Here is a 56,473-nt window from a genome sequence, read left to right on the forward strand (position 1 = left end):
TCAACGCACTCAAGGGCATCAGCGACCAGTTGATCCGTCGCGAATCCATGGACAAGCAACGGGGCTTCGCTGCGGAATCGGTGGCCTCGGCGCAGAAAACCTACGACATCGCGATGATCGCCTACCAGCGCGGCCTCACGGACTACCTCAATGTGCTGAACGCCCAGACCCTGCTGTTCCGCCAGCAGCAGGTCGAGCAACAGGTGCAGGCCGCGCGTCTGACGGCCCATGCCGACCTGGTGACCGCCCTGGGCGGCGGGCTTGGCGCCGGCAACGATGTTCCGCAAGATACCAAGACTGTCCCGAGCAAGACCCCGGCGGCGCTCGCCGTGTTCGATCACTGAGTAGGATTTAATGACTCCCTTGCCTGCACCGCTGCGCTGGCTGCATTCCCTTGAGTGGCGCCGTGGCTTTTTCGACTGGGCACGCAGTGACGGCGTGACCTGGGTGTACATCTTCAAGGTGCTGATCGCCGCGTTCGCCACGCTGTGGCTGGCCATGCGCCTGGAACTGCCGCAACCGCGCACCGCGATGATCACCGTGTTTATCGTGATGCAACCGCAGAGCGGCCAGGTGTTCGTCAAGAGCTTTTATCGCTTCCTCGGCACCTTGGCGGGGTCGGCGGCGATGGTGTTTCTGATCGCCTTGTTTGCGCAGAACACCGAGCTGTTCCTCGGCTCGCTGGCGATCTGGGTGGGGCTCTGCACCGCCGGCGCCACGCGCAACCGCAACTTTCGCGCGTATGGGTTTGTGCTCGCCGGTTACACCGCCGCGATGGTCGGCCTGCCGTCCCTGGCCCACCCGGACGGAGCGTTTATGGCGGCTGTGTGGCGCGTGCTGGAAATTTCCCTGGGGATTCTCGTCTCCACGTTGGTCAGCGCAGCGATCCTGCCGCAGACCTCCAGTGCGGCCATGCGCAACGCGCTGTACCAGCGGTTTGGCGTGTTCGCGCTGTTCGTCACCGACGGCTTGCGTGGGCGCAGCCAGCGCGAGAACTTCGAAAGCACCAACGTGCGCTTTATCGCCGAAGCCGTCGGCCTGGAAGGCCTGCGCAGCCTCACCGTGTTCGAAGACCCGCACATGCGTCGGCGCAACGGCCGGCTCAGCCGCCTCAACAGCGAGTTCATGAGCATCACCACGCGCTTCAACGCCTTGCACCAGTTGCTCGAACGCCTGCGTGCCGATGCCGCAGACCACGTCGTCGCTGAAATCAAACCGGGTTTGCAGGACTTGGCCGAAGTGCTCGACGGGTTCTCCGGCCGCGCCCTCACCAGCCCCGACGCGGCGCGGTTGGTCACCCAGTTGAGCGTCTACAAGGACGGCTTGCCCGCCAAGGTCCGCAGCCTGCGAGCGATCTTCCAGGAAGGCAACCCGAGCGAAGCCGAGCAGCTGGATTTTCATACCGCCTACGAATTGCTCTACCGCTTCGTCGATGACCTGCACAACTACGCGCAGACCCACGCCTCCCTGGCCGATCACAGCCATGCGCGGGAACAGTGGGACGAAACCTTCATCCCCAAAACCAACTGGCTGGCCTGCGTGGCCTCGGGGGTGCGGGCGTCGTTCATCCTGATCGTGCTCGGCAGTTACTGGGTGGCGACCGCCTGGCCCAGCGGCGCGACCATGACCATGATCGCCGCCGCCACCGTCGGCCTGTCCGCCGCCACGCCGAACCCCAAACGCATGGCGTTCCAGATGGCCTGCGGCACCTTGATCGGGGCGTTGGTGGGCTTCGTCGAAATGTTTTTCGTGTTTCCCTGGATCGACGGCTTCCCGCTGCTGTGCGTGATGCTCGCGCCGGTGATCATCCTTGGTGCCTTCCTCGCCTCACGCCCGCAATACGCCGGGGTCGGCGTGGGCCTGCTGATCTTTTTCAGCACCGGTTCGGTGCCGGACAACCTCACGGTCTACAACCCCTACACCTTCATCAACGACTACATCGCCATGATCATCGGCATGCTGGTGTGCGCGGCGGCGGGTGCGATCATCCTGCCGCCCAACAGCCGCTGGTTGTGGCGCCGCCTGGAACAGGACCTGCGCGAGCAAGTGGTGTACGCGATCAGCGGCAAGCTCAAGGGCTTGGCGTCGAGTTTCGAAAGCCGCACCCGCGACCTGCTGCACCAGGCCTACGGCCTTGCCGTCGGCCAGCCGCAAGTGCAACGCAACCTGCTGCGCTGGATGTTCGTGGTGCTGGAAGTCGGCCACGCGATCATCGAACTGCGCAAGGAGCAGGCGATCCTGCCGGTCCACCCGGCCTATGCCGAATCCCAGCCCTGGCGCCAGGCGATCCGCGTGATGGGCCGCTCCCTGGTGCGCCTGTTCCTGCAACCCAGCGCCAGCAACCTGGAGCGCGGGCTGATTGCCGTCGACCACGCGATCAGCCGCGTGCAGGCCACCGACGAACCCTTCGCGCCGCACTTCGATACCTCGGCCCTGCGCCGGGTGAAAAGCTACCTGCACTTTATCCGTACTTCGCTGCTGGACCCGCAATCGCCGCTGGCGGCCTACAAGCCCCAAGGCGCGCTTATGTTGAAAGGAGCTGGGCATGCCTCGTGAAATCGCGTTCCACGGCATTTACATGCCGACCATGACCCTGATGTTTTTGATCGCGGCGGGGTTGGCCTGGGCGCTGGACCGCTTCCTGGCCGGGTTCGACCTGTACCGTTTTTTCTGGCACCCGGCGTTGCTGCGCCTGAGCCTGTTCGTTTGCCTGTTCGGCGCCCTGGCGCTGACCGTCTACCGTTGAGAATGCCCCGATGAAAAAGTTTTTCAGCCTGCTCGCGACCTTGCTGGTACTGGCTCTGGCGATCTGGATTGGCCGCACGCTGTGGGTGCATTACATGGAAACGCCCTGGACCCGCGACGGCCGCGTGCGTGCCGACATCATCAACGTCGCCGCCGACGTCACCGGCGAAGTGGTCGATGTGCCGGTGCGCGACAACCAGTTGGTGAAAAAGGGCGACCTGCTGATGCAGATCGACCCCGAGCACTACCGCCTCGCCGTCAAACAGGCGCAAGCCCTTGTCGCATCACGTAAAGCCACCTGGGAGATGCGCAAGGACAACGCCCACCGCCGCGCCGACCTCGACGCGCTGGTGATCTCCAAGGAAAACCGCGACGATGCCAGCAACATCGCCGACTCGGCCATGGCCGACTACCAGCACGCCCAGGCACAACTGGAAGCCGCCGAACTGAATTTGAAACGCACTCAAGTCGTGGCGGCCGTCGACGGCTACGTCACCAACCTCAACGTGCATCGCGGTGACTACGCGCGCATCGGCGAAGCCAAGATGGCCGTGGTCGATATGAACTCGTTCTGGGTCTATGGCTTCTTTGAAGAAACCAAACTGCCCCACGTCAAAGTCGGTGATAAAGCCGATATGCAGTTGATGAGCGGCGAGACGTTGAAAGGGCATGTAGAAAGCATCTCGCGTGGCATCTACGACCGCGACAACCCCGAGAGCCGCGAGCTGATCGCCGACGTGAACCCGACCTTCAACTGGGTGCGCCTGGCGCAACGGGTGCCGGTACGGATTCATATCGATGAAGTGCCGGAAGGCGTGTTGTTGGCGGCCGGCATCACCTGCACGGTGATCGTCAACCAAACGCCGAACTGAAAGGTGGGAGGGGCGGTGCGACGATTCGACTTGCCCCTCCCACAATTGACCGCGTTAAGCCTTGATAAATGTCTCATGCAGATGGCGCCATAGCAGCGCGCCGCTGGCCTGCTTCTCGAACACCACGGTGGCGCGGCGATCGGTCCGGGTGCCGCTGTCATCGACCTGGTGTTCGCGGTACGTCACCGTGGCACCCCGCGCATGGCGGTCAATCCCGGTCATTTCACTCAAGGTGATTTTCAACCCCGGGCGCATGCCGCCCAGGCGAGTGAACAGGGCATTGACCCCAGCCGCATTGACCCGGGTGCCGGTGGCGGGGGCGACCATGCTGAACTCGGGTGAGAAGCGCGCCAGCAAATTGTGCAAGGTGCCCTCGGGCGCAACCCCGGCAAACCATTGTTCGATCTCGACGTGGGTCTGGATCACTTCTTCGAAAAAGTCGCTGTAGTCGATCATTTATAAACTCCCATTCAAACCAAAGCGTCGCTTCAACACTTTTTCCAATAATCCTTTGGGCAGTAACGCCGCCATCAACGGCAGCGCTCGACTGCCGTTGCCCGCGCGTAATAACCGCGGCGGTGTTGGTTGTTGCACGGCTTTCAGGACGTGGTTGGCAAATTGGCTGGCCGGTGTCGGGTTGTCCTGGGAGGCCTGGGAGCGCGCGCGGATACCGTCGCGCAACGGCCACCACGGCGACTGCTCATTGATCAACAACTCAGCCTGGGCCCCGGCGTTTTTTGCAAAACGCGTATCGATCGCCCCCGGTTGCACTTCCATCACCCGCACGCCAAACGGCGCCAGCTCCATGCGCAGGGCATCGCTCAAGGCATGCACGGCTGCCTTGGAGGCGCAGTAGGCACCGGCGAACGGCGTCACCAGCACCCCGGAAACGCTGCCGATATTTACCACCAGGCCTTTACCGCGACGCAGCGCGGGGAACAGCGCCTGGGTCACGCCGACGATGGAAAATACGTTGGTCGCGAACTGGCGCTGCATCGCTTCGGTGCCGCCGTCGAGCAACGGGCCCATGGCGCCGTAGCCGGCGTTGTTGATCAGCACATCCAGCTCGCCCCACTGCTCGGCCAGGTGCTGCAAGGCGGCGCTGTCGTTGACGTCCAGTTGCACGGCGTTGAAGCCGGCGGCGGACAAGTGGGCGACGTCTTCCGGTTGGCGGGCGCTGGCCCACACGTCGAAGCCGGCGGATTTGAAGGCCTCGGCCAAGGCGCGACCAATACCACTGGAACAACCGGTGATGAGTACGTTGGGCATGGATCAGTCCTTTGTCAGTCCGAGAAGCTGCCTTGCACATGCTCGGCGCGAAACTCTAGGGTTTGCGGGCGGTAGCCAGGGCGTAGCGGCGGGGTGGGCAGGCAATCGTCCCAGGTGGCGCCGGCCTGCAACTCGCCGGGGCCGCGATAGCGCGGGGCGGCGTAGACGTTGTCGGCCAGGTTGATCGTGTCGCCCGGCGCATAGGCGGCGACGCGCCAGCGCAGTTCGGTCAGCGGTACGTCGTTGCCGTTGTTCAGGCTCAGTTTCAGTGGGCGATCGGCGGGGCAGTCCTGTGGGGCGTAGATGATGCGCAGCTCCAGGCGCGCCAGTTGCGACGCTTCGCGATTGTCCAGCCACACCACCCACACCGCGACCAGGCCCAGGCCGACTGCAGCGGCCAGCGACACCGGCAGTGCCTTGGCCGGGTAGCGCAGCAACAGGACCAGCCAGGTGATGATCAGTAGAACGCCGAAAAACATGGAGACCACCTCGAATAGGGAACGAGCATCCTAACTTAAGCGTAGGTGGGATTGGCTACCTTGAGATGTGAGGTGGCTGGGCTGACGCCATCGGGGGCAAGCCCCCTCCCACATTCGACCGCATTCCAAATGATGTACTCGGTCCAAATGTGGGAGGGGGCTTGCCCCCGATGAGGCCCTCAGCACCACCACAACCCCAAAAACAAAAAGCCCCCACCCAAGCCACTGCGGATAGGGGACGCAATGACCTGGGCGAGGGCTTCTTATACGACTGTTTTACTGCGCGATCGTTTTCACCGACACACCGCGCTCAATCGGGGTCGAGCGACCATAGATATCTTCAAACCGCTCGATATCGTCCTCACCCAAATAGCTGCCCGATTGCACTTCAATGATCTCCAACGGGATCTTGCCCGGGTTGCGCAGGCGGTGTACCGAGGCGATCGGGATGTAGGTGGACTGGTTCTCGCAGAGCAGGAACACGTTCTCGTCACAGGTGACTTCAGCGGTGCCGCTGACCACGATCCAGTGTTCGGCGCGGTGGTGGTGCATTTGCAGCGACAGGCACGCGCCCGGCTTGACCGAGATGTGCTTGACCTGGAAACGCCCGCCCATGTCGACCGAGTCGTAGGAGCCCCACGGACGGTAGACTTCGCAGTGGTTCTGGGTTTCGCTGCGGCCCTGTTCGTTGAGGGTGTTGACCATCTGCTTGACGCCCTGGACCTTGTCCTTGTGGGCAATCATCATCGCGTCCTTGGTTTCCACCACCACGATGTTTTCCAGGCCGATCACCGATACCAGCTTGCCGTTGCCGTGGATCATGCAGTTCTTGCTGTCCTGGATCACCACGTCGCCCTTGGTGACGTTGCCGTTGACGTCTTTATCGTTGACCGCCCACAGCGATGCCCAGCAGCCCACGTCGCTCCAGCCCGCGCTCAGCGGCACCACGCAGGCGCGTTGGGTTTTTTCCATCACGGCGTAGTCGATGGAATTGTCCGGGCAGCAGGCGAAGGTGGCTTCGTCGAACGTCACGGTGTCGGCGTCTTGCGCGCTGCGTTCGAGGGTCAGCACGCAGGTGTCGTAGATGTCCGGATCGTGCTTTTTCAGCTCTTCGAGGAAGCGGCTGGCGCGGAACAGGAACATGCCGCTGTTCCAGAAATAACCGCCGCTTTTGACGAACTCGACGGCGCGTTTTTCATCGGGTTTTTCCACGAACTGTTGCACGCGGCTCACGCCTTCGGGCAACAGCGAGTCGTTGGTGGATTTGATGTAGCCATAACCGGTTTCCGGACGGGTCGCCGGTACACCGAACAGCACCATCTCGCCGCGCTCGGCGGCCACGGTGGCCAGGGCCAGGGCGCGTTGCAGGGCTTTCTGGTCGTCGATCACGTGGTCGGCGGGCAGCACCAGCATCAGCTCGTCGCGGCCTTCATTGACCAGCATCATCGCGGTCAGCGCCACGGCCGGCGCGGTGTTGCGGCCGAAGGGCTCCATCAGGATGCGCTGGGTTTCCAGCTTGCGCACGCTCAGTTGCTCGTTGACGATGAAGCGATGGTCTTTGTTGCAGACCACGATGGGGGATTCCATTCCATCGAATACCAGGCGCTCCAGGGTTTGCTGGAACAGCGTGTGCTCGCCGGTCAGGGCCAGGAACTGTTTAGGAAACTGTTTACGGGAAAGCGGCCAAAGACGTGAGCCGCTACCACCGGAAAGGATTACTGGGATCATGCTGTTTCTCCTTGAATCGATTTGGGTCAGAGCTACGAAGGTTTGTCGTTTCACTCTTGTTTTTGTCTCGGGCCGGACTGACGCCTCTGTCCTCTGTAGGCGTGAGCTTGCTCGCGAAGAACTCCCAGACACCGCGTACATCCAGAATGCCCGCGTCATCATTGGCGATTTTCGCGAGCAAGCTCGCTCCTACAGTGGGTTGCTGTCAGTCCGAGAAATGTTTAGCGGGTCGACACGGGGCGCTTGACCCACACTGGCGACAGGCTGCTGCCGGAACCGGTGACGTACAGCACCGCTGCTTCACCACGCTCCAGGGCTACCGGCTTCACGTCGCCGACTTTCTTGTCGCCGTCGTACAGCGCCAGGCTGACTTTCACCGGGTTGATTTCGCGTTCGCCACGGCTCTTGGCGGCCACGGCCTTGACCACGTCGGTCTTGCCGTCGGCGGTTTTCAAGGTCAGGGCCCTGTCGCTGAGGTTCTGCACGCGCACCAGGGATTTCTGTTTGTTTTTGAACGGCGGCTCTTCGATCAGTTGGGGCTGACCGCTGCTGTTGTTGACCAGGGTGTAGTAGTGGTCGGCGGCAAGTTTCACTGACACGGACTGGCTGCCGACCTTGGCGCTGTAGTCGCCGCCGGGCATAAAGCTGAAGTCACTGCTGGCCAGCGGGGCCACTTCGCTCAGGTTGGTGCTGCCGACGGTGGCGCTGACTTCCTGGTTGGCGGCGTTGTAGACCCGCACGAAGCTGGAGCCTTTCGGTGCGACAGGGCCGTACAAGGCTGCGTCGCCGGCGAAGGCGGACATCGATACCAGGCTCATGCCGGCAGCCAGGGCCAGAGTTTTGGCGAGACGACGCGGAGTCGTAGTGAAAGTCATGTGAGTTACCTCTCTTTCAGTTTTGCGCCCGTTCGGGCGTCTCGGATTTTGGGTGTTTAGCTGGGGTGTTCAGTGCCATGTTCTGTTGGCGCGTACCGGCTTGTTTAAGTTGCGCAACCCACTGCGGGTCGGCATCGCCGATTTCGTTGTTCACGGGCAGATAACGTTCAGGAAACTCCCAGATCAGCACCTGCGGCGGGCTGTTCTTGAAGTCATCGCTTTTGAGGTAGCTGAGCATCGGCAGGATCGGGCCGTGGCCGTCTTCGGAGTAGTTGATGACATCGCTGCCCAGGGCTTGCTTGAGCGCGCCGACGAAGTTCCAGTTGGGGTTGGCGCTGTAGCTGGTGCCGACCAGTGCTACCGGGGTTTCGCTGTCGCTGAACAGCGCGTCGTCGCCTTTGGTGTCGGCCAGGCGCGTGACGCGTTTTTCCAGCGGCTCCTTGGGCGGCATCAGGTTTTCGAACAGCGGGTCCAGGGGCAGGAACAGACGCAGGTCGCCACTGTGCGGGGCGGTTGTCTCGGCCTCGGTGACAAAGCGCTGCGGCTCGCCGCTCAGTGGGGTCTTGGCGGCAATCGCCTTGGCCAGTTGCTTGGCGGCGATTTCGGCACCGTCCGGGGTCCAGTGGGTGTCGGTGCGCAGGAACACTTGCTGGCCGCCGAGCTTGGCCTGTTGCAACGGGCTGAGCAGGTCGGGGGCGAGGATCTTGTCGGCGGCGACACGGGCGTGGAAGTCCTGGTACAGGTTGGCGTGGATGCTCGCCGGTTTCACCTCACCGAGGTGCTCCGGGTACAGGCGTACCTTGGCCGGAATGATCGCCATCACCAGTTGAATGCCTTGGGCCTTGAGCTGCTGGCGCACGCCTTCGACCAGGGCGTAGTTGCCCTCCAGGTTCTGGTCTTCGTTGACGGCCGGGTTGAACTCCTCGTCGCTGTACAACCAGTGATCGCGACCCAGCACTACGCCAGGGCGGCCTTCATTGAACAGCTTGTAGTCCAGCGCAGCCCAGAGGTTGGTGCCGATGCGCTTGATCGGGAACTGGTCGTCGTAGTGCGTCTCGACGGCCTTGGTCCAGCGACCATTGAGCACGGTGGCGTCGGCATTGGTGTTGAAGCCGAAGAAACTGCGCATCGACCAGGCGCCCAGGGCCAGCAGCACCAAGAGAAACAGCGCGATATAGAGGACGCGAAATGAACGGGTCATGGTCGGCTCCCTCAGAATTGGAAGTAAAGGAACGGCGAGAAACTCTGCGCCGACAGTTTGAGAATCGACGCCACGAACAGCAGCAGCACCGCTGCGCGCATGGCGTAGCGTGGCCAGTCAGCGGTCCAGTAGGCCGGTTGTACGGCGGCGTCTTTACCGACGGTGAAACCTGGCTGGTGGATGCTGCCAGGGTCGTCGCCAGGCACTGCCTTGATCAGGCTCGGGTCGGCCGGCTTGGTTTTCTCGGCAGGGCGGTTGCGGTAAAAGTCGCGCAGGCCAAAGAACGCCAGGGTTGCGTAGGCCACCACCAGGGTTGCCACTTGCAGGCCGGTGAGGTTGGCCCGGTTGAGTTCCGACAGCGACCACTCGCCAAAGCTGAACATCGCGCCGTACATGCGGCCGGCGACGTGCAGGTTTTCGGAACGGAAGATCACCCAGCCCATCACCACCAACAGGAAGGTGAAGACCCAGCGCACCGGGTTGAAGCTGCGCGGCGAGGTGTTGAGGCCGATGGCTTTCTCGATGGCCAGCCACATGCCGTGCCAGGCGCCCCACACGATGTAAGTGATGTTCGCACCGTGCCACAGGCCACCAAGCAGCATGGTCAGGAACAGGTTGCGGTAGGTGGTCAGCGTGCCTTTACGGTTGCCGCCCAGGGTGATGTAGAGGTAGTCACGCAGCCAGGTCGACAGGCTGATGTGCCAGCGCCGCCAGAACTCGGTGATCGATTGGCTGATGTACGGCTGCTTGAAGTTTTCCATGAAGCGGAAACCCATCATCAAGCCCAGGCCGATGGCCATGTCGCTGTAGCCGGAGAAGTCGAAGTACAACTGCGCGGTGTAGGCCAGCGCACCGAGCCAGGCATCGCCGGTGGTGGGGTTTTGCAGGGCGAAACAATGGTCGGCCACCACCGCCAGGGTGTCGGCGATGAAGACCTTCTTGATGAAACCCTGCATGAACCGCGTACAGCCCTCGGAGAACTTGTCGAGGGTGTGGGTGCGGTTGTTGAACTGGTCGGCCAGGTCGCGAAAACGCAGCACGGGGCCGGCGATCAAGTGCGGGAAGATCGCCACGAACGCCGCAAAGTCGATGAGGTTGCGCGTGGCCGGGGTGTCGCCGCGATACACGTCGATGATGTAGCTGATGGACTCGAAGATGTAGAACGAGATCCCGATCGGCAACAGCACGTGGGTGAGGATAAACGGCTCCAGGCCCGCTGACTTCATCATCACGTTGATGCTGTCGACGCCGAAGTTGGCGTACTTGAAGTAGCCGAGGATGCACAGGTCGAGCACCACGCCCAGCAGCAGCCAGCGTTGGGCCGGCTTGGTACGCACGCCGGCGGCACCGACCTTGAGGCCGATCCAGTAGTTCCACAGCGTGACGGCGGCGAACAGCGCCAGGAAGTCCACTCGCCACCAGGCGTAGAACACGTAGCTGGCCAGCAGCAGCAGCAGGTTGCGATAGCGTTGCCCGCTCAAGTAGTACAAGCCGAGAAAGATCGGCAAGAACAGAAACAGGAACACATTGGACGAGAAAACCATCCCGATCTCTCCACGTTTAACCAACAGTCAAGGGCCGGAGCCCCCCCAAACCCCCCCACGAATCCGGGGGGAGGTTGTATTGCGTTCTCACTGTCGAAATGCGGTCAGAAATGTGGGAGGGGGCTTGCTCCCGATAGCGGTGTGTCATTCAACACAGATGGCGACTGGTACACCGCCATCGGGAGCAAGCCCCCTCCCACATTTCTTTTTAAACCGCGTTTCGTCAGTGGCTTTTGTTGCCTTTCTCATGTGTCGGGTCGTAGACCTTGGTCAGGTCACCCCCCAGGCGAAAGGTCTTGAACGGCTGCATTCCATGTTTGCGCTCGAGCACATCCGGCGCGCAGGTGTAGAGGCTGCAGAACGGCTCAAGCCAGGCGAATTTCATGTCTTCCTTGAGGTCCTTCATGTCCTGCTCTTTGCCGTTCTTCTGCTCGAAGATCTGCGGGTCTTTGACCCCGGCCAGCACCTTGTCGCCCAGGCGTTTGAGCGCGCCGTTGTTTTCCTGGCGCAGGTCCACCCCGTTGACCAGGGCAAAACTGGCGATCATCGACAGCGGTGGCAGGGCGTAGTTGTGGTACGACAGGGCGCGCTGCTGACGTTTCAATTCGTTCGGCAGGAAGCCTTGGTCGTCGATCTGGTTGACGCCGACCTTGTATTCCTTCACCGACCAATCAAACAGGTCGCGACGGTTGGTCGCGATGGACGTCGCCATCACCGACCAGGCGGCCCAGTAGGAGTGGTTGTTGGTTTTTTCCAGCGGCAGGTTGTCCCAGTCGCTCACCACCTGATCGGCCAGCCGGTTGAACCAGGCTTCGATCAGCTGGGATTCCTGCTGGTGGTTGGCCAGCGGGTGCGAGTCGGAGAACTTCAGGCGCACATAGGCCGAGGCCATGCTGCCCAGCGCCCATTTGCGCATGGATTTGCCGGTATGGTTGAAGTCCTTGGACATCAACGCATCCGCCTTGGCCCAGCTGGTCAGCCAGTTCAAGGTGCATTCCAACTGTTCCGGGCGACCGTCGCGCATGAACTGCATCACGCGCTTGCTGGTGTCTTTTTCCAGCGTGGTGATGTCGGCGGTGCTGTCGCGGAAGGCTTTTTCCGACTGCACGTTCAGCGTGGAGCGCGCCTTGTCCGAACCTTCGTACTTGCTGCGAAACTGCAGCGAGCCGGTGTAGGGCGTCGGCATCGCGTCGCAGCCGTCCTTGAAGTCGCCGGTCTTGAACGCCTCGATCGGTGCAAAGTAGCCCTGGGGCGGGCGCAGCGGCGCGGCGGCATTCACGGAGCCAGCGAACATCGCCAGGCCCAGTAAGGTAGGGATCAATAACTTCTGCATAGGTAACCTCATTGCCCGGTAGAGGCAGTCTGTTGACCACCTGCGGGGAATACGTTGCGTGTGCAAATTTTCGCTTCGACTTTTTGCGCGGCAGCACCCGCTTCGGGGCCCTGCACTTCCACGGCCAGCAAGTTCTGCGAGGCCCAGTCTTCGTCGGTGCGCAGTTCAAAGGCGAAACGCCCGTCTGTATCGGATGTTTCGGGTTTCTCGATCTTGATGTCCTCGTGGCGCCCATTCATGTACCAGAGGGTGGCTTGCAAGGTTTTCACCGACGGATCGGCGAAGCGGATATCGACCTGATGGTTGACGTTGCGCAGGTCTTTGTTCGAGCTGTTGACCATTAATTCGTTCTTGCCGGGTTTCAAGGTGGCGCTGGCACTCATCTGCGCGGTCTTGCCTTCGCAGCCGTTGTCCAGCAACGACATCATCTGGCGATAGATGGTTTCCTGGTCGAGGCGGTACAGCGGCGAGAACTCCCAGATCAAGATCTTCGGCGGACTCTTCTGGAATTCGTCGCTGCCCAGGTACTGGATCATCGAGCCTTCCAGGCCACCGCCGGGGAAGGCGACGTTGAGGATGTCGGCACCGATTTCCTGTTCAAGGAAGCCTGCGAAGTTGTAGTTCTTGCCGCTGTGGCTGGTGCCGACCAGGGTGATCTGCGGGTTGCCCGAATCGCCGAACAGGTCGCCGTCGCCCGCTTCGCCCTTGGGCTCGGTGGTGAACTGGTCCATGTACTGGATCGCGTAGCTGGTGCCGCAGAGTTGCCCGGCCATGTTGTGCAGGGTGCCGGTCTTGCCCATGCGCCCGGAGCGCTTGGTCTCGAATTCACGCTTGGGAATCTCGGCGAACTCGGGCATCGCACGTACTTTGGCGCCGACGATTTTTGCGGTGCGCTGGGCGCCGTAAGGGGTCCAGTGCTGGTCGCCGCGGAAGTAGAAGTCGTGGGCCGGCAATTCATCCGGGAGCTGCTCGTTGGTCAACGGCGACAGGTCCGGCACCACGTAGCCCATCTTGGCGAAACGGCCGAGCATGGTTTTGTAGTTGCCCAGGGCCTTGTCGAAATCGAACGTGGCTTTTTCCTCGGGGTTGAGCTTATTGCGGTTCACCAGGCCACGGGTCGGTTGGTAGACCACCACCAGTTCCACGCCCTTGGCCTTGAACGCATCGTGCAGTTGTTGCATGCGTTTGTAGCCGGCGGGGCTGGTGTCGAATTCGGTGCGCAGGTCTTCCTGGGTACGGAACAGCCAGTCGCCCTGGGCTTGCACCAGGGTGGTGAAGTTCTGCTGATAGCGCGTGGTGTAGTTCTTCGCGTCATGCGCCGCCGGGCAGAGGCTGCAGCACGGTTCGGCGCTGAAGGTCGGCGCCTTGATTTCGTCGGCGCGCACGCCCTGGCTGGCCGCAAGCAGGCCGAGGGTCAGACCCGAGAGGCTCAGCAGTTTGATCATGTGTGGGTGCATAAGGGTCATCCTCAGTCCTGCATTTCGGTCTGGCGTTCGACAGGGTCGATCAGCACGGCTTTCTGCTGGCGTACCAGCAGGTCGAGAATTTCTTCCTGGCGCTCGCCAAGAATGCCGTTGAAGCTGATGCCGCTGGATTTGGTCGGCGCCAGCATCGACACGCGGTACAACTCGATGCTCAACGGCGAATCGATCGACAGCGGCCCGCTGCCGTTACCGGCCAGTTCACCGCCGACCACGATCAGCGAGACCTTGGCGTCGAACGGGTCGAGGGCGATGTCGCGGTCGGTGTCGGTCAGATCCTTGATGTGGCCGTAGACCCCGGTCAGGCCGTTGGCCATCGAGGTGTTTTCGTACAGCTTGATGTTGACGCTGTTACGTATACGGATGCCGTGGCGACGGTTGGCGATCACTTTGTTGCCCCACAACAGGTTGTCGCCGCTCTCGTAGAGCGTGATGCCGTCGGTGTGGTTGCGGTAGATCTCGTTGTCGGCGATCAGGTTGTTCACGCTGTTACGGTCGATCACCAGGCCCGAGAGTTTGTTGTCGTAGCTGCGGTTGTTAAAGATGAAGCTGTCGTTCACTTCCCGGGAAATGATGATGCCGTGCTTCTTCTTGGTCCCGTAGACGCTGTTGTCCGCGATGATCAGGCCGTGGGAACGGTCGTGGGGGTCAATCCCGTAGACAATGTTGTCTTTGTAGGTATTGCCCTTGATCACGAAGCCTTCGGTCTCGTAGCAGTAGAAGCCGTACCACATGTCCGAGAACTCGGAATCGATGATCCAGCCTGTCGGCTCAGAGCGCTTGAGCACCTTGGCCATGTTCGGCGTGTACTGGGAAATACTCACCCCATACGACTTACTGTTGGCGTAACCGAAACTGGCCATCTTGGTGTTGGCGATGTAGGTCTCGGTGCCGCCCCAGGCCAGCAGGAACGGACGGAATTCATTGGGCGACTGGAAGGTCGCCGGGCCGTTGGCCTTTTCTTTCCAGCCGGTGATCTTGGTATCGCGCACAAACAGTTGGCCGTCGTTGATCAGGAACGAACCGGCTTCCTGGGACAGGCGCAGTTCTTTGGTCTGCTTGTCGATGTCCAGGATGCCTTTGCGCCCGACCACGATCGGCAACTTGGCGAGGAACACGCCCGGCGAGGTTTCGCTGAGGTACTGCTTGGGCACTTTGCCCAGCAGGTCCTTGAGGTTCATGTAGCCGTCGTCGATAAAGATCGCCTGGGGAATGCCGTGCTGGCGCACCACCCACTCGGCCATCTTGTTATCGCCGCCGATGAAGTCCTTGAGCGCATCTTCCTGCATCATGCGGCGGATGCTGATTTTGCCGGGCTTCTTGCGCACGATCTTTTTTTCCATCGCCGCAGCGGTGTAGCCCGACAGGTCCGGCAGGGCCGGCTTGGGCATTTCCAGCGGCGCGGTCGGCGGGCTGGAAATGGTGTAGGTCTTGGCCTGTTGCAGTTCTTTGGCGATGGTCGGCGCCTTGACCGGCTGCGCGGTATCGGCGACGGCTGTGGCGCTGGCCATCAGCATCGCGGTCACCAGCAAGCATCTGCCTGTGAAGGGGTGAGCAATCATTGCGCGGGCTCCCATCAGAACTTCCAGATCACGTCGACAAAGGCGCGATGCATGTACGAGTCGACCTGGCTGCCATAGGCGTCGCCCGGTTTGAACACGCCGGCACGAAAGCGCACCAGCGCCGACGGTTCGTCGATCGACTGGCTGAGCGCGGCCGGCAGCAGGCCTTTTTTGAAGTACTTGGTGACGACCAGGTCCATCTCCTGGCCCAGGTCTTTCTTGCCGTCTTCAAGGGGCAGCGAGGTGCTGGACAGGATCGCGCCGGTCACGTCATCGGTGTTGTTCTGCACGGCATCGATGCCGTTGCTGCCCACCGGCTTGTTGCCGTCGACGCGCCAGAACTTGTGGTACACCAGGCTGGCGTCGTAGTCCTCGCGCAGTTGCCAGGAAGCGAACAGGCTCATGGACTGCATGTTGTTCATCTCGCCGCGAAACGCTTCGCCGAAACGGTGGACGCGGGACTGCGTGCCGGTCCAGTTCGAGCGGTTGCTCTGCAGGCCGTTCTGCTCGTATTCGGCGCTGGCGCGCGAATAGGCCGCACCCACTTGCCACTGCGGGTCGAGGCGCAGGCGCACACCCAGGTCGGTGGCCCAACCGCTCACGTCGTCGCTGCGCTTGGCGGCGGTGGGGCGGGTGCCGTCGGCGTTCAACGCGTTGACCGTGTCGCGGTCGCCCCGCATGCCGGTGACGCTGGCCCAGTAGTTGACGGTGTTGGTGTTGCGCCAGTTGTAGGCGTCGCTGTTGGCTTCGATGCCGAGCCAGGTCAGGTCGCCGTTCTCGCGTTTGTCCAACGGGTCAGTGGCCACGCCCGGTTCGGCGTAGTCGAGCTTGCCGTCGTCATGGGTGTGGTGACCGCGCAGGCCGATCCACTGCCCCGGCGTCCACTGGTAGGCGGCGTCAGCGTAGAAGTGCTGGCGGTCCTTGTCCTTGGGCGACAGTTCCTTGAGGTCGGTGCGGTATTCGCTGAAACGTTCGGCGGCACCGACATTGGCCTTGAGCAGGGTCGTGTCGAAGGTCCAGTTCAGCGCTTCGATATTGGTGTCGCGCCATTGGCCGTCGTCATTGTGCAGACGTTGGCGACCGAGCTTGAGGATCTCGCCGGGGTAGGGCGTGAAGCCGCTGTAGCCGACCCAGAACTCGCGCATGGCCAGGTAGTTCTTCTTGGTCTTGCGGTCGTCGTTGCTCGATTGCTCAGTGGCGTCACTCGACGACTGTTGCAGGGTGTCGGTCTCGATGATGTCGCTGGAAGCCACCGCCTGGCCCATGGCGTAGGCGCTCCAGTTGCCGCTTTCGCCGTAGATCCACGGGCGCAGGTCGAGGCCGATGCCGTTGACGTCGCCACCCGCTTTGGTGCCCAGGTCGCGGTCGTCTTCGGACTGGCCGGTGATTTTAACGTCCATGCCGAAATTCTTGGTTTCAGTCAGCGCGGCCAGAGTCGGGCACGACCACAGCAGGGCGAAGGTCAGGCCGATACCGGCCTGCACGAATGGATTGAGCTTCATAGGGATTCCTCGCCGTCTTCTTCTTGCAGGGCGTGCAGTTGCAGCGTGCTCTGGGCCAGGGTGCCGCGCGCGGCCAGTTCCTGTTGCACCAGGCGTTGGCCTTCGGCGCGTTGTTCCGGCGTCAGCGGGGTTTCGAGCTGCGTGGCCAGGTCATTGGCCTCTGGCGTGTCCTGGGCTTTAGCCAATTGGCTGAAGACATAGGCGTTCAATGGGTCGGGCTTGGTGCCCTTGCCTTGGGAAAACAATTGGGCGATGGCGAAGTCGGCGCTGTTCTGGCCGTTGCGCGCAGCGGTCAGCAGGTGGTCCAGGGCCTTTTGCGAGTAGACCTTGCCCAGGTAGCCACGGCGGTAGATCTGGCCGAGGTAGTAATCGGCGGCCACTTCCCGGCCCACGGCTTTTTGGAAGTGTGCTTCGGCGGCCTTGGCGTCTGCCGGTACCCATTTGCCATCGTAGTAGAGCTTGCCCAGCAACAGCTCGGCGCGCGGCTGGTCGGCGGCGCGGCCGTTTTCCAGGTACTTCATCATCTGGTCGACGTCACCCAGTTCGGGGAAGTCGTAGAGCAATTGCGCCAGGCTGACCCAGGACGCGGGGTAGCCGGGGGCGATTTTTTCCAACAGGGCCTGGGCGGTTTTCTCGTCGGTGGTGCCCAGCGTAGCGTCGCCCAATACGCGGGCCACGCTGTCGACACGCTGCGCGGTGACGGTGCCACGGCTGTAGCCGGCTTCCATCTGCTTGAGCAGTTCGGCTTGTTTTTCCGGCTGGGCTTTTTTCTGGTAGACCGTGGCCAGCTCGACGTAGCAGATATCGGTGGTGTTCAGCGCGGCCTTGCAGATGCGCTCAACGTCATCCAAGTGCTGGTCGTAAGTGTCCTGGGTGCGATAGAGCAGCACTTGGGCCAGACCGGCTTCCGGGTAACCCGCCGCCTGCCATTGGTTGATCTGCTGCTGGGCGTTCACGTTGGGGAAGCTGTGTGGGTATTGCAGGTACAGCATCGCCAGCGGGATCAGGGTGTTGCCTTCGCCATTGGCGAAGGCTTTTTTCAGCAGACCTTCGGCTTCGTGGTGTTCGGCTTCGGTGGCGCCGGGCTTGGCCACCAGCAGACGACCCAGGCGGGCCTGGGCGCGCGGCGAAATATCCGCCGCAGCACGGTAAGTGGCCTCGGCCTGTTGGATTTGCGCCGGATCGCGGGTGCCTACCTGGATGTCGGCCAGGCCCACCTGGGCCTCGCTGTAACCCAGGTCTGCCAGTTGCTGGTAATTCTGCTGCGCGGTGACGGTATCGCCACGCTTGAGCGCTTCATTGGCCAGGCGTTGGTCGGGCAGGCCGGCGCAACCGGCGAGGGCGATGGCCAGCGCCAGGGGCACCGGTAGGGTTCGAAGGGCGCTCATGATTAAAGACCCGCAGCCATGGCTTTATCGATCAGCCAGTTCAGCGAGGGGCCACGGTCGCTGGTCACTTCCACCGGCCGGCCGGCGTAGGCGCTGTCCAGCGGAGCATCCGGCTTGATCTGCACGCGGATGTCGGAGGACAGGTCGGCGCTGTTCAGGCTGGTGCTGCTGACGATGGTGCCGGTGCGGGTCTGTTCTTCGTCGGCGACCTGGAAGTTCACCGGCGTACCTGGGCGAACGTCAGCGAACTGGCGATAGGAGAAGCGTGCTTCCACGTTGGCCAGGCTACCGCGTGGCACCAGTTGGAAGATCACGTCGCCTTTGCTCGCGTACTGACCGTCGGCCACCATTTGCTGGGCCACGACGCAGTCGCAAGGGGAGGTCAGGGTGCCGGTCATTTGCTTGCCGAACAGTTCTTCGACCTTGGCCGGTTGCAGTTGGTCTTCGTCCAGGTGGCCCTTGAGCACGTCGAGCATGCTGGTGCTGAAGGTGGCGAGTGGTGCGCCTTTGGCCGCCACCGCATCACCTTTGAGCAGGCTTTGCACGGTGCCGTCGCGGGGCATGGTCACGTTCATGCCGGGCACGCTGACCAGGCCGGCCTGGGCGTGGCTGACAAAGTACATGCCATACAGCGATTTGAAGACGAAACCGAATGCCGCCAGGCCCACCAGGAAGATCGCCAGGCTGAACGTCACGGCGCGCAAGCGGCCGAAGGCGCTCATGTTGCTGCCGCCGTCCTTGACCTTGCGCGCCTTAGTGAAGTTGTCGCGTTGCAGGGTGGCGAGTACGTCACCCATGGTCACGATATCGCCCGACAGGTGCGAGGTGATCAGGTGGCGCAGGGTCGAGATATCCTGCGCATCGAGGTTCTGGAACTGGCAACCGGTGCGCCCGCTCTGGCGGTCGTAGGAGCGAATCTGCAGCTCCACATCCATTGCCAGGCCGAGGTTATCGATGACGAACTGCAGGCGACCCTTGTGGACTTCGCCGACGGTCAACGGCTGCGTGGCGGTGAACGCCAGGCCGCCGGCGGACAGGTCGATGACCCGCGCTTCGGTCTGCGTGCGGTCAGTGTTGAAGAAGCGCAGCTTGGCCGGGATTTTGACTCGGGCGTGCTGGCGCTGGGCTTCGGATTCGTGGACAACGTTGGCGTTTACTTGGCTGTTCATCAGGGCAATTTCCTAGAGTTAATTCAGGCTTGGCAGGGTCAGACCATCATCAGCAACACGGCGACGAAAATGCTGCCGGCGGAGAAGGTCATGGTCCGAGACGACCAGGTGTTGAACCAACGTTGAAAGCTGGCCAAATCGCGGGTCAGTTTGGTGTCCTGGCGGGTCCAGGACTGTTGATCAAGGCGGAAGAACACGTAGATCTTCACCAGCGCGCCCATGATCTGGTTGTAATAGAGAATCACCGGGTACGCCGGGCCGATCCTGTGGCCGGAGCACGACAGCAGCACGGTCAGGATCAGGCGGGTGATGCCGATCCACAGCAGGTACGCGAGGATGAACGCGCCGCCGTACTTGAAGGTGGCGATGATTGCCACGGTCAGGCCGAGCAGGGAGGTCCACATCGACACGCGCTGGTCGAACAGCACCACGCTGGTGAACAGGCCCAGGCGACGTACACCCAGGCCCAGGGCGCGGGAGTTCTGGCGCAGGTTGTTGCCGTACCAGCGGAACATCAGCTTGCGGCTGGCCTTGATAAAGCTCTTTTCGGGCGGGTGTTCCACGGTGTTGATCGCGGCGTCCGGCACGTAGAAGGTGTCGTAACCCAGACGCATCAGGCTGAACCAGCTGGACTTGTCGTCGCCGGTCAAAAACTTGAAGCGGCCCAGGCGCCAGTGTTGCAGCGAGTCGCTTTCCACGTCGGCGATAAAGCCCGGGTCGGTGACGACGCTGGCACGGAACACCGACATGCGCCCGGTCATGGTCAGCACGCGCTTGGACAGGGCCATCGAGCACATGTTGATGTGGCGTTGGGCGAAGCGCAGTTTGTGCCACTCGCTCATGATGTAGCCGCCGCGCACTTCGCAGAACTCGTTGGTGGTCAGGCCGCCGACATTGCCGAACAACTGGAACCACGGCACGGTCTTGCGCACGACGCCTTCGGCGAGCACGGTGTCGCCATCGATCACTGCAACCACGGCGCGGTCATCCGGCAAGTGGCGGGAGATGGCGCGGAAACCGAAGGCCAGGCCGTCGCGCTTGCCGGTGCCGGCGATGCGCACGAAGTCGAGCTTCACATGGTCCGGCGGGTTCATGCGTTCCCACAGGCTCTTCACCAACAGCTCATCGGACATTTCCACCAGCGAGCAGACCACGGTGGTGGGGAATCCGCATTCGATCGCTTCGCGAATCACCGAGCTGTAGACCTGCGCGGTGGTCAGCGCATCGATCCGAAAACTGGTGACCATCAGGAACACATGGGACGGGTCCGCTGACTTGCCCAGCTTGCGCACTTTGCGCCGCAGGTGTGGGTAGACCACGTACAGGAACAGCATGCCGCGAAAGAAATGCGTCGCACCCATCGAGTAGCGCCAGATACCGACGGCACCAATCAGGAAAATAAAATTCTTCGACTCGGAGTCGAACGTACTCGCCGGCAATAGCAGGGCGAGTCCCATCAGCAGGCTCAAGAAGAACAGCCAGCCGGCGGATTGGAGCAGTACGTGTTTTAACTTGGACATAAGCGTCATCCGAAGGTGAAGAAGGCTTCAAGCTGCAAGCGCTGGGGATCAGGACGCTTGCAGCTCGAAACTTGCCGTTGCTGTTACCAGCAAATACCTTCGGTGCGGCCCGTCACGCAGGTGGCCTTGGACATGAAGCCCACCAGGTCGACCACTTGCTTGCCGTGTGGCGCGTTCTGCGCCAGGGCACGGAACTTCTCATCACGGTTGCCGAGGATGATTACGTCGGAGTTGTTGATCACATCATCGAAGTCCGAGTTGAGCAGGGACGACACGTGGGGGATTTTCCCTTCGATGTACTCCTTGTTCGCGCCGTGGACACGGGCGTACTCGACGTTGCTGTCGTAGATGCTCAGGTCGTAGCCCTTGCCGATCAGCATTTCCGCCAGTTCCACCAGTGGGCTTTCGCGCAGGTCGTCGGTGCCGGCCTTGAAGCTCAAGCCCAGCAGCGCGACTTTGCGTTTGTCGTGGCCGGCCACGATGTCGAAGGCGTTCTGCACCTGGGATTCGTTGCTGCGCATCAGCGAGTTGAGCAGCGGCGCTTCCACGTCCAGGGAGCCGGCGCGGTAAGTCAGCGCGCGCACATCTTTGGGCAGGCACGAGCCGCCGAATGCGAAGCCTGGGCGCATGTAGTACTGGGACAGGTTGAGGGTTTTGTCCTGGCAGACCACTTCCATCACTTCGCGACCATCGACGCCGACGGCCTTGGCGATGTTGCCGATCTCGTTGGCGAAGGTCACCTTGGTGGCGTGCCACACGTTGCAGGTGTACTTGATCATTTCGGCAACGGCGATGTCCTTGCGGATGATCGGCGCGTCGAGTTCTTCGTACAGCGATTGCAGGACATCGCCGGAGGCTTTGTCGAATTCGCCGATGACGGTCATCGGTGGCAGGTCGTAGTCGGCGATGGCCGTGGACTCGCGCAGGAATTCCGGGTTGACCGCGACGCCGAAGTCGACGCCGGCTTTCTTGCCGGAGCAGTCTTCGAGGATCGGGATCACCACGTTGGCCACGGTGCCCGGCAACACGGTGCTACGCACGACGATGGTGTGGCGGGTGGTCTTGTCACGCAGGACAAAACCGATCTCGCGGCATACCGATTCGATGTAGTTGAGTTCCAGGTCGCCGTTTTTCTTGCTCGGCGTGCCGACGCAAATCATCGACAGGTCGGTATCGCGGATGGCGTCTGCGAAGTTGGTCGTGCCGCGCAGTCGACCGGTCTCGATGCCCTGGGTCAGCAGTTCGCCCAGACCCGGCTCAACGATCGGCGATTTACCGGCGTTGATCAGGTCGATCTTTTCCTTGGAGATGTCTACGCCGACCACTTCATGGCCACGGGCAGACAGGCAACCGGCACAGACTGCGCCTACGTAACCCAAACCAAATATGCTGATGCGCATCGCATTTACCTCTTTGTCATTGAAGACGGTATTAAATCTGCCAATAGATGGCCGGAGTTCATGTTTGCAGGCGTCACTGATGCCGCGAAAGTTAGGCGAATAGACGCCGACTTATCGCATGCAGGCATGTTGAATAACGAGTGACTAACTATTGCACTCAAGTTGTGCGCAACGTGGCCTTTTTATTGGGGCTTGCCCTCAAATGCAGCCGGCCTTCCTGGGAGAAGGGCCCGGCGCCAGTGCCGCAGGGTCTTGATAGAGGCAATAAGCCTTTAACTATCAATGCCTTGTGTTTCATCACTGACCCATTGGGGTAAGCACAGCCTTGGCCTTATAGTGTGTGGCAATTCATCCTTGTCGCCGCTCTTAACTAATCGGTTGGTAATATCAGCCCTGAGTCAAAGTTAAATGTGACAACTTCGCTACTTCCGTTGGTCGCTATGTAAGTCATCTCTTACAGAAACAGAGAATTACGTTACCGGTGGTATGAGCGGTGCTTTAGGACGAAGTTCCTGGCCGCTCATCCTGTTTCCGGAAATTTCTTGAAATATGGGTAAAGATGGCACTGGTACTATATTGATAGCACTTGCTATTTGGGCCAGTAGTTGCGGGGAGTTGGTACGCGGGAATAGTTTTGTGCCACTAGTATTTTAAAAAAGTGGTGCCACTACGAAAAAAAATGATGAATGTCGAGTGAAATAAAAGTTATGGATGTGTCAATGTATTTTTTGACGCCAAACAATTGACGATTTGTGGGGTGGAATGCAGACAAAAATGTGGGAGGGGGCTTGCCCCCGATGGCGGTGTGTCAGTCATACATGTGTCGACTGACCCACCCCCATCGGGGGCAAGCCCCCTCCCACATTTGATCTTTAGCGTCTATGAGGGCGGAGCAGGGCCTTATTCCGGTGCGTGATCGCGCAGGAACACCAGTTTGTCGGGCTTGGACTGCTCCGCATTGAAGCGATAACCCTGCACATCGAACTGCTTGAGCTGGGCCGGATCGTTGATGCGCTCTTCGATCACGAAGCGGCTCATCATGCCCCGGGCCTTTTTCGCGTAGAAGCTGATGATCTTGTACTGGCCGTTCTTCAGGTCCTTGAACTCGGTGTTGACGATCCTTGCGTTCAGGGCCGTGCGCTTGACCGCTGAGAAGTATTCGTTGGACGCCAGGTTGAGCAGTACGTCATCGCCTTGTTCGGCCAGGGCTTGGTTGAGCCACTCGCTGATCCGGGTGCCCCAGAAGGCGTACAGGTCCTTGCCACGGGCGTTGGCCAGTTTGGTGCCCATCTCCAGGCGATACGGCATCATCAGGTCCAGGGGGCGCAGCAGGCCGTACAGGCCCGAGAGCATGCGCAGGTGGTCCTGGGCGTAGCTGAAGTCGGCGTCGCTAAAGGTTTCGGCGTTCAGGCCCGTGTACACGTCGCCCTTGAATGCCAGCAACGCCTGCTTGGCATTGGCCGGCGTGAACGCCGGGCTCCAGCTGCCGAAACGCGCGGCGTTGAGGCCGCCGATCTTGTCGGATACATGCATCAATTCGCTGATTTGCGCCGGGCTCAGGTGGCGCAGTTGCTCGATCAGTTCCTGGGAGTGGTCCAGATACTGCGGCTGGGTAAAACGTGGGGTCGCAGGCCTGGACTCGAAGTCGAGGGTCTTGGCGGGGGAAATCACCATCAGCATGAAGTTGGCTCCTGTAATCGTGCGAGGATTCTAGGGTGTTGGGCGTTTTGACTCCACCTATGATGGCGATAGGCGCGATCCGCTATGATGGCCGGTGACTCTGGAGAGGGAGACCCTGTGTGCGAATAGCGTTTTTTTTGTCGGCGTGCCTGTTATGCCTCAATGCCCACGCGGCGCCCGTGGATGTGGCCAGCCTGGATCGTGGCGTCTGGCCGGAAAAACTCAGCAGCCCTGCGCTGTTCGACGTGGCCTCGCGCGCCGAAATCCTGATGTTCGCCCACAGCCTGATCGCCAGCGAAGCCCTGGATGAAGCGGCGCTCAAACAGCGCCTGGGCCTGAAGATCATCAACCTGGCGGCCATCGACGATCTGCGTCGCCAGCTCTGGCAGCGCCTGCTGGAGGGCTACACCTTCGCCCAGGAGAGTTGCGAGGAAGACGCGTCGTTCTGCTACCTGGTGGAAAACATGGACGACCTGCGCGAGCAGGCCGGCAAGTTTGAGATCAGCGAAAACTCCTTCTATATAGGTTGGGCCGGCCCGAGCCACAATTTCCACGAGCGTTACCTGGACGAGCTGCTACGCAAAGCCGCGCTGTTCCCGCAGATCAGCAGCGAAGTCGCGCGTTTCGGCGACCATGAGCGCAATGGCGATGAATTCAACGACCGGTTGTTCCTGCTGACCTTCGACGGCGGCCCAGCTCCGGTCAGCGGCAATACCGACTGGCTCACGGACTACCTGCGCAAGCAGAAGATGAACGCCACGTTCTTCGCCCTTGGCAGCAGCCTGCAAAACCGCGTGGAGCGCAGTTCCGCAGCCGATGTGCAGGCGCTGTACCAAGGCCAGTGCGTGGGCACCCAGGGCTGGCAGTACCGTTCCCACAGCCATTGGGTCGACTGGCAAAGCTCCATCACCCGCAGTGCCTCACTGGCGCAGAACCTGATGCCGGAGAATTACGTGCCGCTGTTCCGTCCACCCTACGGTCAGCGTCGTGCGGACAGCCAGGGTTTCTTCCAGTCCCAGGGTTTGCAGGTGGCGTTGTGGGATATCGACTCCCAGGACGAACCGGGCAAGCTCAAGGCCGATGAGTCGGCGCAGCGGGTGCTGACCTTGATGTTGTTGTGGCGCAAAGGGGTGATTGTGTTTCACGACACCCAGGATAAGGCGCGGGTGGCATTGCCGATTTTATTGCAGGCAACGGCGCAAAGCGGGCTGGGTTGGCAGGACTGCCGGGAGGCGTTTCGCTGAAAAGGCTGAAGTGCCTATTGCCGTTGGGGATGCGGCATTTCTGCGGTGATTTTGTAGGATGTTTCGATGCAGGCGGACTTCCGACTTTAACGGCGTGGCTGGCACTCGGCTAGTGCTATTCGTCATCCTGAAAAATAAACTTCAAAAAAACGTCAAAGTGCTTTTTCCTGTCATGGGTTTTGCGGTATTACGAAGTCAGATCGCCGAAACCTGCAACACAGGTGGCGTCTTCCAAGACTCCTCATGTGGGCAATGCACTTGACGTCCCTCAGGTGCATTCGGTGGTCGAATCGAGGCGCAGCACTGTTGTGGTATTGCGTCGACTGGCTCCCACAAAGGTGACCGAGTATGGATGATCATGGACGTAACCCTTCTTCCGACCAGCCAATCCTTTATGTGCTTGATACCAACGTACTGATCCACGATCCGAACGCGCTGCTTAATTTCGAAGAACACCACGTCGCCATCCCGATGATCGTGCTGGAGGAACTCGACAAACTCAAAAGCGGGCATCACAGCGTGGCCGCCGAATGCCGCCAGGCGATCCGCCTGATCGACAAAACCCTGGGCGAAGCGTCACCCGAGGACGTCGAAGTCGGCGTGCCGATCCAGCGCGGCAAGAGCGGGCCCAAGGGCTTGCTGTCGATTCTGATGAGCAAGCGCAGCGAGCCCAACAGCCTGCTGCCGGAAAACCTCAACGACAACAAAATCATCAACCAATTGATCGACCTGCACGCACGTGACAAGGACCTGCGCGTCGTGCTGGTGACCAAAGACATCAATATGCGCCTCAAGGCACGAGCGTGTGGGATCGCTGCCGAGGACTACAGTACTGACCAACTGGTCGACGACGTGTCGATGCTGTCCCGTGGTTATCACACCATGACCGGCTCGTTCTGGGATCGCGTCAGCAAGGTCGAAACCCGTCAGGACCACGGTCGCACCTGGCACCAGGTGCAACTGATCGACAACCTGCCGGCGGTACACGTCAACGAGTTCATCATCGACGAACAGGGTTTTGTGGGCTGGATCAAAGAGATCCAGGTCGACAAGCTGCTGATCCTCGACCTGCATCAGGAACCCCTGTTGCACCAGGAAGCCTGGGGCCTGAAACCGCGTGATATCTACCAGAGCCTGGCGCTGTATGCGCTGCTCGACCCGGACATCCACCTGGTCAACCTGACCGGCGCCGCCGGCTCGGGCAAAACCATTCTTGCCCTGGCGGCCGCCATCGAGCAGACCATGGTGACCAAGCGCTATCGCCGCATCATCGCCACCCGCAGTGTGCAGGGTCTGGACCAGGAAATCGGTTTCCTGCCCGGCACCGAAGCGGAAAAAATGGAGCCGTGGCTGGGGGCGATCACCGACAACCTCGAAGCCTTGCACATGGATGACGAAAACACCCATGGCAGCGTCGACTACATCCTCAGCAAAGTGCCGTTGCAGTTCAAATCCCTCAACTACATCCGAGGTCGCAGCTTCCAGCAGAGCCTGATTTTGATCGATGAATGCCAGAACCTCACGCCGCACCAGATGAAAACCATCATCACCCGTGCTGGCGCCGGTTCCAAAGTGGTGTGCCTGGGCAACCTGGCGCAGATCGACACCCCTTACCTGTCCGCGACCAGCTCCGGGCTGACGTACCTGACGGAACGCTTCAAAGACTTCCCGAACGGCGTGCATATCGCGCTGCAAGGGGTTCCACGTTCGATTTTGGCCGAATACGCCGAATCTCACTTGTAAACGCGGTCGGTGTGGGAGGGGGCTTGCTCCCTCCCACATTTCTTTTACATTGGGTTTACAATCGACGCTCCTGATCAGGAGTATCCCTGTGCTGACTCATCTCGATTCCCAAGGTCGCGCCCATATGGTCGACGTCACCGACAAGTCCGTGACGTTCCGTGAGGCAGTGGCCGAAGCGCGCGTGCGCATGCTGCCCGAGACCCTGAAAATGATTGTCGACGGCGCCCATCCCAAGGGCGACGTGTTTGCCGTGGCCCGCATTGCCGGAATCCAGGCGGCGAAAAAAACCAGCGACCTGATCCCCCTGTGCCACCCGCTGATGCTCACTGGCGTCAAGGTCGAACTCAGCGCCGAGGGTGTGGACGCGGTGCATATCGTCGCGCGCTGCAAACTCTCCGGCCAGACCGGTGTGGAGATGGAAGCGCTGACGGCCGCCAGTGTCGCCGCATTGACGATCTACGACATGTGCAAGGCCGTGGACCGTGGCATGACCATCGAAAGCATTCGCCTGCTGGAAAAGCTCGGCGGTAAAAGTGGGCATTTCAAGGCGGATCAAGCATGAGCATCAACGTATTGTTTTTTGCCCGCTACAGCGAAGCGGTGGGCCTGGATTCGCTGGAGGTGGAAGGCGACTTCGCGACCGTCGACGCTGTGCGCCAGGCATTGGCCGGCGACCCGGGCTTTGAGGTGCTCAACGAAACCAGCTTGATGTGTGCGCGTAATCAGGAACTGTGCAGCCTCGACGAACCGCTGCAGGCCGGTGATGAAGTTGCGTTTTTCCCACCCGTGACCGGGGGCTGAGCGTGGCCATTCGTGTGCAGCCCGAGCCCTTTGACCCCGGTGCCGAAGTCAATGCGATGCACGCCGCCAATGTCGGCGTCGGCGCGGTGGTGAGTTTTGTCGGCTATGTCCGCGACTTCAATGACGGCCACGATGTGGCGGGGATGTTCCTTGAACATTACCCCGGCATGACCGAAAAAGCCCTGGCCAAGATCGCCGTGGAAGCCGAACAGCGCTGGCCGCTGCTTAAGCTGGAAGTGCTGCACCGCATCGGCGCGCTGGAACCGGGCGAGCCGATTGTCTTCGTCGCGGCGGCCAGCGCGCATCGCCAGGCTGCGTTTGATGCCTGCGCATTTGTGATGGACTACCTGAAGACCCGTGCGCCGTTCTGGAAGAAGGAAAATACCCCTGAGGGCGCGCACTGGGTCGAAGGGCGCGACAGCGATCACGCAGCAGCGGATCGCTGGAAATAGTCAGCCGAACATAGATGCAAATGTGGGAGGGGGCTTGCCCCCGATAGCTGTGGCACATTCAACATCTCTGTTGACTGACCCACTGCTATCGGGGGCAAGTCGAATCGTCGCACCGCCCCTCCCACATTGTTGACCGCATTTCAGCCTAAGGTCGTTTGCGTTCTACAGCACGGAGCAAGTGCGTCGACGGCGTCTCGCAACTGATCTTACGGCCCAGCAGCGTCTCGATCGACGGCAACTGATACGAGTCATCTTCCCCGGCAAAACTGATCGACACCCCCGCAGCCCCGGCACGGCCGGTACGGCCAATGCGGTGTACGTAGTCGTCCGGCATTTCCGGCAGGGTGAAGTTGATCACGTGGCTGATGCCGTCGATGTGAATCCCGCGCCCGGCTACGTCGGTGGCCACCAGCACGCGGATCTTGCCTTCGCGAAAGCCTTCGAGGGTCTTGATGCGCTTGTGCTGCGGTACGTCGCCCGACAGTTGCGCGGCGTTGACGCCATCGCGCACCAGGCGTTCTTCGATACGGCGCACTTCGTCCTTGCGGTTGGCGAACACCATCACGCGCTCCCAACCGTTGTCGTTGATCAGGTTGTAGAGCAGCTTGTACTTGTCGGCGCCGGCCACGGCAAAGATGTGTTGCTCGACGTTTTCGCTGGCGACGTTCAGCGCCTCGATTTCGACGATGGACGGGTCGGTGGTCCACTGCTTGGCGAGGTTCATCACGTCTTCGGTGAAGGTCGCGGAGAACAGCAGGGTCTGGCGTTCGTTTTTCGGCGGGGTCTGGCGAATGATCTGGCGTACTTGCGGGATAAAGCCCATGTCGAGCATGCGGTCGGCTTCGTCCAGCACCATCACTTCGACCATGTCCAGATGCACGTCGCCGCGCTGGTTGAAATCGAGCAGGCGGCCCGGGGTGGCGACCAGGATGTCGCAATGGCGGGCTTCGAGGTGCTTGAGCTGTTTGTCGAAGTCCATGCCACCGACGAACGTCATGACGTTGAGGCCGGTGTACTTGGTCAGGTCGGCGGCGTCCTTGGCGATCTGCACCACCAGTTCGCGGGTTGGGGCGATGATCAGCGCGCGTGGCTCACCCATGTAGCGCTCTTTCGGCGGCGGCGTTTGCAGTAGCTGGGTGATGATCGAGATCAGGAACGCGGCGGTCTTGCCGGTGCCGGTCTGGGCGCGGCCGATGGCGTCTTTGCCGGCCAGGGTGAACCCGAGCACCTGCGCCTGGATCGGTGTGCAGTAAGGGAAGCCCAGGTCCTGGATGGCGTGCATCAGTTCCGGTGCGAGCTTGAAATCGTGGAAGCGGGTTTTGCCTTCCTGGGGTTCAACGACGAAATCTTCGAGCTTCCACGGTGCGACGGGCGGCGTGGGCGCGCGTTCACGTCGTGCGGCTTTTGGCGCAGGTGCCGCAGCGACTTCGGCCGGTTTCGGCGGTTCGGCGGGTGTCACCTCGAGCGGTTTCGGCGCGGCCACAGCGGTGGCCTGGCCAGCCTGTTTGCCTTCGTGGCGGCTGCCGGTTGTCGGGACAGGAGCACTGGGAACTGGCGCGAGCGGCTCAGCCTCGCTTTTGCCGAACATCTTCTTAAGTGCTTTGAGCACGGTGATCTCATTAATTGGTTAAGGAATATACGCCGGCCAGTGTAATGCAAGAATCGGGCGCGGCGTAGTGCGTCTGTCATGTGGCTAAATAAACCGGGGTGTTCAGCGCAGACGTTCGGCCAGCCACGTACCGATATCGCTGATCTCCTCAGGTAACACTTCGTGACCCATTGGGTATTCCTGCCATGTCACGGTGACACCACGGGTCTTCAAGTGCTCATAAGCGCTGCGCCCCATGGCGTTCTGTACCACCTCGTCGTACTGGCCATGTAGGCAAAGGACCGGAATGCGCTGCTGACTGGCGGACAACTCGAGCTCGTTGTCGAAGGTGGGCGCGTAAGTGGAGAGGGCAATCACGCCACCCAAGGCGCCTTGCCATTTATGGAACGCGGTGTGGAACACCACGGCGCCGCCCTGGGAAAAACCCGCCAGGAAAATCCGCGAGGCGTCTATTCCGCTGCTTTTTTGCTCCCTGATCAAATCCGTGACCATTTTGGCCGAGTCTTTCAACTGTTCCAGGCTGATGGAGCGGGCCGGGCTCATGGCTTTGATGTCGTACCAACTGGGCATCTCGTAGCCGCCGTTGATAGTCACCGGGCGGGTGGGCGCCTGAGGCAAGACGAAGCGCGTGGTCAGCAAGTTTTCCTGCAGCGCTTCGGCCACCGGTTTGAAGTCGTAGCGATCGGCCCCCAGGCCATGCAGCCAGATGACACAGGCGTCTGCGGTGTTGCGGGGCTGAAGAATCAAGGCTTCGGTCATGTCTGCTCCATAGATGTGCGTGCGCTCCGATTAAGTGCGACGGAACGGTGCGCAATAGTTTGATCTGTTACGAGAATGTCGCAAGGTTGAATCTTTTTTCATTGACCTTGGGCTGAAACGACTCAGCAGCCACTCTGGTACGCGCTTTGCTATGTGTAGGTCGATGTCAGAACTTTCCTGGGACGGTAACACTATCAGTGCCTGCCGTTTATGGGATAGCAACTGGAATTACTGCGATCGCCTCATGCCGCTTGACCCTAATAAAAGCCAACACGGGTCGATACCGCCTCATAAGGGTGCGCTGAGGTTCTAGCTCCGACACAACAAGAGCAACTGGAGGTTTGAATGAAGGTATTGAAATCCACCCTGGCCATCGTTTCCGCGGCCGCTGTACTGGGTGTCAGTGGTTTCGCCCAAGCTGGCGCCACCCTGGACGCCGTGCAGAAGAAAGGCTTTGTGCAATGTGGCGTGAGTGACGGCTTGCCGGGTTTCTCGGTACCGGATGCCAGCGGCAAGATCCTCGGGATCGACGCTGACTTTTGCCGCGCGGTAGCCGCTGCCGTGTTCGGCGACGCGACCAAGGTCAAATTCAGCCAGTTGAACGCCAAGGAGCGTTTCACCGCCCTGCAGTCCGGTGAAGTCGACATCCTGTCGCGTAACACCACCATGACCAGCTCCCGCGATGCCGGCATGGGCCTGAAATTCCCTGGTTTCATCACTTATTACGACGGCATCGGCTTTCTGGTAAACAACAAGCTGGGCGTTAAAAGTGCCAAGGAACTGGACGGTGCAACCATCTGCATCCAGGCTGGTACCACCACTGAACTGAACGTTTCCGACTACTTCCGTGGCAACAACCTCAAATACACCCCGATCACCTTCGACACCTCCGACGAAAGCGCCAAGTCGCTGGAATCCGGGCGTTGCGACGTGCTGACCTCCGACAAGTCCCAACTGTTCGCCCAGCGCAGCAAGTTGGCCGCGCCGAAAGACTACGTGGTGCTGCCGGAAACCATTTCCAAGGAGCCGCTGGGCCCGGTCGTGCGTAATGGCGACGACGAGTGGCTGGCCATCGTGCGCTGGGTAGGCTACGCCATGCTCAACGCTGAAGAAGCCGGTATCACCTCGAAGAACGTCGAAGCGGAAGCCAAGTCCACCAAGAACCCGGACGTCGCTCGTCTGCTGGGTGCTGACGGCGAATACGGCAAAGACCTGAAAGTGAAGAAAGACTGGGTCGTACAGATCGTCAAGCAAGTCGGCAACTACGGTGAAGTGTTCGAGAAAAACCTCGGCAAAAGCACGCCGCTGGAAATCGACCGTGGCCTGAACGCGCTGTGGAACAACGGTGGCATTCAATACGCACCCCCTGTGCGCTGATCGCTGATGGTTCTATCACCCGGTGGGCCAACCGCCGGGTGATGTTCTGTTCCATTCTTTCCGGGGCACTTCATGCAAAATAAAATCGGCGCACCAAAGCAGAAGCTCAGCTTCAGCGATCCCAAAGTGCGTGCGTGGCTCTTCCAGATCATCACGATTGTGGCGGTGGTCTCGCTGGGCTGGTACCTCTTCAACAATACCCAGACCAACCTTCAGCACCGGGGCATTACCTCGGGTTTCGACTTTCTTGAGCGCAGTGCCGGCTTCGGCATCGCTCAGCACCTGATCGACTACACCGAATCGGACAGCTATGCCCGCGTTTTTGTAATCGGTCTGCTCAATACCTTGCTGGTGACCGTGATCGGCGTGGTCCTGGCGACTCTGCTCGGCTTCATCATCGGCGTGGCCCGCTTGTCGCCCAACTGGATGATCAACAAGCTGGCGACGGTGTATGTGGAAGTGTTCCGCAACATCCCGCCGCTGCTGCAAATCCTGTTCTGGTACTTCGCGGTATTCCTGACCATGCCGGGGCCGCGCAACAGCCATAACTTCGGCGATACGTTCTTCGTCAGCAGCCGTGGCCTGAATATGCCGGCAGCACTGGCCGCCGACGGGTTCTGGCCGTTCGTGGCCAGCGTGGTCGTGGCCATCGTGGCGATCGTGCTGATGACCCGCTGGGCCAACAAGCGCTTTGAAGCCACCGGTGTACCGTTCCACAAGTTCTGGGTGGGCCTGGCGTTGCTGGTATTGATCCCGGCGTTGTGCGCCTTGATCTTCGGCATGCCGTTGCACTGGGAAATGCCCAAGCTGCAAGGCTTCAACTTCGTCGGCGGCTGGGTGCTGATCCCTGAACTGCTGGCGCTGACCCTGGCACTGACCGTCTACACCGCAGCGTTTATCGCCGAGATCGTGCGTTCGGGCATCAAGTCCGTCAGCCACGGCCAGACCGAAGCCGCGCGCTCCCTGGGCCTACGTCCCGGGCCGACGCTGCGCAAGGTCATCATCCCGCAAGCCCTGCGGGTGATCATTCCGCCGCTGACCAGCCAATACCTGAACCTGGCGAAAAACTCGTCGTTGGCCGCCGGTATCGGTTACCCGGAAATGGTTTCGCTGTTTGCCGGCACGGTGCTCAACCAGACCGGCCAGGCCATCGAAGTCATTGCCATCACCATGAGCGTGTACCTGGCGATCAGCATCAGCATTTCCTTGCTGATGAACTGGTACAACAAGCGCATTGCGCTGATCGAGCGGTGAGGAAACGAGCATGAGTTCGCATACGTTCAAACCTGATATGCCACCGCCGAGCAAAGTCTTCGGGCCGATGGCATGGATGCGCGCCAACCTGTTTTCCAGCTGGCTCAACACCCTGCTGACCTTGTTGGCGTTTTACCTGATCTACCTGGTCGTGCCGCCCATCCTGCACTGGGCCATCCTTGACGCCAACTGGGTCGGGACCACTCGTGCGGACTGCACCAAAGAAGGCGCCTGCTGGGTGTTTATCCAACAGCGCTTCGGGCAGTTCATGTACGGCTACTACCCCAGCGACCTGCGCTGGCGTGTGGACCTGACCGTGTGGCTGGCGATCGTTGGCGTGGCGCCGTTGTTCATCTCGCGTTTTTCACGCAAGGCGATCTACGGCCTGAGCTTTCTGGTGCTGTACCCGATCATTGCCTTCTTCCTGCTGCACGGTGGCATCTTCGGCCTGACCAACGTGGCCACCAGCCAATGGGGCGGCCTGATGCTGACCCTGGTCATCGCCACCGTCGGCATCGCCGGCGCCTTGCCGCTGGGGATTGTGCTGGCCTTGGGGCGGCGTTCGAACATGCCGGCGATTCGTGTGGTCTGCGTGACCTTCATCGAATTCTGGCGCGGCGTGCCGTTGATCACGGTGCTGTTCATGTCCTCGGTGATGCTGCCGTTGTTCCTGCCCGAAGGCATGGGCATCGACAAGCTGCTGCGGGCATTGATTGGCGTGATCCTGTTCCAGTCGGCCTACGTGGCGGAAGTGGTGCGTGGTGGCTTGCAGGCGATTCCCAAAGGTCAGTACGAAGCGGCTGCGGCGATGGGCCTGGGTTACTGGCGCAGCATGGGCCTGGTGATTCTGCCGCAAGCCCTGAAGCTGGTGATCCCTGGCATCGTCAACACCTTTATTGCGCTGTTCAAGGACACGAGCCTGGTGATCATCATCGGTTTGTTCGACCTGCTCAACAGCGTCAAGCAAGCCGCCGCCGACCCGAAATGGTTGGGCATGGCCACTGAAGGCTACGTGTTCGCCGCCTTGGTGTTCTGGATTTTCTGTTTTGGTATGTCGCGCTATTCCATTCATTTGGAACACAAGCTCGACACAGGCCACAAGCGTTAGGAGTTGTTGTTATGAGCGAAGCGATCAAACAGCCTGTGAGCCCTGAAGGCATTATCCAGATGCAGGGCGTGAATAAGTGGTACGGCCAGTTCCACGTGTTGAAAGACATCAACCTCAACGTCAAGCAGGGCGAGCGTATCGTGCTGTGCGGCCCGTCGGGTTCGGGCAAGTCCACCACCATCCGCTGCCTCAACCGCCTGGAAGAACACCAGCAGGGCCGCATCGTGGTCGATGGCGTGGAGCTGACCAACGACCTCAAGCAGATCGAAGCGATCCGCCGCGAAGTCGGCATGGTGTTCCAGCACTTCAACCTGTTCCCGCACCTGACCATTCTGCAGAACTGCACGCTGGCGCCGATGTGGGTGCGCAAGATGCCCAAGCGCAAGGCCGAAGAAATCGCCATGCACTACCTGGAGCGCGTGCGCATTCCGGAGCAGGCCCACAAGTTTCCGGGGCAACTCTCGGGCGGCCAGCAACAGCGCGTAGCCATCGCTCGGGCGCTGTGCATGAAGCCGAAAATCATGCTATTCGACGAGCCGACCTCGGCCCTCGACCCGGAAATGGTCAAGGAAGTGCTCGACACCATGATCGGCCTGGCCGAAGACGGCATGACCATGTTGTGCGTGACCCACGAAATGGGCTTCGCCCGCACCGTGGCCAACCGCGTGATCTTCATGGACAAGGGCGAGATCGTCGAACAGGCGGCGCCGAATGACTTCTTCGACAACCCGCAGAATGACCGGACCAAGTTGTTCTTGAGCCAGATTCTGCATTGATCGATGGTTGATGCTTGAAGCGATAAACCCGGCACCCGGCCGGGTTTATTTTTGCCTGCTGTTTTTACGCGGACGCTTGAGTTGCAAGCTGCGCATCTTTTGCGATCAGCAGATGGTTCAGGTCTTCGCCGGCATTGAGTGCCTCTATTTCGGCCAGTAGATGCGGATGTTTATCCAGTAGACGCATCAATGTGAGCAGTGGCGCGGGCGGAAAGATCTCAGCCCTTTCGTAGCGGGAAAACGCGTTATGGCCGCGGCCGGTCAATAGCCTCACCGCGTCTTTCTGCGTCAGATGCAATTTGCGGCGAATTCGTTTCATTTCGGCGGCGATGATTGTCCTGGCGTCTATTAACAACTTATCGCTGGCATCGGAATAGCGCTCTGCGCTATCGGTGTCCGAATCGAATTCGACCTCGTGACAGACCTGGCATTCCCAGCCTGCAATATCGGGGATATCCCGGATCATGCCGCGTGTGTTGATCGTGAAGTTGCGACCTTCGAAATGCTGCATTGCGTCATGGGTTCCGCAGCTCATGCATTGTTGGGTTTTCATAAGGTTTTCTCCTTGAAGGAGATTACGGGAGGACCACCGCCTGGGCGGTAAGTCACTTTGATGTAAATCTCCGTACTGTAAATCTTGATCAGATAGACGTCCTGCCACACACGGTGGTCTGAATAGGTCGTCATTGACTTGTACAACATTCGATTCTCAAGGGCGCAGACCGCGAGTCGCATCTGGCCGATGTTCAACTCAAGTTGTCGAGCCCCCTCCCGCGCGCTTGCGGTGAATGCTCTGCTACCCAACCGGATGACATCCGCCTTGATCACCGCCAAATCGTAATGAGGTGTGTACTTTTCCATAAGACACCTAAGGCTGAAATTACCCTTTAAGGGTAATTTTAACAATCGAAAATACTGCTCCTTTTTCCTGCCTAAGAACCCTAGTGCGTTGCCTTTGTAGGCTGGTCCTAATATGGTGTAGGGGAATTCATCCTATGATTGGACGAAAGCCCAAAGCCCATGACAGACATCACCCCCCTGATCAAACGCTCCCTGGTCGACCAGGCCCTGGAGCAGCTGCGCCAACGCATCACCCGAGGCGTATGGGCCATCGGTGAGCGCCTGCCCACCGAGCCTGAGCTGTCGGCGGAACTGGGCATCAGCCGCAATACCGTGCGCGAGGCCATGCGTGTGCTCGCATTCTGCGGATTGATCGAGATCCGCCAGGGCGACGGCAGTTACCTGCGTTCGATGACGGACCCGCTCGGGGCGATGCGCGCGTTGTCGCATTGCAGCCTGGAGCAGGCGCAGGAAACGCGGCAGATCCTGGAAGTGGAGGCCATCGGCCTGGCCGCCCTGCGGCGCACCGAGCAAGACCTGCACCGGCTGCGCGCGGCGCTCGGCACCAGCGCCGCGCTGTATCACGGGGAGTTGGAGGCCTACATCAGCGCTGATCTGGTATTCCACCAACAGTTGGTGGACGCGGCGCACAACCCGGCGTTGAGCGAGTTGTACCAGTACTTTTCCAGCATCATCGGCGCGCAATTGCGCCTGACCCTGAACATTTCGCCGCGCCGCCAGGCAGTGTTCGACCTGCACACCGCGCTGCTTGATGCCGTCGCGCAGCAAGACCCGGAGCGCGCCAAATCCCTATGCCGGCAGTTGATCAATGAACCCTGAAGCCAAACGCACGCCCGAGTTGGAACAACTGCTGATCGACGCGGAGGCCGACGACGACGGGGTCCAGCACAGCCACCCGCTGGTGAGCCGGCCGTGGCTGTTGCTGCTGGGCCTGGTGCTGGTGGCGCTGAACCTGCGCCCGGCGCTGTCGAGCCTGTCGCCGCTGCTCAGTGAGGTCTCCAGCAGCCTCGGGTTGTCGGCGGCCAGGGCCGGTTTGCTGACCACGTTGCCGGTGCTGTGCCTGGGCCTGTTCGCACCGCTGGCGCCGATCCTCGCCCGGCGTTTCGGCGCCGAGCGGGTGGTGCTGGGGATTCTGCTGACGTTGGCCGCCGGTATTCTGCTGCGCAGTGCGTTCGGTGAAGTCGGGCTGTTTGCCGGCAGCCTGATCGCCGGTGCCAGCATCGGCATCATTGGCGTGTTGTTGCCCGGTATCGTCAAGCGCGACTTCGCCAAACAGGCGGGCACCATGACCGGCGTTTACACCATGGCGCTGTGCCTGGGCGCGGCGTTGGCGGCGGGGGCCTCGGTGCCCTTGAGTGACTACTTCGGCAACCGCTGGAACATCGGGCTGGGCTTCTGGATGCTGCCGGCGTTGCTGGCCGCGCTGTGCTGGTTGCCGCAAGTCGGGCACAAGCACGGCGCGCATCGCGTCGCCTACCGGGTGAAGGGCTTGTTGCGTGATCCGCTGGCCTGGCAAGTGACCTTGTACATGGGCCTGCAATCGTCCCTGGCCTACATCGTGTTTGGCTGGGTGCCGTCGATCCTCATCGACCGCGGCCTGAGTGCCACCGACGCCGGGCTGGCGCTGTCCGGTTCGATCATCGTGCAACTGCTCAGCGCCCTCACCGCGCCGTGGCTGGCCACGCGCGGCAAGGACCAGCGCCTGGCCATTGTGGTGGTGATGCTGCTGACCCTCGGTGGGCTGATGGGCTGCCTGTATGCGCCCCTCGACGGGCTGTGGGGCTGGGCGATCCTGCTGGGCCTGGGGCAGGGCGGCACGTTCAGCCTGGCGCTGACGTTGATCGTGCTGCGCTCGCGGGATGCCCACGTTGCCGCCAACCTGTCGAGCATGGCCCAGGGCTTCGGTTACACCCTGGCGTCCTTGGGGCCGCTCGCGGTGGGCCTGATTCACGATTGGACCGGCGGCTGGGCCGCCACGGGCTGGGTCTTCGCGGTGATCGGCCTGGGCGCCATCGTCGCCGGCCTCGGTGCGGGGCGGGCGAAGTACGTCGACGTCAGCAGCGAGAGAGTCTAGAGATACACCACCTCCAGGGTCGCCGAACCGTCCATGACGATATCGGTGCTCAGGTCCAGATTCTGTTTGGCGTTGATCACCGTCTCCAGGGTCAGCGTGCTGCTCAGGTTCTGGATCGCCGAGGGGCCGGCGGTGCTGCCGGCGCTGTCAGTGAAGCCCAGCAGGCTTTTGGCGCCGATGTCGATCGGGTTGCGGTTGGCCGTGCGCCAGGCCAGGCCGCCAGTGGTGGATTCGGTGCCGTAGACCTCGGACACGGCATCCACCACGGTCTGCTTTGGATCGAACGCCAGCGAGTACACGCCGATCTTGTTCGCGCTGTTGTCGAAGCCCAATCCGTAATAAATCTCGCTGTTGACGTGGGCCGAGCCGTCGCGGTTGTCGCGCATGCGCAACGCATAACGCACCGGACCGTTGCAGATCACCGTCAGGCCCAGGGACTTGAGGGGCAGCCGCGTGCCCGTCGCGAGGTTGAGGTCTTGCTGGGCGATCTTGCCGAAGTCCACTAGCCCGTTGGCCGACAGGCTCGGGGTGCAGGACGCGGGGATGATCACGCCGTTGACGTTCAGGTCGACGGTGGAGGCGGCATGCGCCGGGAGTAGGTTGACCAGCCCTGTACAGGCGACCAGAAAGATCAGCGATTTTTTCATGGTTCAACTCCTAGAGGTATTTCACGGACAGGGTCATGGACCCGTCGATGGGTATTTCTTCGGTCAGCGGCAGCGAGGATCAGGTATCGATGGAACATGGGGGTCTCCAATAGTGTTTATAAGTAGGTGATTTCCAGGGTCGCCGAACCGTCGAGCGCTATTTCATTGCTCAGGTCCAGGCTGTCGAGCGGCGCGATAAAGGCTTTCAGGCTCAGTAACGCGCTGAGGTTTTGCAGGGTATTCGGGCCTTCGGTGCTGCCGGTCGTGGCGGTAAACCCCAGGAGGCTGCGTGCGCCGATGGGAAGGGGGGAGGCACTGGCGCTGCTCCAGGCGGCGCCGCCCGTGGTCGAGTCGGTGCGATACAACTGGGGCAGGTTGTCGGCACTCGCCCGGGCCGGGTCGACCAGCAAGTAATAGCGGCCGATTTTCTGCCCGCGTGCATCCAGGCTTAGACCATAGGCCGTTTCATCGATGCCGCCGGTGGCAGAGCCGGCGCGGTTGTCGTGCATGACCAGGGCAAATCGGGTCGGGCCGTCACAGGTGACCGTGAGGCCCAGCGCGCGGGCGGGCAGGGCGGTGTCCTTGTCGCGGTTCAGGTCGCTGACCGACAACGTGCCGAAGTCCACCGTGCCGTTGTTGGCCAGGGTTGGCGTGCAGGCGGCCGGCGCGAAGCGCGCTTGCAGATGCAGCTCGCGTGAGCGCCCGGAGGCGGGTGCGTCGACCAGCGCCGAGGCTTCCCAGGTCTCGGCATCGCGCACCCGAAACGCCTCTTCCCGGGCCCAGGCACTGACCTGCAGTTGTGCAGAAAAACTGCGTCCGGCGGCGGGCTGGCCGTCGTGCAGCGCGACGATGCCGTGGTCGGCGCGCCAAGTCAGGCTCGCCCCCACCTGGGCGGGCGCCTGGCCCGGGCCGGCGAGCAAGCCCAGTTGCACCGCGCGGCCATCGAGCACGGCGTCATGCACCTGCACCCGGTAACTGCCGCCGTCGGTGAAGCGCAAACGCTCGGTGCCGGCGGCCAGGGCGCGGTAGAACAGGCTCATGTCGCCGGTTTCCGGGCAGTTGAGGGTCAAGGACAGGCGCCGTTCGCCGAGCAGTCGCTCCGGCGTCGGCGTTGACGCGATAGCGCGGTTCATCAGGCCAAAATCCAGGCGCGATTCGCTCAGGTCCAGGCGGCAGTCGTCCTGGGCCAGGGCGGTGCCGGTACACAGCAGCAGGGCTGCCAGGCAGGGTTGAAGTTTCATGGGGAATTCCTCAAGGTCTCTGGCAACGGGCCGGTGCGGTTTCGAAATACACGTGGGGGTCGGCCTTGGCCGGCAGTTCAAAGCGCAAGTGGCAGCGCGGCTGGCCGGCGGCTTTGATCCACAGGGGGCGGGTGTCGAGGACGTCAGGCAAGAACACCTGGTTGCCTTCCTGGACCAGGGTGATGAACTCGCCGTCCTCGGTGGTCACGGTCGAGCCGCGTGGCACCGGGGTGTCCAGGGTCAGCAGGGCGCGGCGGGTGAGGGACACGCCGAACTCGATGCGGTCGACCGCGCCGCGTCCTGCCGACACCACCGCGAGCCCGTTGTGGATGTCGGCATTGCGCGGCAGCGAGCGGGTTTGCACTTCCAGCGGGCTGCGCCCATACGCGCTGAGCTGGGGCGCGACGGCCTGGCCCTGCCAGTCGGTCCACACCGGACCGCTGGGGGTGTTGACCTTGATCCCGGCCATGTCGCCCACCGACAGCACGGCAAAGGTGTCGCGCACCGGGTAGGGCGAGAACGTCAACCCGTCGCCGTGCAGCACCACGCCGCCGCGTGCGCCGCCCTGGTAGCTGGAGCGTTCGGCGTCGGAGCGGGTGTAGTTGAAGTCCAACTGGCTGTAGAACGGCAGGGCCGAAACGCCGAGGGACGACTCGACCTCGCGGTCGCGGGTGTCATGTTCGACGCCGACCCGATACGCCAAATGGTCGTTGAGCTGTTCGTTGAGCCCAAGCCCGGTGCGGTGCTCGCCACCGGAATTGCGCACCCACGCGCGGCCACGGCGGCTTTCGCCCAGGGGCAGGCTGACCGTCATGTACAGGCTGTCGTCGTTATAGCGGCGCCCGCCCACATGCCATTCGGCGGTGGCGGACACCGACATGCCGGCGACTTGCGTGCCCCAGGAGGCCAGGGCGCGGCTGCTGCTGTCGCCCTGGAACGAGGACGAACGCGAAAACCCCGCGCTGAAGGCGCCCAGCCACGGATGCGACCACGAGGTGGTTGCGCTCTGCTGGTCGCGGTAGCGCGCGCGTTGCTGCTCGCGAGTGTCGGCGGTATAGGTCGACTCGGTGAGGTCGCGATAGCCCTGGGTGCGCCAGGAATTGGCCGCCGTGAAGGCCCAGCGTTCGCTCAGTTTCTGCGACCACGACAGGTCGGTCTGCACACCGCGCTCCTGGGTACGCCGCGAGGCTTCGGAGGTGACCACGGCGACTTGCACCTGGCTGTCCTGCCAAGGCAACAGCCCCAGGCTCAGGCCCGCCGAGCGATAATCCTCGGCCGCCAACACCCCACTGCCGAAGCTCACCTGCGGATGCGGCGCGGCGCTCCAGCCAGCACTCACCACCCAGGGTTCGGCGCCCGGGCCGTCGCCGATATTGCGCACCTGCCCGGCCGCCACCGAGTAACCGGGCGCGGGCAGGCCCAGGCCGAGCATGGCGGCGGGCACGGTGAAGCGCCGTTCTTCGCCGGTGGTTTCCTTAACCGTGACTTCGACGTCGGAGCGCCCATTCAGGCGCGGCACATTGCTCAAGCTGAACGGGCCGGCGGGCACCACCGTGGAGTGAATCAACGTACCGTTCTGGCGCACTTCCACCTGGGCCGGGCCGTTGGCGATGCCGTTGATGGTCGCGCTCTGGTTCTGGTCTTGCAGGGCCTGTTCGGTGAGCACTTGCACGCCGGTGATTTGCGCACCGGCGAGCACCGGGTTGTAGAGGTTGATCTGCCCGGCCTGCAACACCGCTTGATGGCTGGCGAAGGTGCGCTGGGCGTAGGCGTCCAGGTGGGTGGTGCTTGAGCTGCTGTCTTGCCAGGTCTGCACCTGGCGGCTGCGCACGATCCAGTCGCCGGCGTTGAAACCGACCTCGGTATTGGCCGAGCCGAAACGGCTGGAGTCGTCGCCGTAGTGGTTGTACAGGCCGGTTACGTCGTAGTTGAGCAGCGCGGCAAACCCGCCGGTCTGATAGCCGGAAATGTCCTGGGTGACCGGGCGCAGGGCCTGGGTGGGCACCACCAGGTTCAGGCTCAGGTTGGCCGGGTCATGCTCGATCACGGTTTGCGGGTATTGCTGCAGAAAGTCGTAGCAACGGCTTTCCTGCGCCGGGCCCGATGACGGCGTTACCAACTGCGCGGCGTCCAGCAGCGGCGGGTCGAAGCAGGTGGCGCCGTGCTGATCCACGCTGACATCGACGCGCCCGCGCCGCTGGCCGTTGACCGTCAGGTTGAGCGCATGGCGGCCTTGGGTAAAACGCGGGGCCTGCATCAGCAGGCTGGCGAGTTCAGGGTCGATGCCGCGCTGGAGCAGGGTCTGTGGGTCAAACGAACCTGTCGACGACGGCGTTTGTGCCCATGCCAGGTTCGTCAGCAGCCCCTGACTGAGCGTCAGCACCAGCAATGCCAGGCGCGGTGAAACGCCAGGCACGGCTTTGCCGTCACGGAAATGGATGACTGTGTTCACACAAATGCACTCAGATAATGGAAGTGCCCGACTCGATTCCTTATCGCGCCAGACCTTCCCGGTGGCCTTCAGTAGGCGGCCACTTCGTTATAGAGGCGCCGTTGCATCCCTGGGCGCCGTCGCATCACAGGGTTATGGGCGCGTCGTGGGGCGCGACTGCAAAGCCGTACACCGTGGCGGGTTGCAGGCGCACGGTGGTGGCCCCGGCCCTGGCCCCGTTGGCGGTGACGGTCAGCGTTTCACCCGGCAGCAGGTACGTGCGTGGCAGCATCGCCGAAGCGTTGCCGGGTAGCAGTTGCAGCTCCTGGGCCAGGCGCACCACATACGGGGAGGGGTTGTGGACGCTGAGTTGATCGGCCTTCAAGGTCCATTCCAGGCCCAGCCACGGCGTGCGATTGGGCGCCAGCCCCTTGGGGTGAATGATCACCGGCAGGTTCTGGCGGACTGTCACGCCCACTTGGGCATGCCCGGCCTTGGCCGGGTCGCGCTGGGCGGGCATGCCTTCGAAAATCACGCGTTTGAGGCGTTGGGTTTTCAGCGGCGCCTGCGTTTGCAGGATGAACCGCACCAATTGGCTCTTGGACGCCTCGACCCGTGTCAGCGGCGGGGTCACGAACAACAGCGTGTCCGTGTCCTCGGGGATGTTTTCGAGGGTTACGTGCAGCAGGGCCATTTTGTTGTCGGTGTTGGTGACCGAGACCGTGGCCTCGCCATCGGCCTCGTTGACGATCACCACCGAGGTGTCCGGGACCATGCCGTCGGCACGCGCGACGCTGGCGCCGAGTACGGCCAATGCCACGCAGCAGAGGCGCGGCATTGCGCGCCAAACGGAAAAAATCAGGTTCATAGCAGGGCTCTTCAAATGGGCCGCCGAGCGCACGGTGCGTGACCGGGGCGTCGGCGGTGCGGTGTTAGAGGTAACGCAGGTCCAGCGTGATCGAGCCATCGAGGGGCACCTCTTCTTGGAGCGTCAGGGTGTTGGCCGGGCTGATCGAGGTGTCGACCCGCAGGGAGGCCACCAATTGCCGGATCGGCGCGGGCAGCGTGTCGCCGACGCGGGCAAAGCCCATGAACAGGCCCGGATACACGTAAGGCTCCGGTGACCATGTGCCGCCGTTGTCGGATGAGGTCAGGGTTTGCATCGACTGCGAGTCGCCTACCGGCCCACGCAGCGAGAGGCTGACCGAGCCCAGGCGTTCGCCGGGTGCGTGGGGGTTCATGCCCAGCCCATAAAAATAATCCGGCGCCAGCGATGACTCGCGCTTGTTATCGATGCCCACCAAGGCGAACAACACCGGGCCTTCGCAACTGATGCTCAAGCCCATTAGCTGGTTCGGCAACACCGTGAACTCGCTGGCGTTGAGCGTCGTCGCCAGGATCTTGCCGTGCTCGACCAGGCCGTTGTCCGACAGCGATACGTTGCATGCGCTGGGGGTGATTCGGCCGTTGACCTCCAACTCCACAATGGAGAGGGCGAAGGCCAAGGGCGCCGCCGTGAACATAAAGGCGAATGTCGGCAAACGAGTAAGCAGGTTCATGGGGGGAGCTACCTGGTGTTGAACGGGTGGTACGGGCATCGGGCAAGGCGGTGGGTTACAGGTACTTGACTTCGATCGTGGCCGAGCCGTCGATCGGGGTGTCTTCGGTGATGGTCACGTTCTTTGCCGGGTTGATGAACGGGTTGACCGAGAGCGCCATCTGCGTGTTTTGGGCCGGGATAGGTATCAACGCCCCGCTGGCTGCCTTGATCGAAAGCAGGACCGAGGTGGCCCATGCGTCGTCATTCCATTGACGGGACCAGGTGGTGCCGTTATCGACGGAAGCGATAGGCAGGACGGTAGCCGTATCGGCTATGGCGTTGTCGAGCAACAAAATATAGCCGCCGATATGCTCACCGGTAGCGGTCTTGCCGACGCCAAATTCGCTGACGGTGATTGAGGAATCGGCGCGGTTATCGGTGGCTTTCATGGCGAACAGCGTTGGGGACAAGCAGTTAACGCTCAGCGTCAAGGTGGTCGGGGTCAGTAGGGTTCGGCTGTCCTGGTTAAGGTCCTTGACCGAAACCCGGCCCACGTCGACGGTGTTGGCCGAGAGGGTTGGCGTACACGCCGACGGCACGATCAGACCCTTGACGGTCAGGTCGACGGTGGAGGCGGCAAATGCCGGTGAAAAACTGCCGATCAGGCAGCCGGCGATCAGGGTTTTTATCGGGGTCTTCATGACGGGAATGCTCTTGGCGGATTGAGTGAGGTCACGGCGTTACAGGTACTTGACTTCGATCGTGGCCGAGCCGTCTATCGGGGTGTCTTCGGTGATGGTCACGTTCTTTGCCGGGAGGATGAACGGGAGTACCGAGAGCGCCATCTGCGTGTTTTTGGCAGGGACAGGGACTCGCGCTGCGCCGGGGTCGCGGATCGAAACCATAAAGGTTGTTGTCCAGGCATCATCCGGACGCATGGTGCCCCAGGTGGTGCCGTCGATCGAGAAGATAGGCGTGACGGTAGCCCCATCGGCGACCCCTTTGTCGAGGGTCATGTAGTAACCGCCGATACGCTCACCGGGGATCGTCTTGCCGATACCATATTCAGCGTGGGCGCCGGAGTCGGCACGGTTGTCGGTGGTCTGCATGGCAAACAGCGTCGCTGACTCGCAGTCGATGCCCAATTGCAGGGTGGTCGGGGTCAGTTGGGTTCGGCTGTCCTGGTTAAGGTCCTTGACCGAAACCCGGCCCACGTCGACGGTGTTGGCCGACAGGCTTGGCGTACACGCCGACGGCACGATCAGGCCAGTTACAGCCAGGTCGACGGTGGAGGCGGCAAATGCCGGGAAGGCGCAGCCGATCAGTACACCGGCAATGCTGGTGTGCAGTAGTTTTTTCATGACGGGTGAAGCTCCAGGGATGGATAGGAATACAGGGTGTCCAGGGAGGGACAGGGGCTTACGGTGTTACAGGTACTTCATCTCAAGGGTCGCGTGCCCGTCGACGTTGACTTCGTCGGTGAGGGTCAGGCCATCGGCGCGGGCAATTCGGGTGTAGAGCACGATGTCCGCGTCGAAGACCGTCACCGCCATTGGCTGAGTGGTGTTGTCTGCTGCGGCCACCGCGAGCAGGTTGAGGTGGCCCAACTGCGTACCGGGCGCCCAGGTGGTGCCGCCATCCAGGGACACGATGGTGCGCACGGCCTGGGTGTCTGCCACGGGGTTGTTCAACGTCAGCGAAACGCTGCCCAGGTTCTCGTCGTTGGGGGTCGTGCCCAGGCCGTGGTGGTTGGGAATCACCGCTGTGCCGTGGCGGTTGTCGATGGTGGTCAAGGCAAAGAACGTCGAGCCTTCGCACTGCACGTTCAGGCGCAGGGTGTTGCGGGGCAGCAGCGTGTGTCTGTCTTGGTTGAGGTCGCGCGAGGTCAGCTTGCCGTGGTCGACGGTGCCGCCATCCGACAAGCCCGGCGTGCAGGCTTTGGGGGTGATGACGCCGGTCACGCTCAGGTCGATCTGGCTGGCCGCCAACGCGCTGGACACGTTCGCCAGCAGCAGGCTCGCCAGCAGGGCGGGGAAATATTTATCCATGGTATGAACAACCTCTGTGGGCAATGCCCTGCGTGGACGATGAGTTACAGGTACTTGACTTCGATCGTGGCGGAGCCGTCGATCAGTACTTCGTTGCTCAGGTCCAGGTTGTTGGCGGCGGCGATCGTGGTGTCGATCAGCATCTCGGTGACCACGTTCTTGATCGGGATCGGCTTACGGTTCTGGCCTGTCGAGCCGTCGCCAAACGCCGCCAGCTTTTCACTCATCCACATCACATCGTCGATGGCACTCCAGCTCACGCCATCCAACGATTCGATCGGCTCGACGGCGACGTTATCGGCCACCGGGTCTCTGAGGGAGATCCAGAAAATGCCGATTTTCTGCAGGTTGTTGATCAGGCCCAAGCCGTAGCCGCTGCCGCCTTGGCCGTCCATTGACGAGCCGGGACGGTTGTCGGTGCTGCGCAACGCAAACAGGGTCTGGGCCTCGCAGTCCACGCTCAATTGCAACCGGGCGGTGGGCAGGATGGTCGGGGCGGTGGGGTTGAGGTCTTTTGCCGCGATCTTGCCGTGATCCACCTTGCCACTACCGGACAGTGTCGGCGTGCAGGCGCTTGGGGTAATCAAGCCGGTGACCGTCAGGTCCACGGTACTGGCGGCGAACGTCATGCCGCTGCCGACAAGGGCGATGGCGGCAGTGAGGGCGGCTAGGGACTTTTTCATGTGATAACGCTTCCGGTGCAAAGCTGACTGCCAAGAGGCTGGGGGCCCTTTGGCAGTTGCGTTGCGACCGACTGGAATGGCCGGTCGCGTCCCGCTCTTGGGATGCCGGGCAATTTATCGGGGGGAGGGCGTCTGGCAAATACAACAAATACGACATTGGGCGGATGTCGCACACGCACAATCGACTTGTCGGAACTCGTTTTGGTGTCTGTAGGAAATATATGGATTTCGTAGTTGTTGTATCGCTTGGCCACCCTATTTCGAATAGCTTCCCCGCCGATACAACTTCACGGCCCATTCGAACGGATGTGAGCATCAGCGCTTGAACCCTCGCCCATCTGTCGGCGCAGGTTCTGTCGGCCGTCGAGGTTGTCGATCCCGGCGCCGCGCGCTTCTTGAAGTTGAGGTAGTCATGTCATCAGGCCCTATCCCAGGCGACCGAGCAGGGGATGACCTGGGCGCGCAGCCCCCATTGACGCGGCATTGGCGCGAACTCACGGTGCTGTTGGTGGACGATCACCCCGCATACTGCCTGCTGATGGGCGCGATGTTGGAGCGATTGGGGCTGGCCTTTGCAGTGTGTGTGCAGGGCCAGGCCGCGCTGGCGATTCTGGATGTCACCCGCGTCGACCTGATTTTCAGCGACTGCCGGATGCCGGTGATGGACGGCTATGCCATGACCCGTGAACTGCGTTGCCGGGAACAGCGCGCGGGTACGGAGCGCGTGCCGGTCATCGCCTTCACCGGCACGCTGGGACCGCGCGAAATCGAGCAGTGCCAGGCCGCCGGCATGGATGCCTGGCTGGCCAAACCCGTGACCTTTCAACAACTGCGTCAAGTGCTCGGCGACTGGCTGCCCGGCCCGCGCATCAGCGAGGCTGCGCAGCCGGTCATGGCGGTCGAGGAGCGCTGGCCGAGTCGAGCCCGCTTGGGGCAAATGTTCGGTTGCACTGAGGCGCTGCCCGCCATCCTGGCGAGCCTGGTGCATGAAGCCGAGCTCGATCTGCATGCACTGGCCCAGGCCACCGACTGCCTGCAAGCGCAGACAACGGTCGAGCACTTGCATCGATTGATCGGCAGCGTGGCGTTCTTCGGCGCCACACCGCTGGAGGTGCGCGGTCACCAGTTGATCGAGGCGATCAATCGCGATGGGGTGGCCGTACACCTTGAGCACTTGCTTGCATTGCGCCGCGACTTGATCGGGTATTTGAAGTATTTGTCGCTGCTAGGAAATGGATGACAGCTATAGGCGATGACTTCTGTAGGTCGTCAGAGTGAGCAATTTCTTTTTTTTCTGTGGGGCAAAATCCTGCTCCCATAGATTGCTGGGCTATCTGCCATTACGGCTTTGCGGGGCGGTTGTTGCTGATCCGATCCGGGAGTACTTTGCGCGGATTCAAGTTGCCATCATGGTGGTGCTCATGCTTCGCGTAATTATTGCTGACGATCATCCCATCGTGCGTATCGGGCAGAAAGTGGTGATAGAAGCCAACGGCCGGTGCAAAGTCGTCGCCGAGGCCGACGGCCCGGATCAGTTGCTGGCGCTGATGGACAGCACACCGTGCGACATCCTGGTGACGGACTTCGCCATGCCGGGTAACCAGCAAGCCGACGGCTATGGCTTGCTGGGCCTGATGCGGCGCCGGCATCCGGACTTGCCGGTGATTCTGGTGACCATGTTTGCCAACGTCGCCACACTGCGCGAATCGTTTGCCCAGGGCGCCCGGGCGATCCTGGCCAAAAGCGCGTCGGCCCGCGAACTGCCCCTGGCGATTGCCGCCGTCATTGAAGGGCGCACCTTCGTCAGCGAATGTTTGCGTGCGCAACTGGCCGAGGCCGGGACGGGCGATCAGCAAGCGGTGCCGCAGTTGTCCGGCAAGGAGCGCGAAGTGGTGCGCATGCTCGCCAGCGGCATGACCGTCAGCCAGATCGCGGCGCGGGTCAACCGCAGCATCTCGACCATCAGCAAGCAGAAAAGCACCGCGATGACCCGGCTGTGCATTTCCACCGATGTGGATTTGTTCGCCTACGCCCGCAGCAGTGGCATGGTGCCCTGAGCCCGCAGCGGTCAGCGGCTTATTTACCCGGCGAATGTTGGTAGCCTTGGCGCTGCGGGCGGCTTATCGTGCGCTATCTTTTCGACGCCAGCGGAGCCTGCCCATGAGTGATGCCCATAACGCCCTGATCAGCGAGTTCTACCGCGCGTTCCAGCGCCTTGATGCGCAAGCCATGGCCGCCTGCTACACCGACGACGTGGTGTTCAGCGACCCGGCGTTCGGCGAACTGCGCGGGCGTGATGCCGGGGATATGTGGCGCATGCTCACCACGCGGGCCAAGGATTTTTCCCTGAGCTTCGACCACGTGCGCAGTGATGACAGCACCGGCAGCGCGCATTGGGTGGCGACGTACCTGTTCAGCGCGACCGGCAACACGGTGGTCAACGACATCGGCGCGCGCTTCGTGTTTCGCGACGGCAAGATCTGCGAACACCACGACCACTTCGACCTGTGGCGCTGGTCGCGCCAGGCCCTGGGCATCAAGGGGTTGCTGCTGGGCTGGTCGCCCGCGCTGAAAAACGCCGTGCGCGCCCAGGCGCTCAAAGGCCTGAGGGCATTTCAGGCGAGTCGTTGATAAGATTGGCGCTCCTCTGGTTTGCCGAATCGACCCGTGACTGATCTTTCTGAAGCCAAACCCTGGTTCGTTTACCTAGTGCGTGCCGCCAACGGTTCGCTGTATTGCGGCATCAGCAATGACCCGGTGCGCCGGTTTGCCTCCCATCAAAGCGGCAAGGGCGCGCGGTTTTTCCTCTCCAGCCCGGCCGTCGCGCTGGTGTACACCGAGCAGTGCGCCAGCAAAGGCGAGGCGCTGCGCCAGGAGCGCCTGATCAAAAAATTGAAGAAGAGCGCCAAGGAGTGCCTGGCGGCGAGTGGCGCATTGATCTGATTGATGGGCGCCTATCTCACCCCTGCGCAGTTTTGCAGGCTAAGCTGACCGCTCATTTCATTGAGCGGAGCCTGGTATGTCTGAATTGATCCTGCACCACTACCCGCAGTCGCCTTTCGCTGAAAAAGCCCGCCTGCTCCTGGGCTTCAAGGGCTTGTCCTGGCGCTCGGTGCTGATCTCGCCGGTGATGCCCAAGCCGGACCTGGTGGCCCTCACCGGCGGCTACCGCAAGACCCCGGTGCTGCAGGCCGGCGCCGATATCTACTGTGACACGGCACTGATCGCCCACCGCCTGGAGCAGGAAAAAGCCGGGCCGGCGCTGTTTCCCCAAGGCCTGGAACTGGTCACCCAGGGTTTCGCCGCCTGGGCCGATTCGGTGGTGTTCGCCCATGCCGTGGCGTTGGTGTTCCAGCCTGAATCCCTGGCGGCCAAGTTCGCCAAAGTCCCGCCCGAAATGCTCAAAGTGCTGGTGGCCGACCGCGCCAAGCTGTTCAGCGGCGGCACCGCTGCCCGCCTGCATGTGGAGCAAGCCAAGCATCAATGGCCGGCGATCATCAGCCGTATCGACCAGCAATTGCAGCACCAAGAGGGCGATTTTCTGTTCGGTGAGCCGTCGATTGCCGACTTTGCCCTGGCCCATCCGCTATGGTTCCTCAAAGGCTCGCCGGTGACCGCGCCGTTGGTCGACGCGTATCCCGCCGTCGCCACCTGGCTCGACCGGGTACTGAGCTTTGGTCATGGCACCGCCGCCGAGATGAGCACCGAGCAAGCCCTGGACGTGGCGCGTCATGCCACCCCGGCGGCGTTGCCCGATGAAGTGTTCGAGGATTTGAATGGCTTCACGGCCGGCCAGCCGGTGAACATTGCGGCCACCGACTACGGCACCGACCCGGTGGCCGGTGAGTTGCTATTTGCCGGCCGCGAAGAACTGATCCTGCGCCGTACCGACGAACGCGGCGGCACCGTGCATGTTCACTTCCCGCGCTTGGGTTTTTGCATTCAGGCGCAATAAATCCAAATTATTTTCAACCTGAGGTGAGGTAAACCCAGCGCCCATCCGTGTAGTGCTTGAAACTGCGACTAATTCGCATTAACAGCGTTTTTCTACACGGATTCTCACAGCATGAAATCGACGGCGGGCGGTTGGGTTAAACAGTGGCTGGGAGCCTCGGTCTTGACGGTATCGGGGCTGGCGCTGCTGCCTCTGAGTGTGGCGCAGGCGCAGGAACAACAAAGCGCCCAGTTCAACTTTGCCCTGGCGGCCAAGCCGCTGCCCCAGGCGCTCAGCGATTTCAGCCGGGTCACCGGGCTCAGCGTGATCTATACCGACGAAGCCCCTTACGGTCTCAACGCTCCGGCCGTCAGCGGCCAGATGAGCGCGACCCAGGCCCTGCAACGCCTGTTGGGCGGCTCCGGTTTTACCTTCCGCCAGATCGACGCCCGCACGCTGGCCCTGGAGCCCGCGCCCAGCGACGGCGCGCTGAACCTGGGCGCCACCACCATCAGCGCGGTCGCCGAGCCCGCCGACAGCACCAGCTACCAGCCGCCGCCCACCAGCTCGGTGATGCGTTCGCGTGGTCTGCTGCTGGAGACCCCGCAAACCGTCAACGTAGTGCCCGCCCAAGTGTTGCGCGATCAACAGCCGCGCAACCTGGATGACGCCCTGGCCAATGTCAGCGGCATCACCCAGGCCAACACCCTCGGCAGCACCCAGGATGCGGTGATGCTGCGCGGCTTTGGCGACAACCGTAACGGCTCGATCATGCGCGACGGCATGCCGATTGTGCAGGGCCGGGCGCTGAACTCTACGGCTGAACGGGTTGAAGTGCTCAAGGGTCCGTCGTCGCTGCTGTATGGCATCCAGGACCCGGGAGGCGTGGTCAATATCGTCAGCAAAAAGCCGCAGTTGGTGCAGTCCACCTCCTTGACCGTCCGTGGCTCCACCTTCGGCAACGGCAAGAACGGCAGCGGTGGCAACCTCGACACCACGGGCCCCATCGGTGACAGCGGCTTGGCGTACCGCTTGATCGTCGACCACGAGGACGAAGATTACTGGCGCAACTTCGGCACGCACCGCGAGAGCATGATCGCGCCGTCCCTGGCCTGGTATGGCGATACCACCAAGGTGGTGTTCGCTTATGAGCACCGCGAGTTTCTCTCGCCGTTCGACCGTGGCACCGCCATCGACCCCAAGACCAATCACCCGTTGGACATCCCCGCCACCCGGCGCCTGGATGAGCCGTTCAACAACATGGAAGGCCGCTCCGACCTGTATCGCTTCGAGGCCGATCACGAGCTGAACGACGACTGGACGGCGCACGTCGGCTACAGCTGGAACCGCGAGACCTACGACGCCAGCCAGGTCCGCATCGCCTCGGTCAATACCGACGGCACCTTGACCCGCAGCATGGACGGTACGCGTGGCGCATTGACCACCGACCGCTTCGCCACGGCCAGTTTGGAAGGCAAGGTCAAGCTCGGCGGCATGCAGCATGATCTGGTGTTCGGCCTCGACGATGAGTACCGCAAGATCTATCGCGCCGAACTGATCCGTCAGTCGCAGCGCAGTGCCTTCAGCTACGTCAACCCGGTGTATGGCAACGATGTGCAAGGCACCACGGTGAGCGCCAAGGACAGCGCGCAGACCGACTTGCTGCGCAGTGATTCGCTGTTCTTGCAGGACGCCATCCACCTGACCGACCAGTGGATCCTGGTGGCCGGCGCGCGCTATCAGATGTACGACCAATACGCCGGCAAAGGCGTGCCGTTCAAGGCCAATACCGACGGCAATGGCCAGAAATGGGTGCCGCGTGCTGGCCTGGTGTACCGCTACACGGACGAACTGTCGTTTTACGGCAGCTACACCGAGTCGTTCAAACCCAACTCGACCATTGCCGCGCTGAACGATGGCAGCGTGCTCCAGGGCAACCTGCAGCCGGAAGAATCCAAGGCCTGGGAGCTGGGAACCAAGCTCGATATGCCGGGGCGTATCACCGCCAGTGCGGCATTGTTCGATATCACCAAGCGCAATGTGTTGGTGTCCGAGACCGTCAGTGGGGAAACCGTCTACAGCGTGGCGGGCGAAGTGCGCTCCCGTGGCCTGGAACTGGACGCCAGCGGCCAGCTCAGCGACCGCTGGAGCCTGATCGGCAGCTATGCCTTTACCGATGCTGAAGTCACCAAGGACCCGGCGCTGCAAGGCAAGCGCCTGCAGAACGTGGCCAAGCACACCGGTTCGTTGTCGGCGGTGTATGACGTCGGCAGCCTGCTCGGCGGCGATGATCTGCGCGTCGGTGCCGGTGCGCGTTACGTCGGCCAGCGCGAAGGCGATGCCAAGAACAGCTTCAATCTGCCGGGGTATACCGTGGCTGATCTGTTTGCCAGCTACGACACTAAAATCGAAGGGCAGAAGGTCAAGTTTCAGGTCAACGTGAAGAACTTGTTCGATCGCACCTACTACACCTCGGCCGCCAGCTCGGTGTTTGTGTCGATGGGGGATGCGCGGCAGGTGTCGGTGTCCAGTACGTTGGAGTTTTGAGCCTGTGGCGAGGGCGGTTGTCGAGCCTGTCAGGGGCGCTTCGTCCCCCAGCGGGAGCAAGCTCCCTCGCCACAAACGGCATGAGCTGTTAGCGTTGCCGCCACTGATGGCTTTGTGGAAAACGGTATTGATGCAGTTTGGACGAAGGTTACACACCGGCGCGATGCTGGTCTGCTTGAGCTTTTTACTGGGTGGCTGCGCCAGCGTTTCGTCGACCTCCAACTCTTCAACCCTGGACCACCTGTTGGCCGACCCGGCCCTGAACGGCGCCACGGTTTCGGTCATGGTGCGCGACGCCCGCAGCGGCGACACGCTCTATCAACACAACCCGCGCACGCGGTTGGTGCCGGCCTCCAACCTCAAGCTGCTGACCACCGCGGCGGCGATGGATGTGCTGGGCCCGCAGTATCGGTTTTCCACCCAACTGCTGAGCGACGGCACGCAGCAAGGCGAGCGCCTGAGCGGCAACCTGTACCTGCGCGGCCTGGGCGACCCGACCACGCAGTTCGCCGATTACCAGGCACTCGCCGCGCAACTGGCCAGCCAGGGCGTGCGTCAGGTGCAGGGCGACCTGGTGTTTGACGACAGCTGGTTCGATGCGCAGCGCCTCGGCGTGGATTGGGCTCAGGACGATGAAAGCACCTACTATGGCGCGCAGATTTCGGCGCTGACCGTGTCGCCCAATTCCGATTTTGATGCGGGCACGTTGATCGTCACGGCCACGGCGCCAGTGAGCCCCGGCCAGCCGGTCAGTGTGGCGATCAGCCCGGCCACTGATTACGTGCAACTGAGCAACCGTGCGGTGAGCGGCTCCGGCAACAGCTATGGGATTACCCGCCAGCACGGCACCAACCTGCTGCAACTCACGGGTGCGCTGGCGCCGGGCAAGCACAGTCGGCAATGGGTGAGTGTGTGGGAGCCGACGCAACTGGTGGCCAATCTGTTTGAACAGGCATTGGCGCAGCAGGGCATCCAGGTGCTGGGCCGGCGCGTGATCGGGGGGGCAAGCCCGGCGACGGCCAGGCTGCTGGCGGAGCATCAATCGGCCCCGTTGCAGGAACTGATCACGCCGCTGCTCAAACTCTCGAACAACAACATGTCCGAAGCCTTGCTCAAGGCCATGGGCCGCAAGACCGCGAACGCAGGAACCGCGCAGGCGGGCGTGGCGGCGGTGGCGGCCTTCATGCAGCGCCAGGGGTTGGACCCGGCGAGCCTGAATCAGGTGGACGGTTCGGGTTTGTCGCGGCGCAATCTGGTGTCGGCGCAGACGCTCACCGACCTGCTGTTAGCGACATCCAAACAGCCGTGGTTCGAGGCTTGGTACAACGCCTTGCCGATTGCCGGCAACCCCGAGCGCATCAGCGGCGGCAGCCTGCGTTATCGCCTGCGCGGCACGCCAGCGCAAAACAACTTGCACGCCAAGACCGGCTCCATGGGCGGCGTGTCGTCATTGAGCGGTTACATCACTGATGCCCACGGGCGGCGCCTGGTGTTTTCGATGATCAGCAACAACTACCTGAGCGACGCGGCACCGATCCGCGCCCTGGAGAACCGTCTGGCCGTTGCCCTGACGCAATGGCACGACTGATTCAGGGCTGGTAGCCCATCCGCCAACTCACCGCCCGGGTCGCCGCCAGCAAGCGCTGCGCCGCCGGGCCATCTTCATCGGCATGGAACAGCGAGGTGGGGCCAACCACGGTCATCACCGCCGCGACCTGGCCGACCGCGTTGAACACCGGCGCCGACAACGCATCCACACCGGGCATCAGCAGGCCATGCACAAAGTGCAAGCCACGTGCGCGGATCTGTTCGCACGCGCTGGCGTAGGCCTGGTCGTCCGCCAGGGCGTGTGCGATGCCGGCCTGGATCTCGCGCTCGCGCAATTCGACGGTTTCTCGCGACGGCAAAAAGGCACTGAACACCAGCCCGGTCGACGAACTGAGCAGCGGCAACACCGAGCCCAGTTGCGTCACTACCGTTACCGCGCGCACCGCCGGTTCGATCTGCACCACGGTCGCGCCCTGGTTGCCCCACACCGCCAGGAAGCAGGTTTCATTCAACTCATCACGCAGCTCGGCCAGGGGCAGGGCGCCGACTTTGAGCACGTCCATGCTGCCCAGCGCGGCGAGGCCCACGCGCAATGCTTCGCGGCCCAGGCCGTAATGGTTGGTGGTGCTGTTCTGCTCGGCGAAGCCCGAGGCGATCAGGGCCTGGAGATAGCGGTGAACCTTGCTCGCCGGCATCTGCACATGCTCGGCCAGGCGCGACAGCGACGTGGAGGGCGACAGTTCGGCCAGGGCCTTGAGGATGTCGGTGCCCACTTCGGCCGAGCGGACTTTTTGTTTACCGGTGTCGCGGGGCTTTTCCATGGGGCAACGGGAATCCGAGAGATGAGTGGGCGTCTTTATAGCTTGACGGTCGACAGTGATCAAATTACGTTATGCGTAACTGGATTACGATAAAAACAACTTCCGTCAGAGGATGATCCATGAACCTCGAATACCTGTCGGGCTTCGGTAATGAATTCGCCAGCGAAGCCCTGCCCGGCGCGCTGCCGGTCGGCCAGAATTCCCCGCAAAAAGCCCCTTACGGCCTGTACACCGAACTGTTCTCCGGCACGGCCTTCACCATGCTGCGCAGCGAAGCGCGTCGCACCTGGCTGTACCGCATTCAGCCGTCGGCCAATCATCCGGCGTTCGTCAAACTGGAGCGGCAACTGGCGGGTGGGCCGCTGGGCGCGGTGACGCCGAATCGGCTGCGCTGGAACCCGTTGGCGTTGCCGAGCGAGCCGACCGACTTCGTCGATGGCCTGGTCGGCATGGTGGCCAATGCCGGGGCGGACCAACCGTCGGGCATCAGCATTTACCATTACTGTGCCAACCGTTCGATGGAGCGCGTGTTCTTCAACGCCGATGGCGAGTTGTTGATCGTCCCTGAGCAGGGCCGTTTGCGCATCGCCAGTGAACTCGGCGTGCTGGAAGTCGAACCGTTGGAAATCGTCGTGCTGCCACGCGGCCTGAAATTTCGCGTCGAACTGCTGGATGCGCAAGCGCGCGGGTATGTCGCGGAAAACCACGGCGCCCCGTTGCGCCTGCCCGACCTCGGCCCGATCGGCAGCAACGGCCTGGCCAATCCGCGTGACTTTCTCACCCCGGTTGCCCACTACGAAGACCGCAAGCAGCCGACAACGCTGGTGCAGAAATTTCTCGGCGAACTGTGGGCCTGCGAGCTCGACCATTCGCCCCTCAATGTCGTCGCCTGGCATGGCAACAACGTGCCGTACAAATACGACCTGCGCCGGTTCAATACGATTGGCACCGTGAGCTTTGATCACCCCGACCCGTCGATCTTCACCGTATTGACCTCGCCGACCAGCGTACACGGCCTGGCCAACCTCGATTTCGTGATCTTCCCGCCGCGCTGGATGGTGGCCGAGAACACCTTCCGGCCGCCGTGGTTCCACCGTAACCTGATGAACGAATACATGGGCCTGATCCACGGCGCCTACGACGCCAAGGCCGAAGGTTTCCTGCCCGGCGGCGCGTCGCTGCACAGTTGCATGAGCGCCCACGGGCCGGATGGCGAGACCTGTACCA

General features: G+C 61.8%; 53 protein-coding genes (2 of these 53 running past the window's edge). 23 read left to right on the plus strand and 30 right to left on the minus strand.

Going from position 1 to position 56,473, the window contains the following annotated elements; all coding sequences use genetic code 11:
- The 4 genes in view from ACS5Q8_RS04920 to ACS5Q8_RS04935 are tightly spaced (at most 10 nt apart) and all read left to right on the plus strand, a layout consistent with a single transcriptional unit that may run on beyond the window.
- Positions 1-344: the 3' portion of an efflux transporter outer membrane subunit gene (locus tag ACS5Q8_RS04920; RefSeq protein ID WP_247400104.1), read on the plus strand. It extends 1,168 nt beyond the left edge of the window; only the last 344 of its 1,512 coding nucleotides appear in the window; the start codon falls outside the window, past its left edge; the stop codon is at positions 342-344.
- Positions 345-354: 10 nt separating this feature from the next.
- Positions 355-2,556, plus strand: a complete 2,202-nt coding sequence (locus ACS5Q8_RS04925; protein WP_465159876.1) for an FUSC family protein — start codon at positions 355-357, stop codon at positions 2,554-2,556.
- On the plus strand, positions 2,546-2,746 hold the full coding sequence (locus ACS5Q8_RS04930) for a DUF1656 domain-containing protein (RefSeq protein ID WP_071486049.1): 201 nt from the start codon (positions 2,546-2,548) through the stop codon (positions 2,744-2,746). Before ACS5Q8_RS04925 ends, ACS5Q8_RS04930 begins: the two co-directional genes overlap by 11 nt.
- Positions 2,747-2,756: 10 nt before the next feature.
- On the plus strand, positions 2,757-3,617 hold the full coding sequence (locus ACS5Q8_RS04935) for an efflux RND transporter periplasmic adaptor subunit (RefSeq protein ID WP_276196588.1): 861 nt from the start codon (positions 2,757-2,759) through the stop codon (positions 3,615-3,617).
- Between the two features lie 54 nt (positions 3,618-3,671).
- On the opposite strand, the gene ACS5Q8_RS04940 is transcribed toward ACS5Q8_RS04935, so the two are convergent.
- The 16 genes from ACS5Q8_RS04940 to yaaA all read right to left on the minus strand — a co-directional run bounded on the left by ACS5Q8_RS04940 (position 3,672) and on the right by yaaA (position 23,748).
- On the minus strand, positions 3,672-4,073 hold the full coding sequence (locus ACS5Q8_RS04940; protein WP_276196589.1) for a DUF4440 domain-containing protein: 402 nt from the start codon (positions 4,071-4,073) through the stop codon (positions 3,672-3,674).
- A complete protein-coding gene (locus tag ACS5Q8_RS04945; protein ID WP_465159877.1) occupies positions 4,074-4,886 on the minus strand; it encodes an SDR family oxidoreductase in 813 nt (270 codons plus the stop codon). It lies immediately after the preceding gene.
- Between the two features lie 14 nt (positions 4,887-4,900).
- Positions 4,901-5,365 carry a multidrug transporter gene (locus tag ACS5Q8_RS04950; RefSeq protein ID WP_276196591.1) on the minus strand — a complete coding sequence of 155 codons (465 nt, stop codon included), beginning with the start codon at positions 5,363-5,365 and terminating at the stop codon, positions 4,901-4,903.
- Positions 5,366-5,641: 276 nt separating this feature from the next.
- Positions 5,642-7,093, minus strand: coding sequence for a mannose-1-phosphate guanylyltransferase/mannose-6-phosphate isomerase (locus tag ACS5Q8_RS04955; RefSeq protein ID WP_276196592.1), 1,452 nt, complete (start codon positions 7,091-7,093; stop codon positions 5,642-5,644).
- Between the two features lie 221 nt (positions 7,094-7,314).
- Positions 7,315-7,968 carry an alginate O-acetyltransferase AlgF gene (locus tag ACS5Q8_RS04960; RefSeq protein ID WP_247403357.1) on the minus strand — a complete coding sequence of 218 codons (654 nt, stop codon included), beginning with the start codon at positions 7,966-7,968 and terminating at the stop codon, positions 7,315-7,317.
- Between the two features lie 16 nt (positions 7,969-7,984).
- The gene (locus ACS5Q8_RS04965; RefSeq protein ID WP_443694670.1) at positions 7,985-9,169 is read right to left on the minus strand and encodes an alginate O-acetyltransferase; all 1,185 of its coding nucleotides are present in this window, start codon (positions 9,167-9,169) and stop codon (positions 7,985-7,987) included.
- A gap of 11 nt (positions 9,170-9,180) precedes the next feature.
- Entirely contained in the window at positions 9,181-10,713 is a 1,533-nt protein-coding gene (locus ACS5Q8_RS04970; RefSeq protein ID WP_426099704.1) for an MBOAT family O-acyltransferase, read from the minus strand.
- A gap of 223 nt (positions 10,714-10,936) precedes the next feature.
- Entirely contained in the window at positions 10,937-12,046 is a 1,110-nt protein-coding gene (locus tag ACS5Q8_RS04975; protein ID WP_276196595.1) for a mannuronate-specific alginate lyase, read from the minus strand.
- An 8-nt stretch (positions 12,047-12,054) separates the two neighbouring features.
- Entirely contained in the window at positions 12,055-13,503 is a 1,449-nt protein-coding gene (locus tag ACS5Q8_RS04980; protein ID WP_276196596.1) for an alginate O-acetyltransferase, read from the minus strand.
- 11 nt (positions 13,504-13,514) lie between these two features.
- Complete coding sequence (gene algG / locus ACS5Q8_RS04985) at positions 13,515-15,104, minus strand: mannuronan 5-epimerase AlgG (RefSeq protein ID WP_426099703.1); 1,590 nt, start codon at positions 15,102-15,104, stop codon at positions 13,515-13,517.
- Entirely contained in the window at positions 15,104-16,591 is a 1,488-nt protein-coding gene (locus ACS5Q8_RS04990; RefSeq protein WP_465159878.1) for an alginate export family protein, read from the minus strand. Before ACS5Q8_RS04990 ends, algG begins: the two co-directional genes overlap by 1 nt.
- Positions 16,588-17,979 (minus strand): alginate biosynthesis TPR repeat lipoprotein AlgK, encoded by a 1,392-nt coding sequence (algK, locus tag ACS5Q8_RS04995; protein WP_276196599.1) that lies wholly within the window; start codon positions 17,977-17,979, stop codon positions 16,588-16,590. The genes ACS5Q8_RS04990 and algK overlap by 4 nt, the downstream gene beginning before the upstream one ends.
- A gap of 2 nt (positions 17,980-17,981) precedes the next feature.
- Positions 17,982-19,148 (minus strand): alginate biosynthesis protein Alg44, encoded by a 1,167-nt coding sequence (locus tag ACS5Q8_RS05000; protein ID WP_247399045.1) that lies wholly within the window; start codon positions 19,146-19,148, stop codon positions 17,982-17,984.
- Between the two features lie 38 nt (positions 19,149-19,186).
- A complete protein-coding gene (alg8, locus tag ACS5Q8_RS05005; protein ID WP_276196601.1) occupies positions 19,187-20,668 on the minus strand; it encodes a mannuronan synthase in 1,482 nt (493 codons plus the stop codon).
- 83 nt (positions 20,669-20,751) lie between these two features.
- On the minus strand, positions 20,752-22,068 hold the full coding sequence (locus tag ACS5Q8_RS05010) for a nucleotide sugar dehydrogenase (protein ID WP_443700816.1): 1,317 nt from the start codon (positions 22,066-22,068) through the stop codon (positions 20,752-20,754).
- Between the two features lie 900 nt (positions 22,069-22,968).
- Positions 22,969-23,748 carry a peroxide stress protein YaaA gene (gene yaaA / locus ACS5Q8_RS05015; RefSeq protein WP_247399052.1) on the minus strand — a complete coding sequence of 260 codons (780 nt, stop codon included), beginning with the start codon at positions 23,746-23,748 and terminating at the stop codon, positions 22,969-22,971.
- Positions 23,749-23,867: 119 nt separating this feature from the next.
- Here yaaA and ACS5Q8_RS05020 point away from each other — a divergent pair, with 119 nt between their 5' ends.
- The 5 genes from ACS5Q8_RS05020 to moaE all read left to right on the plus strand — a co-directional run bounded on the left by ACS5Q8_RS05020 (position 23,868) and on the right by moaE (position 27,988).
- The gene (locus ACS5Q8_RS05020; RefSeq protein ID WP_276196603.1) at positions 23,868-24,992 is read left to right on the plus strand and encodes a polysaccharide deacetylase family protein; all 1,125 of its coding nucleotides are present in this window, start codon (positions 23,868-23,870) and stop codon (positions 24,990-24,992) included.
- A gap of 348 nt (positions 24,993-25,340) precedes the next feature.
- Positions 25,341-26,735: a PhoH family protein gene (locus tag ACS5Q8_RS05025; protein ID WP_247399072.1), complete on the plus strand. Its 1,395-nt coding sequence runs from the start codon at positions 25,341-25,343 to the stop codon at positions 26,733-26,735.
- A gap of 88 nt (positions 26,736-26,823) precedes the next feature.
- The gene (gene moaC / locus ACS5Q8_RS05030) at positions 26,824-27,297 is read left to right on the plus strand and encodes a cyclic pyranopterin monophosphate synthase MoaC (RefSeq protein WP_253393480.1); all 474 of its coding nucleotides are present in this window, start codon (positions 26,824-26,826) and stop codon (positions 27,295-27,297) included.
- Positions 27,294-27,536: a molybdopterin converting factor subunit 1 gene (gene moaD, locus ACS5Q8_RS05035; protein ID WP_247399093.1), complete on the plus strand. Its 243-nt coding sequence runs from the start codon at positions 27,294-27,296 to the stop codon at positions 27,534-27,536. Before moaC ends, moaD begins: the two co-directional genes overlap by 4 nt.
- A gap of 2 nt (positions 27,537-27,538) precedes the next feature.
- The gene (moaE, locus tag ACS5Q8_RS05040; RefSeq protein WP_276196604.1) at positions 27,539-27,988 is read left to right on the plus strand and encodes a molybdopterin synthase catalytic subunit MoaE; all 450 of its coding nucleotides are present in this window, start codon (positions 27,539-27,541) and stop codon (positions 27,986-27,988) included.
- Between the two features lie 145 nt (positions 27,989-28,133).
- Here moaE and rhlB read toward each other — a convergent pair whose 3' ends face one another.
- On the minus strand, positions 28,134-29,603 hold the full coding sequence (gene rhlB / locus ACS5Q8_RS05045; RefSeq protein WP_465160351.1) for an ATP-dependent RNA helicase RhlB: 1,470 nt from the start codon (positions 29,601-29,603) through the stop codon (positions 28,134-28,136).
- A 96-nt stretch (positions 29,604-29,699) separates the two neighbouring features.
- Positions 29,700-30,356 carry an alpha/beta hydrolase gene (locus ACS5Q8_RS05050; protein ID WP_465159879.1) on the minus strand — a complete coding sequence of 219 codons (657 nt, stop codon included), beginning with the start codon at positions 30,354-30,356 and terminating at the stop codon, positions 29,700-29,702.
- Positions 30,357-30,701: 345 nt separating this feature from the next.
- Here ACS5Q8_RS05050 and ACS5Q8_RS05055 point away from each other — a divergent pair, with 345 nt between their 5' ends.
- From ACS5Q8_RS05055 to ACS5Q8_RS05070, 4 genes are all read left to right on the plus strand, one after another.
- Entirely contained in the window at positions 30,702-31,733 is a 1,032-nt protein-coding gene (locus ACS5Q8_RS05055; RefSeq protein ID WP_463860975.1) for an amino acid ABC transporter substrate-binding protein, read from the plus strand.
- 72 nt (positions 31,734-31,805) lie between these two features.
- The gene (locus ACS5Q8_RS05060; RefSeq protein WP_465159880.1) at positions 31,806-32,987 is read left to right on the plus strand and encodes an amino acid ABC transporter permease; all 1,182 of its coding nucleotides are present in this window, start codon (positions 31,806-31,808) and stop codon (positions 32,985-32,987) included.
- Between the two features lie 10 nt (positions 32,988-32,997).
- The gene (locus tag ACS5Q8_RS05065) at positions 32,998-34,095 is read left to right on the plus strand and encodes an amino acid ABC transporter permease (RefSeq protein WP_465159882.1); all 1,098 of its coding nucleotides are present in this window, start codon (positions 32,998-33,000) and stop codon (positions 34,093-34,095) included.
- A gap of 11 nt (positions 34,096-34,106) precedes the next feature.
- Positions 34,107-34,871, plus strand: coding sequence for an amino acid ABC transporter ATP-binding protein (locus tag ACS5Q8_RS05070; protein ID WP_003171943.1), 765 nt, complete (start codon positions 34,107-34,109; stop codon positions 34,869-34,871).
- Between the two features lie 64 nt (positions 34,872-34,935).
- Here the strand turns inward: ACS5Q8_RS05070 and ACS5Q8_RS05075 are convergent, their stop codons facing one another.
- Together ACS5Q8_RS05075 and ACS5Q8_RS05080 are read right to left on the minus strand one after the other, a co-directional pair.
- Positions 34,936-35,424, minus strand: coding sequence for a type II toxin-antitoxin system MqsA family antitoxin (locus tag ACS5Q8_RS05075; protein ID WP_276196605.1), 489 nt, complete (start codon positions 35,422-35,424; stop codon positions 34,936-34,938).
- Entirely contained in the window at positions 35,421-35,732 is a 312-nt protein-coding gene (locus ACS5Q8_RS05080) for a type II toxin-antitoxin system MqsR family toxin (protein ID WP_247399114.1), read from the minus strand. The genes ACS5Q8_RS05075 and ACS5Q8_RS05080 overlap by 4 nt, the downstream gene beginning before the upstream one ends.
- Positions 35,733-35,891: 159 nt before the next feature.
- On the opposite strand from ACS5Q8_RS05080, the gene ACS5Q8_RS05085 reads away from it, so the two are divergent.
- A complete protein-coding gene (locus ACS5Q8_RS05085) occupies positions 35,892-36,551 on the plus strand; it encodes a FadR/GntR family transcriptional regulator (RefSeq protein ID WP_465159883.1) in 660 nt (219 codons plus the stop codon).
- Positions 36,541-37,806 (plus strand): CynX/NimT family MFS transporter, encoded by a 1,266-nt coding sequence (locus tag ACS5Q8_RS05090; RefSeq protein WP_443699138.1) that lies wholly within the window; start codon positions 36,541-36,543, stop codon positions 37,804-37,806. The genes ACS5Q8_RS05085 and ACS5Q8_RS05090 overlap by 11 nt, the downstream gene beginning before the upstream one ends.
- Here ACS5Q8_RS05090 and ACS5Q8_RS05095 read toward each other — a convergent pair.
- From ACS5Q8_RS05095 to ACS5Q8_RS05135, 9 genes are all read right to left on the minus strand, one after another.
- On the minus strand, positions 37,803-38,453 hold the full coding sequence (locus ACS5Q8_RS05095) for a DUF1120 domain-containing protein (protein ID WP_465159884.1): 651 nt from the start codon (positions 38,451-38,453) through the stop codon (positions 37,803-37,805). The genes ACS5Q8_RS05090 and ACS5Q8_RS05095 overlap by 4 nt on opposite strands.
- A gap of 116 nt (positions 38,454-38,569) precedes the next feature.
- Positions 38,570-39,694, minus strand: coding sequence for a DUF1120 domain-containing protein (locus ACS5Q8_RS05100; RefSeq protein WP_465159885.1), 1,125 nt, complete (start codon positions 39,692-39,694; stop codon positions 38,570-38,572).
- Positions 39,695-39,704: 10 nt separating this feature from the next.
- A complete protein-coding gene (locus tag ACS5Q8_RS05105; protein ID WP_465159886.1) occupies positions 39,705-42,146 on the minus strand; it encodes a fimbria/pilus outer membrane usher protein in 2,442 nt (813 codons plus the stop codon).
- Positions 42,147-42,270: 124 nt separating this feature from the next.
- Positions 42,271-42,993 carry a fimbria/pilus chaperone family protein gene (locus tag ACS5Q8_RS05110; protein ID WP_247406162.1) on the minus strand — a complete coding sequence of 241 codons (723 nt, stop codon included), beginning with the start codon at positions 42,991-42,993 and terminating at the stop codon, positions 42,271-42,273.
- A gap of 64 nt (positions 42,994-43,057) precedes the next feature.
- A complete protein-coding gene (locus tag ACS5Q8_RS05115) occupies positions 43,058-43,684 on the minus strand; it encodes a DUF1120 domain-containing protein (protein ID WP_465159887.1) in 627 nt (208 codons plus the stop codon).
- A 55-nt stretch (positions 43,685-43,739) separates the two neighbouring features.
- On the minus strand, positions 43,740-44,366 hold the full coding sequence (locus tag ACS5Q8_RS05120; RefSeq protein ID WP_465159888.1) for a DUF1120 domain-containing protein: 627 nt from the start codon (positions 44,364-44,366) through the stop codon (positions 43,740-43,742).
- A 39-nt stretch (positions 44,367-44,405) separates the two neighbouring features.
- On the minus strand, positions 44,406-45,026 hold the full coding sequence (locus ACS5Q8_RS05125; RefSeq protein WP_276196613.1) for a DUF1120 domain-containing protein: 621 nt from the start codon (positions 45,024-45,026) through the stop codon (positions 44,406-44,408).
- A gap of 66 nt (positions 45,027-45,092) precedes the next feature.
- Positions 45,093-45,713, minus strand: a complete 621-nt coding sequence (locus tag ACS5Q8_RS05130) for a DUF1120 domain-containing protein (protein ID WP_276196614.1) — start codon at positions 45,711-45,713, stop codon at positions 45,093-45,095.
- 44 nt (positions 45,714-45,757) lie between these two features.
- Positions 45,758-46,396 carry a DUF1120 domain-containing protein gene (locus ACS5Q8_RS05135; protein ID WP_276196615.1) on the minus strand — a complete coding sequence of 213 codons (639 nt, stop codon included), beginning with the start codon at positions 46,394-46,396 and terminating at the stop codon, positions 45,758-45,760.
- 412 nt (positions 46,397-46,808) lie between these two features.
- Here ACS5Q8_RS05135 and ACS5Q8_RS05140 point away from each other — a divergent pair, with 412 nt between their 5' ends.
- The 7 genes from ACS5Q8_RS05140 to dacB all read left to right on the plus strand — a co-directional run bounded on the left by ACS5Q8_RS05140 (position 46,809) and on the right by dacB (position 54,465).
- Positions 46,809-47,636 carry a response regulator gene (locus tag ACS5Q8_RS05140; RefSeq protein ID WP_443699776.1) on the plus strand — a complete coding sequence of 276 codons (828 nt, stop codon included), beginning with the start codon at positions 46,809-46,811 and terminating at the stop codon, positions 47,634-47,636.
- Between the two features lie 181 nt (positions 47,637-47,817).
- Positions 47,818-48,453, plus strand: a complete 636-nt coding sequence (locus tag ACS5Q8_RS05145) for a response regulator (protein ID WP_247407781.1) — start codon at positions 47,818-47,820, stop codon at positions 48,451-48,453.
- A 103-nt stretch (positions 48,454-48,556) separates the two neighbouring features.
- Positions 48,557-49,027 (plus strand): nuclear transport factor 2 family protein, encoded by a 471-nt coding sequence (locus ACS5Q8_RS05150; RefSeq protein WP_443694648.1) that lies wholly within the window; start codon positions 48,557-48,559, stop codon positions 49,025-49,027.
- A gap of 36 nt (positions 49,028-49,063) precedes the next feature.
- Positions 49,064-49,339: a GIY-YIG nuclease family protein gene (locus ACS5Q8_RS05155; RefSeq protein WP_247407777.1), complete on the plus strand. Its 276-nt coding sequence runs from the start codon at positions 49,064-49,066 to the stop codon at positions 49,337-49,339.
- Between the two features lie 76 nt (positions 49,340-49,415).
- On the plus strand, positions 49,416-50,351 hold the full coding sequence (locus tag ACS5Q8_RS05160) for a glutathione S-transferase family protein (RefSeq protein WP_465159889.1): 936 nt from the start codon (positions 49,416-49,418) through the stop codon (positions 50,349-50,351).
- Between the two features lie 111 nt (positions 50,352-50,462).
- On the plus strand, positions 50,463-52,877 hold the full coding sequence (locus ACS5Q8_RS05165) for a TonB-dependent siderophore receptor (protein WP_465159890.1): 2,415 nt from the start codon (positions 50,463-50,465) through the stop codon (positions 52,875-52,877).
- Positions 52,878-53,007: 130 nt separating this feature from the next.
- A complete protein-coding gene (gene dacB, locus ACS5Q8_RS05170) occupies positions 53,008-54,465 on the plus strand; it encodes a D-alanyl-D-alanine carboxypeptidase/D-alanyl-D-alanine endopeptidase (protein ID WP_465159891.1) in 1,458 nt (485 codons plus the stop codon).
- Between the two features lies 1 nt (position 54,466).
- On the opposite strand, the gene ACS5Q8_RS05175 is transcribed toward dacB, so the two are convergent.
- Positions 54,467-55,246 carry an IclR family transcriptional regulator gene (locus ACS5Q8_RS05175; RefSeq protein ID WP_426099682.1) on the minus strand — a complete coding sequence of 260 codons (780 nt, stop codon included), beginning with the start codon at positions 55,244-55,246 and terminating at the stop codon, positions 54,467-54,469.
- Positions 55,247-55,365: 119 nt separating this feature from the next.
- Here ACS5Q8_RS05175 and hmgA point away from each other — a divergent pair, with 119 nt between their 5' ends.
- On the plus strand, positions 55,366-56,473 hold the 5' portion of the coding sequence (gene hmgA / locus ACS5Q8_RS05180) for a homogentisate 1,2-dioxygenase (RefSeq protein WP_465159892.1). It continues 176 nt past the right edge of the window; only the first 1,108 of its 1,284 coding nucleotides appear in the window; its start codon is at positions 55,366-55,368; the stop codon falls past the right edge of the window.

This window comes from Pseudomonas sp. PAMC25584 (assembly GCF_058135675.1).

Bases quoted from the DNA above. Each gene is read 5' to 3' on its own strand.
- ACS5Q8_RS05070 (WP_003171943.1), top strand. From the start codon at position 34,107: ATGAGCGAAGCGATCAAACAGCCTGTGAGCCCTGAAGGCATTATCCAG.
- ACS5Q8_RS05000 (WP_247399045.1), bottom strand. From the start codon at position 19,148: ATGAACAGCCAAGTAAACGCCAACGTTGTCCACGAATCCGAAGCCCAG.
- moaD (WP_247399093.1), top strand. From the start codon at position 27,294: ATGAGCATCAACGTATTGTTTTTTGCCCGCTACAGCGAAGCGGTGGGC.
- ACS5Q8_RS05090 (WP_443699138.1), top strand. From the start codon at position 36,541: ATGAACCCTGAAGCCAAACGCACGCCCGAGTTGGAACAACTGCTGATC.
- ACS5Q8_RS05130 (WP_276196614.1), bottom strand. From the start codon at position 45,713: ATGGATAAATATTTCCCCGCCCTGCTGGCGAGCCTGCTGCTGGCGAAC.
- ACS5Q8_RS05050 (WP_465159879.1), bottom strand. From the start codon at position 30,356: ATGACCGAAGCCTTGATTCTTCAGCCCCGCAACACCGCAGACGCCTGT.
- ACS5Q8_RS05150 (WP_443694648.1), top strand. From the start codon at position 48,557: ATGAGTGATGCCCATAACGCCCTGATCAGCGAGTTCTACCGCGCGTTC.
- ACS5Q8_RS04925 (WP_465159876.1), top strand. From the start codon at position 355: ATGACTCCCTTGCCTGCACCGCTGCGCTGGCTGCATTCCCTTGAGTGG.
- ACS5Q8_RS05120 (WP_465159888.1), bottom strand. From the start codon at position 44,366: ATGAAGACCCCGATAAAAACCCTGATCGCCGGCTGCCTGATCGGCAGT.
- ACS5Q8_RS05125 (WP_276196613.1), bottom strand. From the start codon at position 45,026: ATGAAAAAACTACTGCACACCAGCATTGCCGGTGTACTGATCGGCTGC.
- algK (WP_276196599.1), bottom strand. From the start codon at position 17,979: ATGAGCGCCCTTCGAACCCTACCGGTGCCCCTGGCGCTGGCCATCGCC.
- ACS5Q8_RS05165 (WP_465159890.1), top strand. From the start codon at position 50,463: ATGAAATCGACGGCGGGCGGTTGGGTTAAACAGTGGCTGGGAGCCTCG.
- algG (WP_426099703.1), bottom strand. From the start codon at position 15,104: ATGGGAGCCCGCGCAATGATTGCTCACCCCTTCACAGGCAGATGCTTG.
- ACS5Q8_RS04980 (WP_276196596.1), bottom strand. From the start codon at position 13,503: ATGCACCCACACATGATCAAACTGCTGAGCCTCTCGGGTCTGACCCTC.
- ACS5Q8_RS05060 (WP_465159880.1), top strand. From the start codon at position 31,806: ATGCAAAATAAAATCGGCGCACCAAAGCAGAAGCTCAGCTTCAGCGAT.
- ACS5Q8_RS05065 (WP_465159882.1), top strand. From the start codon at position 32,998: ATGAGTTCGCATACGTTCAAACCTGATATGCCACCGCCGAGCAAAGTC.
- ACS5Q8_RS04950 (WP_276196591.1), bottom strand. From the start codon at position 5,365: ATGTTTTTCGGCGTTCTACTGATCATCACCTGGCTGGTCCTGTTGCTG.
- ACS5Q8_RS04930 (WP_071486049.1), top strand. From the start codon at position 2,546: ATGCCTCGTGAAATCGCGTTCCACGGCATTTACATGCCGACCATGACC.
- ACS5Q8_RS05175 (WP_426099682.1), bottom strand. From the start codon at position 55,246: ATGGAAAAGCCCCGCGACACCGGTAAACAAAAAGTCCGCTCGGCCGAA.
- alg8 (WP_276196601.1), bottom strand. From the start codon at position 20,668: ATGTCCAAGTTAAAACACGTACTGCTCCAATCCGCCGGCTGGCTGTTC.
- ACS5Q8_RS04955 (WP_276196592.1), bottom strand. From the start codon at position 7,093: ATGATCCCAGTAATCCTTTCCGGTGGTAGCGGCTCACGTCTTTGGCCG.
- ACS5Q8_RS05100 (WP_465159885.1), bottom strand. From the start codon at position 39,694: ATGAAACTTCAACCCTGCCTGGCAGCCCTGCTGCTGTGTACCGGCACC.
- ACS5Q8_RS04945 (WP_465159877.1), bottom strand. From the start codon at position 4,886: ATGCCCAACGTACTCATCACCGGTTGTTCCAGTGGTATTGGTCGCGCC.
- ACS5Q8_RS05080 (WP_247399114.1), bottom strand. From the start codon at position 35,732: ATGGAAAAGTACACACCTCATTACGATTTGGCGGTGATCAAGGCGGAT.
- ACS5Q8_RS05085 (WP_465159883.1), top strand. From the start codon at position 35,892: ATGACAGACATCACCCCCCTGATCAAACGCTCCCTGGTCGACCAGGCC.
- ACS5Q8_RS04935 (WP_276196588.1), top strand. From the start codon at position 2,757: ATGAAAAAGTTTTTCAGCCTGCTCGCGACCTTGCTGGTACTGGCTCTG.
- ACS5Q8_RS05140 (WP_443699776.1), top strand. From the start codon at position 46,809: ATGTCATCAGGCCCTATCCCAGGCGACCGAGCAGGGGATGACCTGGGC.
- ACS5Q8_RS04965 (WP_443694670.1), bottom strand. From the start codon at position 9,169: ATGACCCGTTCATTTCGCGTCCTCTATATCGCGCTGTTTCTCTTGGTG.
- ACS5Q8_RS04940 (WP_276196589.1), bottom strand. From the start codon at position 4,073: ATGATCGACTACAGCGACTTTTTCGAAGAAGTGATCCAGACCCACGTC.
- ACS5Q8_RS05055 (WP_463860975.1), top strand. From the start codon at position 30,702: ATGAAGGTATTGAAATCCACCCTGGCCATCGTTTCCGCGGCCGCTGTA.
- ACS5Q8_RS05110 (WP_247406162.1), bottom strand. From the start codon at position 42,993: ATGAACCTGATTTTTTCCGTTTGGCGCGCAATGCCGCGCCTCTGCTGC.
- ACS5Q8_RS05095 (WP_465159884.1), bottom strand. From the start codon at position 38,453: ATGAAAAAATCGCTGATCTTTCTGGTCGCCTGTACAGGGCTGGTCAAC.
- ACS5Q8_RS05115 (WP_465159887.1), bottom strand. From the start codon at position 43,684: ATGAACCTGCTTACTCGTTTGCCGACATTCGCCTTTATGTTCACGGCG.
- yaaA (WP_247399052.1), bottom strand. From the start codon at position 23,748: ATGCTGATGGTGATTTCCCCCGCCAAGACCCTCGACTTCGAGTCCAGG.
- ACS5Q8_RS05025 (WP_247399072.1), top strand. From the start codon at position 25,341: ATGGATGATCATGGACGTAACCCTTCTTCCGACCAGCCAATCCTTTAT.
- ACS5Q8_RS04990 (WP_465159878.1), bottom strand. From the start codon at position 16,591: ATGAAGCTCAATCCATTCGTGCAGGCCGGTATCGGCCTGACCTTCGCC.
- ACS5Q8_RS05160 (WP_465159889.1), top strand. From the start codon at position 49,416: ATGTCTGAATTGATCCTGCACCACTACCCGCAGTCGCCTTTCGCTGAA.
- ACS5Q8_RS05145 (WP_247407781.1), top strand. From the start codon at position 47,818: ATGCTTCGCGTAATTATTGCTGACGATCATCCCATCGTGCGTATCGGG.
- ACS5Q8_RS05010 (WP_443700816.1), bottom strand. From the start codon at position 22,068: ATGCGCATCAGCATATTTGGTTTGGGTTACGTAGGCGCAGTCTGTGCC.
- ACS5Q8_RS05135 (WP_276196615.1), bottom strand. From the start codon at position 46,396: ATGAAAAAGTCCCTAGCCGCCCTCACTGCCGCCATCGCCCTTGTCGGC.
- dacB (WP_465159891.1), top strand. From the start codon at position 53,008: ATGCAGTTTGGACGAAGGTTACACACCGGCGCGATGCTGGTCTGCTTG.
- ACS5Q8_RS04975 (WP_276196595.1), bottom strand. From the start codon at position 12,046: ATGCAGAAGTTATTGATCCCTACCTTACTGGGCCTGGCGATGTTCGCT.
- ACS5Q8_RS04970 (WP_426099704.1), bottom strand. From the start codon at position 10,713: ATGGTTTTCTCGTCCAATGTGTTCCTGTTTCTGTTCTTGCCGATCTTT.
- ACS5Q8_RS05075 (WP_276196605.1), bottom strand. From the start codon at position 35,424: ATGAAAACCCAACAATGCATGAGCTGCGGAACCCATGACGCAATGCAG.
- ACS5Q8_RS04960 (WP_247403357.1), bottom strand. From the start codon at position 7,968: ATGACTTTCACTACGACTCCGCGTCGTCTCGCCAAAACTCTGGCCCTG.